Source organism: Bradyrhizobium sp. Crot121 (assembly GCF_059512385.1).
The window spans coordinates 1-55,753 of record NZ_JCAMOR010000047.1 but is presented as its reverse complement, the minus strand read 5'-3'; the positions used below and the strand labels follow the sequence as shown (position 1 = coordinate 55,753).

Genomic DNA, 55,753 nt, shown 5'->3' with positions numbered 1-55,753 from the left:
CTTAGCGCGGCGCGGATGGGCGATCATCCCAGATAGGCGGCTTTGGCCGCATTGTGCAAGTGCACAGGTAAGAAAGAATAAGAGCGGGCCCTGAGAATGCTAGCCTACCCCTGAAATCATTCCACGATTCTAGAAAAACCGGCGGCCTTGGCCCCATCCAGCGCTCATCCCGCACGTGATCGCCAAGGGTTGCGGTGGGGTATGAGCCGATCATAGTTTGGGGTACTCTCTCGAATACCTTGATTTCCTGGAGCTGTGATGGCCAGCACTCGCCTAACCGACACCATTCTCGAAACCCCCGCGGCGGCAATCCCCAATATGGGGGCGTCGAAAGCCGAGATTCAGGCCCACTACGACCGCGAGCCGCGGCTTTACGAGCGGTTTCTCGGGCCCAATCTTGCGTATTCGGCTGGCATTTGGAACGAGCCCGGAAATCGCGACACGCTAGAGGCGGCGCAGCTGCGCAAGCTCGATTGGCACATCGATATGTCTGGAGCGGACAGCGCGCAGCGTGTGCTTGACGTCGGGTTCGGCTGGGGCAGCCTCATCAAGCGGCTGATGGTGCGCAGGCCGGACATCGACTATGTCGGCCTGACGCTTGCCGACAACCAGGCCGAGTACGTGCGAAGCTACGCCCCGCGGAACTTCGTGACCGAGATTTCGGCTTGGCAGGACTATCAGTCGATTCGCCCGTTTGACGCGATCGTGAGCCTCGAGGCGATGGAACACTTTGCCGGCAAGGCGGCGGATCGTCAGCAGCGTATCGAGGCCTACAGTCTGTTCTTCGAGTTCTGCGCTCGCACGCTCAGGGTCGGTGGCCGGGCTTCGATCCAGGTCAACGGTTGGGGTAACATCGAGCTCGGCAGCGAGGCCCGCCACATCAGCCAAAGCGGAATCGACGGTTTCTGGCTCGAGGGCAACTTGCCTCACGCCAGTGAGATGCTGCTCGCCAGCGAACGCTGGTTTGACCTCGTGCATCTCGAAGGAAAGCCGCGCGATTACATCTACACGCTGCGAGCCTGGTTAAGGAATCTGCGGAGCCAGGAGGCCGATCTGGTTGCGCTCGTGGGGCGCGAGATGGTGAGCGATTACATGCACAATCTCAAGACGTGCCTGGATGCCTATCTCGCCGGCGCCGTGACGCTCTATCGCTTGGTGCTCGAGCGCAAGGGATCGGTCGTCGGCTGAGCGGCCCGCGCTGCAACGAGGTGCTGGGCAGGCACACGCACCTTTGTCGCCCAGCCCATGGCCTCGAAACCGCGCAGCGCCCAATAGCCGGGGTCGATCTCGCCCGGGAAGAGCGCGAAGCTTGCTGACCAGGGGAAGGCGTGATGGTTGTTATGCAGCCCCTCGCCGTTCATGGTGAGAGTGTTGACCAGCGCGCTGTTGCGGCTGTCCTCGCGTGTCTCAAAGCGCCGTCGGCCGAAACGATGCGCGATCGAGTTCACCGCCCAGGTGCAATTGAGCTGCCAGAGTGTGCGCAGCGGACCGCCCGCGAAGAAGCCGGCCCAGAATCCATCCATCGTCCCGTACCAGGCGAGACCGATGAAGCCGGGTATGATCCAACTGGCGGCGACCCACAGCCAATACCAACGATCAACCCAGCGAACGACCGGATCGCGGCGTAGATCGCGCACGTAGTCGACGTACACGCAGTAGGCGTCGGACATCACCCATCCAACATGGCCCTGGAAGAAGCCTCGGATGGCGCCGACAATCCCGGCTCCGCGCGGGCGCGGTGAATGCGGGTCGCCGGGCCGGTCGCTGTATCGATGATGCTTGCGATGGATCGAGACCCACCCCAGGATCTGGCCCTGCATGGTCATCGCACCAAGAATTCCGAGCGCCGCCGCGAGCGGCGCACGGGCGACAAAGGCGCGATGGCAGAACAAGCGATGGTAGCCGAGCGTGATGCCGAGGCCGGTGACGAAAGTCACGGACAGCAACAGCAAAGGCTCAAACCAGGTGATGCCGTGGACCGAGAACCACCATACGCCTGCGATGCTGCCCGTCGCCACCAGGACAAGACTGAGGATCGACAGGACCTGCAGCAGCTCGATGCGCAGAACGGGCCCCCTGGGCGTGCGGCCAATCACAATCGTGGGCGGCCACCGGCGCTCAGCGGCAGGATATATCTCCGATGTGTCCATCATTTGAGTGTTCGCATGAAGCGCGCTCGGTGTCACGCTGCTTTGTGTCGCGCTGGCTCTCGACGACTTGTCGCAGGTTCCGGGTGCGCTACAGCTTCTTAGAATAACTTCAACTTGACGCTTGGCACTTCAAGCCACCGAATCGTTCAATTCCCCACCTTGGCTATCGAAGATGGCAGATTTCGTCCAACGGAACACCCGCCACGTTAGCGTGCCCACACCCAGCTCTCCACAATCTGCGGCTCGTAGATTGTCTAGATCGGCATCTGGCCGCACTGCACCGCGTCCTGTTGGTTCTCCAGAACAAACTCGACGGCCTTCGAGATGTCGCTCACAGCTCGTCTTCGTCTCGGAGGTTATAGATCCGCTTGGAACGGCGCTCCAATTCGTCGTACGAACAGACGTGTCGTGGCTGGGTCGTGTGGAGGCACTCACGTTCCCAACCGTGTGTGCGCCTGCCCCCTGAAGCGCCGCACCGACAACGGCGCGGTACCCGCTACATCCGGAACGGGGCGAAGGTCATCTGGCCGTTCCCGAGATCGGTTCCCGCCAAGAAGGCGTTCTGGAAAACGGCGGGCCAAACCGGAAAACGGACCCAGAATCGAAGCCAGAAACTCAGGGAAAAATCAAGCAGATAACGCCTCCTAAAGGCATTGAGGGCGAGCCCTGAGAAGGCCCGCCCTCTGCTGCTGTCGGTCTTGTCGCGCCCAGAGGGAACGGGAGCACATCCCACCCCTCCCCGCCCGATGACCTGATTGTTCGACGCCACCTGTGTACCAACCCGCTGGCCCCTGGAGAACGGCCGGCAAGAACGGGAATGAGCGGACAGTAGAGGGGCATGCGGGCGGCGCCAAGCTCATAGTTAACTTAACGTTAACGCCGCAAAGCTGCCGGAAAGCTTGCGAAAACGTGGCCGCGGCATGGACGCTGCAAAAGTTCCCCTGCACTACTGAGAATGAATGCGCTTGCGCAAAACCGGGACAGATGTGTCCCGGCGCGGCGATCGCGAGGCAAGGTTCTTGAATGAAGCATCCGGGAAGCCGCGAATTCTTCGCTTGTTGGGACAAGACGCGTGGTAACGCGCGCGCGCCCGATCGCTGCGACCTCGATCCCGAGGCCGTTCGCGAGCGGCTCGGCGACATTTTCGTGCTGTCCTACGAGCATGAGGCGGGCTTTCCCTTTCGCGTCGCCGGCACGCGCGTCTGCGCCCTGCTCGGCCGCGACCTCAAGAACAAGAGCTTTTCGGAGCTGTTCACCGGTGAGAGCCGCCGCCAGGTCGAGGATGTCGTCGCCTTTGTCGCCGAGGAGATGCTGCCCGCCGTCGCCGGCGTCACGGCTTCGAGCCAAGCGGGCACGCCGGCGCATCTCGAATTGCTGCTGCTTCCCTTCAACAACCGCGCGCATGTGCCGGTGAGCCTCACCGGACTGCTGGCACCATTCGAGAGCGTTGCGACCACGCTCTCCGATTTCACGCTGACCTCGTGGCGCTATCTGCACCCGCCGGAAAGATTTGTGCCGCGCGCGCTGCGAAAGCTCGCGATCGCGCGCGGATTCACGGTCTATGAGGGACTGCGGTAACCGCTGACGCGGCCGCGCGATCCGGCTATCATCCCTTTGGTTCAACGAAACCGGAGGAACGCCATGGACGCTGCTACGCCGCAGGCGCATCAGACTGCCGACACGCATTCCCATCTCGTGTGCCCGCAGGAAATGGACTGGCAAAAGACCCGTTTCCCTGGCTGCGAGGCCAAGACGCTGCTGTTCGACCGCAAGACCGGCTTGATGACGGCCTTGATGCGCTTTGCGCCGGGTACGGTGCTGCCCGACCACGAGCACGTCAATATCGAGCAGACCTATGTCCTCGAGGGTTCGCTGGTCGACAAGGAAGGCCCGGCGCAGGGCATTGCCGCGAAAGCGGGCGAGTTCATCTGGCGTGAGGCTGGCAGCCGCCACGTCGCCTGGTGCCCCGAAGGCGGATTGATCCTCGCGATCTTCCAGGTGCCGAACAAGTTCTTCGAAGCCGACGGCCGCGTCGTCGACGCGGCTGGTGCGGACTGGGACGAGGCGTGGGGACACACGAAATAACGGGCCGCCGACGTCTTTGCATCCCCGCGCGAGGCAGGTGTGCAAGCCAACTAGCGTGAACGGCGGATCATGCTGCGCTGATCCGCCTCTCGCATTATTGCGAGCTCAGCTCATCACGGCTGCGCAAGATGCCAGGCGCCGTTGAGGAAGCCGTCGCCGGTGATGTCGCCGGGTTTCTGATCCTTGGCGAAGGTGTAAAGCGGCTTGCCCTTGTAGGCCCACTGCTTGGAGCCATCATCACGGGTGATGATGGTGTAGCCCTCGCCCGCCTTGTCGCTCGCCTCAGCCTTCAGCACCGGCCAGTTTGTCGCGCAAGGACCATTGCAGGCAGACTTGCCGTCAGTGTCCTTGTCAAAGGTATAGAGAGTCATGCCCTTCGCATCCGTCAGCACACTTCCCTTCGCGGTGGTTCCGGTCTTGGTCGGCGGTGCGGCAAACGCCACGGAGACCGCCGCCAGGGAAATGGCGGTGGCGAGTGCGAAACCAATCGATGGGTTCTTCATGATAGCTCCTGTAAGGAAATAGCTTGCATGAGTAGGACATACGGAGGCGCGTTCTATTCCGCCGGAGAGCGCGAGGAATTTTTTCGCTACGTCTGCTTGACGAGGGGAATAATTCGGCAAGTGGCTTTCGGCGAAATTCACCGATCCGCCCCTGTCCATCCATTGCCCCCTGTGTCGGTTTTTGCCGGATTTGCGTCATTTCGGAGCGCGGCGTGAGCGAGTAAGTTGCGCGGAGGGGGCGAGGTGACGAATTCGTTGAGCGACGTAAGCAATGAACTGGCGGCTTTTCGCGTGGGGCGGTGTTGCCGCCGCCGCGCTTTTCTTGACCATTGGTGGTGGCTGGCTTCTGACGCTGCCCTCGCGAGCTGCGTCTGGAAACGCGCCGCCGATCGCAAGCCAGGAGGGTGATGCGACCATCGCGGCGTTGAAGCCGCCGAAACGGCAGCGGCCGCTGATCGCGATCGTCGGCATCAATGAGCAGACCGAAACCACCGACTATCTGATGCCCTATGGCATCCTCAAGCGCGCCGACGTCGCCGACGTGGTGACGCTTGCGACGAGACCCGGACCGGTGACGCTGTTTCCGGTGCTGAAGGTCGAGCCGGATGCCACCATCGCAGCATTCGATGCCGAGCACCCTGATGGCGCCGACTATGTCATCGTCCCCGCCATGAGACGTGACGACGATCCGGTCGTCGTGCAATGGATCAGGCAACAGGCGCAAAAGGGCGCGATCGTCATCGGTGTCTGCGTCGGCACCATGGTGGTCGCCAGCACTGGACTGCTCGACGGCAAGCGCGCGACGACGCATTGGTACTCCCTGAAAGACCTGCGCGAGAAGCATCCGACGATCCATTACATCAGGGACCGCAGGATCGTGGTCGACCAGGGCGTTGCGACCACAACGGGGATCACAGCTTCGATGCCGATGTCGCTCACGCTGGTCGAAGCGATCGCCGGCCGCGAGAAGGCAGAAGCCGTTGCCCGCGACATCGGCCTGCCCCATTGGGATGCCCGCCACGACAGCGGCGCGTTCCAGTTCACACGACCGTTCGCGCTCACGGCGATCGGGAACACGCTCGCGTTCTGGAACAAGGAGCAGCTCGGCATCGCGCTTGCGCCCGGCATCGACGAAGTCTCGCTCGCGCTCGCAGCGGACGCATGGTCGCGGACCTATCGTTCGCGCACCGTGACCTTTGCCGCGACGGCGGAGGCGCAGCCAAGCCGCAACGGCCTGCGCATCCTGCCTGATCAGGTCGCGGCCCAGTGGCCCGCCGAGCGATTGCTGCAACCGGTCGGATCACTGGCGCCGGCGCAGGCGCTGGACCAGACCTTGCTGCGGATCGAGGCACGCTATGGCGGCCGCACGGCCGATTTCGTCGCCATGCAGCTCGAATATCCGAGGGAACGCGTACCGGATTGAAGCGGCGTCGGCTCGCCACCAACAATTTTCCCCCGCCGGCGCCACCGTCATCTGCCTGTCACGAAATGTGCCGACTTCTCGCTCGGACCATTTCGAGGACACCGATGGACTATTTCCGACGCTTCACCTTCCTGTTCGCGGCGCCCGTATTCGATCCGGAGGATCTCGAGGGCATCCGCTTCAACCAGATCATCGACGAGATCCAGCGCTCCGGCTTCGAGGTCGTGCGCGCCCGCAAGCTCGAGGATGCCGAGATCGCGGTGCAGACCGACGCGGCGATCGGCTGCATGGTGGTGGACTGGGGCAAGAAGGGGCTGGAGGGCAAGACCGCATCGCTGATCAATTTGATGCGGCGGCGCGGCCTCGACTTCCCGATCATCCTCCTGATCCGCCGCAAGCGGTTCGAGGACCTGCCGGTCGAGGTGCTCGACTTCATCGACGGCTATGTGTTCCTATCAGAGGAAACGCCGCCGTTCATTGCCAAGAATTTGATCAGCCGCCTCAAGCAATATGCCGAGACGCTGAAGACGCCGTTCTTCGGCGCGCTGGTCGACTATGCCGAAGAGGGCAACCAGCTCTGGACCTGCCCCGGCCACAATGGCGGCGTGTTCTACAGCCGCAGCCCGATCGGGCGCGTGTTCGTCGAACATCTCGGCGAGGCCGTGTTCCGCGATGACCTCGACAATTCCGTGCTCGACCTCGGCGACCTCCTGACCCATGAGGGCCCGGCACTGCGGGCGCAGAAGGAAGCCGCCAGGATCTTCGGCGCGGAGAAGACCTATTTCGTGCTCAACGGCACCTCCACGTCCAACAAGGTCGCACTCGGCTCGCTGGTCACCGACGGCGACCTCGTGCTGTTCGACCGCAACAATCACAAGGCCGCCCACCATGGCGCGCTGCTGCTCGGCGGCGGCATCCCGGTCTATGTGCCGACCGTTCGCAACGCCTGGGGGCTGATCGGGCCGATGCGCTGGGACATGCTCGACGAGACGTCGCTGCGCGAGCGCATCCGCAACCATCCGCTGGTCAAGGACAAGGAGGCCTGGAAGCGGCCCCGTCCCTTCCGCGTCGCCGTGGTCGAGCAGTGCACCTATGACGGCACCATTCATAGTGCGGAGATGATCCTGAGGCGCATCGGTCATCTCTGCGACTACATCCTGTTCGACGAAGCCTGGGCCGGCTTCATGAAGTTCCATCCGATCTATGCCGGCCGCTTCGCGATGGGACTTGCCGACCTCGGCCCCGAGGCGCCCGGCATCATCGCCACGCAATCGACCCACAAGCAGCTCGCCAGCTTCTCGCAGGCTTCGCAGATCCATGTCCGCGACCGCCACATCAAGGGCCAGAAGCGCCGGGTCGAACACCGGCGTTTCAACGAGAGCTTCATGCAGCACGCCTCGACCTCGCCGTTCTATCCGCTGTTCGCCTCGCTCGACGTCGGCGCGCAGATGATGAAGGGCCGCTCCGGCGAGGTGCTGTGGGACGACACGATCCGGCTCGGCATCGAGCTGCGCAAGAAAATCCGCGCCACCCGCCGCGAGTTCGAGGAGAACGAGGCGCGTCCCGAGCGGCGCTGGTTCTTCGAACCATTCGTGCCGGATCGCGTGATGATCCCGGACGTCGCGCGCGAAGGCGGGGCGCACAATGTCGCCTGGGAAACCATCTCTACCGACCAGCTCGCGACCAACCCTGCGTTCTGGCAGCTCAAGCCTGACGATAGCTGGCATGGCTTCCCGGAGATGACGGCGGGCTTTGCCATGACCGACCCGAACAAGCTGACGCTGCTCACGCCGGGATTCGACCATGCCACGGGCGCGTATGCCGAACACGGCATCCCCGCCCCGGTGGTGGCGCAATATCTGCGGGAGAACCGGATCGTGGCCGAGAAGAACGACCTCAACTCCCTGCTCTTCCTGCTCACCCCCGGCGTCGAGGCGAGCAAGGCGGGGACGCTGATCTCGGGGCTCGTCGCCTTCAAGAAATTGCATGACGACAATGCGCTGCTCGAAGACGTGATCCCCGAATTCTTCCGCCGCCGGCCTGCCCGCTATGCCGGCGTGCGCCTGCGCGACCTCTGCGGCGACATGCACCGCTTCTTCCGCGCGGCCGATGTGAGCGCGCTGCAGCGCAAGCAGTTCCTGCCCGAGCATTTGCCCGAGATCGAGATGTCGCCGCGCGAAGCGTCACGCTACCTCGTGCGCAACGACGTCGATTATCTCCCGATCGGCGAAATTTCGGGCCGCATCGCCGCAACGCCGTTCGTGGTCTATCCGCCCGGCATCGCCACCATCGTGCCCGGTGAACGGCTGTCGGAACAGACGCGGCCGATGATCGATTACCTCAAGATGTTCGAGGCATCGTTCAATGCGTTCCCGGGCTTCGAGGTCGAGATCCAGGGCGTCTACAAGGAAATCGACGATGCGGGCCACGTGCGCCTGTTCACCTACGTGATTTCCGAGTGACGGCCGATGAACGAAGAGCGGATCATCGTCAGGGCCTCGCGCGAGGCCGATGTCGAAGCCATGCTGTCGATCTACCGCCGCCACATAAGGCGCGGCGTCGACGACAGCGTCGAGGACAGCGGGGTGCCGGAGCCGGATGATTTCCGCGACCGGCGCAAGAATTTCCGCAACCATCGCCTGCCCCATCTGGTCGCGACACGCGACGGCGAGGTGGTCGGTTATGCCTATGTGGTGCTGTTCCGGAAGCGGCCGGCCTATCGCTATGCAGTAAAGCATTCGATCTATGTCCGTCACGACCAGGTCGGCCGCGGCATCGGGCGCCTGCTGCTCGGCGAATTGATCGACGCCTGCGCGGCGGCCGGCTTTCGCCAGATGATCGGCTATATCGACAGCGACAACGCCGCATCGCTGGCGCTGCATCAGCGTTTCGGCTTCGTCCGCGCCGGCCTGTTGCCGGGCGTCGCCTATCGCTTCGGCCGCTGGGCCGACACCGTGATGGTGCAGCGCTCGCTCGGCCCCGGCACCACCGAGCCGCCGCCACCAGCCCCGCTGTCGCGACGCTAAGTTGCGACGGCCGGCTATGTCGGCCGCCAGCGCACGGGGAAGCTCCGCGCCACCGCAAGCGCCGAGCGCTCGTTGGCCTCGAGCGCGATCTTCTGCGCCAGCATGACGTCGCCGGCCACCAGCGTATCCCTCGGCACGAAACACCAGCCCGCATGCAGCCGGCCGAGTTCGTCCAATTCATAGATGTTCATGCCGGTGCCGTGCCGGATCCGGTAGCGTTTGCCGGAGTGGCAGCCAACGACGTCGAAATAGCCGCTCGTCTCGTACTGCACGAGCTGCTCGGGCGTCAGCCATTCCTTCAGCAGCGCCAGACCGCGCGACTGGCTGTCATCCAGTACGCAATATTCGACGAACCGCCGCCAAGCCGCGCGCGACAGCCGCGCGGCCTCGGCGAACGCCCGCGACAGCCTGCCGGACATGACGGACCGGCCTAGCCGCCGACAAGTCGCGGATAGAACAGCGTCTCTTCGGCCTTCGGATCGAAGGAACGGACCACGGTCGGCTGTCCCGACACGTCCCGCACCGCAGCGGTGTAACCGCTCTTCATCAATGCGTCGAAGCGCAGTTGCGCTTCGCGCAGGGCCTTCTCGTCGGCGGGATTGAAATTGTGCCGGCTGTCGCCAGTGTGATCCATCACGATTTGCGTCGCCATCCCCGCACTCCCTTGCTGGATGAAACTGCAAAGCTAATGAGAGATTAGGGCGAAAGTTCCGACAGCGCCAGTGCAAAGTCGCGAGAGACCTTTCGATTTCGCACGCCGGCATGATCGCCTCAATTTTAGCCACCGCCGAACCGGCCGCGGCGCACCGCCTCATAACGGTGGCGGGTTTGTGGCTTGATGAACAGTGAGACCACTTCGGGATGCGCCGCGCGGATCCGCTTCTCCAGCGCCTCGACGCAGCGCTCGATGTCCGGAGTGCGCAATTCGTCGGAAAATTCCAGGCTGAGGCTTGCCACAATCTGGTCCGGGGCGAGGTGAACGGTGGTGACGCCGTTGACGCCCTCGACGCACGGCTCCTTCTCGGCGAGCGCCACGATCGATGCGTTGATCGCACTGTGTGCGGGTTCGCCGATCAGGAGCTCCTTGGTTTCGCGAGCCAATAGCCAGGCGGTTGCCGCCAGCACCAGGCCGATCAGGATCGAGCCGACACCGTCGATTTCGGGCCGTTGCAGGCGGACCGACAAATAGATGCCGAGCGCGGCAATCGAGATGCCGACCAGCGCGGCCGTATCCTCCAAGAGCACCATGAAGGACGGCGGATCCTTGCTTTTCCGCACTGCCTCCAAATAGCTGCTGCCGCCCTTGGAAGCGCGAAATCCCTTCAGCGCGAACCACCATGAGGCGCCCTCGAACAGAAATGACAGCGCCAGCACGACATAGCTCGCCATCACATTCTCGATCGGGATCGGGGTCATCACATGCGAGACGCCCTCATAGAGGGAGACGCCGGCGCCCAGCGCGAACAGCAGGATCGCGACCACGAAGCTCCAGAAATACAGCTCGCGGCCATAGCCGAGCGGATGGCTTGCATCCGGCTCCAGGCTGGACCGATGGTAGCCGTAGAGCAACAGCGCTTCATTGCCGGTATCGACCAGCGAATGCACCCCTTCGCTCAGCATCGAGGAGCTGCCGGTGAACAGCGCCGCGGCAAACTTTGTCACGGCCACCAGGAGATTGCCCGCCAGGGCCGCATAGACAATTTTCTTTGATCGCGACGAAACCCGGGCCATGGTTCTCTTTACCGCAATTCCAAACTGCGGATGCCGCAACGCGTTCCGCAGGCTAGAGTGATGTTCCTGGAACCGGCTTCCCCATCGCGGATTTCCAGTGGCGGTGAGCGCGAAGGCGGATCGGAAGCGGCGGTACGATGTCCCTCGAAGATTCCGCCCGGCATGTCGTCGAGTTCGTCAGGGATCACCGCGCCTGGGCGGCGCCGATCGTGTTCGCCCTCGCCTTCGCTGAATCGCTCGCCTTCCTCTCGCTGCTCGTGCCGGCCTGGGCGGTGCTGGTCGCCATCGGCGCGATGATGCGGAGCGGCGGCATCGCCTTCCTGCCGATGCTCCTTGCCGGCGCGCTTGGTGCAGCGCTCGGCGACTGGCTCTCCTACTGGATCGGCGGCAAGTTCGAGCATTCGATCGCCAGGATATGGCCGTTCTCGCGGTATCCTCATCTTCTGGTGCACGGCGAGGCCTTCCTCAAGAAATGGGGCGTGCTCGCGATCTTCATCGGCCGCTTCTCCGGCCCCTTGCGCGCCTCGGTGCCGATCGTCGCCGGCATGCTGCGGATGCCGCAGCAGCCGTTCCAGATCGCGAATTTCGTCTCGGCGTTCATCTGGGTCGCGGTGCTGCTCCAACTCGGCGACATCGGCGGGATCGCGTGGGCGTGGCTGTGGGAGCATGTGCTGCAGCGGTTCTGGCGGTGAGCGGCGCGCCCGCTGACGCCGTCATTGCGAGCGGAGCGAAGCAATCCATCTCGCCACTTGCGGAGGCATGGATTGCTTCGCTCCGCTCGCAATGACGGGTGGTGAGTTCCGATACAAATTTCAAACAGCGAGAGGATGTGCGTTCGCATTCTCGCGGCACGAACTGCCCGAGCTTTGCATCACGTTCCGCCCTCTCGAAACACAGAGGGCGCAGGGAAAGCCGGGTGCTGGTTGCACCCGTGGGTCCCGTGCAAAAAAAGCACGGGGGTAGGACCACAGGTTCAACCGATTCACACCGGCTTTCCCTGCGCGATGGTTTTACAGCTTACTTCGCGCTCTCCCCGGTGACCGGGCTTTCTTGCCACCGTCGCCTCTCGCGCGAACTTGTTCGCGCAAAAGACTTAGCGCCAGCGTCGGGGCGCCAGGACCACACGACTTCGCCGTCCGCGAGAAGCTGCGTTCGTCTGTCGCAGCAATCGCGTCCACCGCATCTCACCGCAACGTTCGTGACGATCGCGACCCGCCCCTCATTCGCGTGAGACGCGGGGAGTTAAATCACTGATTTGCCCGACGACGGAAGCTGAATATTTTTGCCAAGAGGGATGGACAGACTTTCGAGTGATTTGCCCGACGGGCACTTTTTGCATAGCTCGATAAAATTGCTGACGTGGTTGGAACGTCGCCGCTGCAGCCGCAGTTGAAGGCCAGCGCGCAAGGCACGCCTGAAGCGCGATCGGAAGATGATGCGGTTCAACTCTTCAGCCAAGGTGCGCGCAGCTATGTCTCTGCTCCCCCCAGCCATCGATCGCTCGACTCTCGGTCTGCATTCACTCGAGCATTACGCGCCGCTCATCGGCGCCGCGACGGCGGAACGGATCGAACGAAAGGCCGACCGCGTGCGCATGATGCAGGTCGCGCATATCAGCTCGACCTTCTATGGCGGCGGCGTCACGGAAATCCTTACGCCGCTGACGCTGATGATGAATGCGATGGGGATCGAGACCGACTGGCATCTGGTGCAGGGCACGCCGGGTTTCTTCGCCTGCACCAAGAAGCTGCACAATGCATTGCAAGGACAGGAGCTGGAGTTTTCCGAACAGGAAAAGGCGATCTACGAAGAGGTGGTGTTCGAGAATGCCACCAGGCTGCATCTGGAAAAATGCGATGCGGTCATCGTGCATGATCCGCAGCCGCTGCCGCTGGTGCGACACTTTGCCGAGCGGGAGATGCCATGGTTGTGGCAGTGCCACGTGGATCTCTCCTCGCCTCACCCGCCGGTGTGGGATTATCTGCGTGGGTTCGTCGAACCGTACGACGCCGCCATCTTCTCGCTGCCGGAATACGGGCAAGGCCTCGGCACCGATCAGCGGTTCATGACGCCGGCGATCGATCCGTTTTCCCCCAAGAATGCCGAACTGTCCGAGCAGGAGATCGGGGAGACGCTGAAGTATCATCGCATTCCGACCGATCGCCCGCTGGTGACGCAGATTTCGCGCTTCGACCGGTGGAAGGACCCGATCGGCGTGATCGAGGCGCGCCGGAAAGCGCGCCGGCAGGTGGACTGCACGCTTGTGCTGGTCGGCAACAATGCGAGCGACGATCCCGAAGGCCACGTCATTCTCGAAACCATCAAGCGTTCGATCGACGATCGCGTCATTGTGCTCGCTGTCGATGATCCGATCCTGGTGAATGCGCTGCAACGCCACTCCGCCGTGGTGCTGCAGAAATCGACACGCGAAGGGTTCGGCCTCACCGTGACCGAGGCGATGTGGAAAGGCGCCGCCGTGATCGGCGGCGATGTCGGCGGCATCCGCCACCAGATCACGGATGGCAAGAACGGCTTCCTGGTCAGCACGGTGGACCAGGCCGCCGATCGCATGGTGCAACTCCTGAACGATCCGCAGTTGCGCCGGCGGTTAGGGGCGCGCGCCAAGGAATCCGTGCGCGAGAAATTTCTGATGAGCCGCCTGCTGGAGGACTGGCTCGATCTGCTCGTACGCTACGAGCGGCCGGTCTGCCAATAATTCCCGAAAATATTCGTCAGCGCTGGAACGGCATCTGCGTCGTGCAGTTGACGCTTCGGAATTTTGACGGCGGCCCCGGGGATTGCTGGATTCGGACGCAACATGCGGATTGCGCAGATCGCGCCTTTGGCTGAGAGCATTCCCCCGAAACTTTACGGCGGCACGGAGCGCGTCGTTGCATGGCTGGTCGACGAACTGGTCAAGCTCGGACATCAGGTGACGCTGTTTGCCAGCGGCGATTCAAAAACGCTGGCCGAGCTAGTGCCTGCCTGCCCGCGCGCCTTGCGGCTTGGCCGGCCGCGCGTCGACCCTGTGGCGGCCCAGACGGTGCTTCTGGAATCCGTCGCGCGGCGCGCAAGCGAGTTCGACGTGATCCACGCTCACATCGACTGGCTGCCGCTGCCGCTCCTGAAGCGCCTCGGCGTGCCCTTCCTCACGACCACGCATGGACGGCTGGATCTTCCGGGACTTGCCGATGTCGCGCGCCTGTTTCCCGAAGCGCCCTACGTTTCGATCTCGAACAACCAGAACACGGCGCTGCGCGAGGCCAACTGGATCGGCACCGTCTATCACGGGCTGCCTGCCGACCTGTTCCGCCCCTCCTTCGACGAAGGCCGATATCTCGCCTTTCTCGGCCGGCTCACCGCGAAGAAAGGGCCTGAGGTCGCGATCCGCATTGCGCGCGCCGCGAACATGCCGCTTCGTATCGCGGCGAAAGTGCCGCGCGGCGAACGCGCGTATTTCAAGGAGCGGCTCGAACCCCAGATCGATGGCAACAAGGTGCGGCTGACCGGCGAGGTCAATGACGAGACCAAGCAGAAATTTTTGGCCAGCGCCTCGGCGCTGCTGTTTCCGATCGATTGGCCCGAGCCGTTCGGCCTCGTCATGATCGAAGCGATGGCCTGCGGCACCCCGGTCATCGCTTTCCGCTCCGGCTCGGTGCCGGAGGTGATCGACGACGGAATCACCGGCTTCGTCGTGGACGGCGAAGCTGAAGCCATCGAAGCAATCGGCCGGCTCGGCGAACTCGACCGCCGCAAAGTGCGCGCGCGGTTCGAGGAGCGGTTCACCTCCGAGCGGATGGCGAAGGAATATCTCCGTCATTACGAAGCGCTCGCGCGAATGAAGCCCGCCTACGGCCTTGCAGCCCAGTGAGCACAGGGCGGGTGTCTTGCGCCGGACGCCCGGCTCGTCGTTCAACCTTCGCCGCCGCGCCGACTTCACATGGAGCAGCGAACATACGGCATTTCCACCGGCACCGGCTGCTTGGAGCTGAGGGTGATCTTGTTCTCTCCGGAGATTTTCACGTCGAACTCTACGTCCGAAATCGCGACGCCGTCCGAGCACGCCGCAATCATTCGCACATTCGATCCATCATCGTGCAACGACTTGATCGTGCATTTTTCAAATGTGCCGGTGATCTGCCTTCCCTGGACGATGATGCCGCCCGCGTGGAGATCGGCATCTGGCTTGAAAGCAAGCCTGTTATTCTCTTTGGTAAACACGTCACCGCAGGCCGAGGCGTCGATCGTCCAGGCTCCGTTCAAATCCGCAGCCTGGGTCGCGGCCGGTAGCGTGACGAGAAGGACTGACAGCACCAATCGATTGAAGGTTCTCATGAGACTCTCCGATTAAATGGTTACAAGCGTGATGACTTTTCTTCGAACCGTCATCCCGCTCTCGCTCTTTGTTTGAGCATGATCTTTCGGAAAACCGGTCTCCACTTTTCCGGATCATGCTGTAGGTTACCGGGAGCCCGTTCGATCGGACGTGGAATTGTCGCCAAATCGTCTCTTCGTCGCGGACGGGCGTAGCACCCCGACGTGGCCTTTCGAATCGCTTTTGCGCAGTATCCGAGTGCGACGAGTTGGCGGACCTTTTGTTGATCTAAGTCAATAGTTCTGCCGAGCGCCTGGTCCGGCCGTACCGCGCGACATCTTTCACTTTTGTGCGGCAGCGCAAAACGTGTAGAGATGCACGACCAACGAAGAACAAGCTCAAAGGGAGGCACGACTTGAAACGACTGGCCATGATTGCCGCTGTGCTCGCGATGGCAAGCTCAGCGGCCTCCGCGCAGACCTATCCGGCCCGGCCCATCACCCTGCTGGTGCCGTTTGCGGCCGGCGGGCCGACCGACACGGTGGCGCGGATGACGGCGCAATCGATGTCGAAACTCCTGGGCCAGACCATCATCGTCGAGAACGCCACCGGCGCCGGCGGCACGATTGCGACCGCGCGCGCCGCCCGCGCCGAGCCCGACGGCTATACGCTGCTGGTCCACCACATCGGCATCTCGACGGCGGCAACGCTATACCGCAAGCTGCCCTACGACACCAAGACGGCGTTCGCGCCGATCGGCCTCGTCACCAACGCGCCGATGACCATCATCGCCCGCCCCGACCTGCCGCCGAACAATCTCGCCGAGCTGATCACCTATATCAAGGCGAACGGCGACAAGATGACCTTCGGCAATGCAGGCCTGGGCGCCGCCTCGCATCTCTGCGGCATGCTGTTCATGACCGCCATCGACAAGCAGGTGCTCACCGTGCCCTACAAGGGCAACGCGCCCGTGATGAACGACCTGATCGCAAAACAGATCGACCTCACCTGCGACCAGACCACCAACACCACAGGCCCGATCGCCTCTAAGCTCGTGAAGAGCTACGCCATCACCACCAAATCCCGCCTCGCCTCCATGCCCGATTTGCCCACCGCCGATGAAGCCGGCCTGAAGGGTTTTGAAGTCGGCGCGTGGCACGGCCTCTATGCGCCCAAGGGCACGCCCGACGAGATCGTGCGAAAACTATCCAAGACGCTGCAGGAAGCCCTCCGCGACCCGGACTTGGTGAAGCGCTTCAACGAGATCAACACCGAGCCGGTGGCCCAGGACGAAGCCACGCCCGAAGCGCTGAAGGTGAAGCTGGTGAGCGAAGTGGACCGGTGGAAGCCGATCATCGAGGCGGCGGGGCAGTTCGCGGATTGAGGTAATGTAGGGTGGGTTAGCGAAGCGTAACCCACCGCTTTGATGCGAAACAGCGGCGGATTGCGGTTGGCTGATCCGCCTTATCGCCTACTCACGATTCCAGGATTGGAAATTAGATCGAGAAATGACCCCTCAACGATATATTGAGCAAATATGCCAACCGAATTTCGATGAGTTCGCTGCGGAGCCAACGTCGATACGTAGGGCGTGGTCTACTGCAACAGCACTCTTCCACTTTATCGATTGTCTAGCCGTACAGCGCGGACAAAGAACGTCGATAATCAGAGATGAAGTTGAAGCTGGCTTTCCACAATTTCAAGCCTTAGCGGACATAGCAAACTCGAGCAAACATTTTGAACTGGATCGCGGCTCAAGAAAGGGGCTCTCCGTGGAGGATTTCAAGATCGGCCGCGGCGCAGCGTTTTCAGATGGCTCATATTTTAGCGATGGCACAAGTTTTTCGGATGCGCCCGACGTTATCAGAATAGAATTCAAGGGTGAGCAGATCGACGTCCTAACTCTTTGTCGGCAAGCGCTTGCGCACTTGAAGACCAAATATGGATAACCTGCAAGCCTTCTCCCTTGGCTTCAAGAGAACGCACTAGCTTCTTTCTCGATTGTCGAGGTGCCGAGGGCGTGTCCAGTCTATCGCCCTGCGTACTTTGGAAGGGGAGCTTGTACCAACGGCACAACTCGTAGCCACGTTGCGGCACGTGAACGGCGGATTACGCTGCGCCAATCCGCCCTACGTGCTAACGTACTCCCCGAGTCGAGTTTGGGACCGCCGATGTCGCATCCAGTTGACGACGATCCAATTATGGCCTCTGCAATTGGCCGATGCTCCAACAACTGGACGCATGCCGAGTCGGTTCTTGCTTGGATCTTTGGACATCTAACCGATACAACGCCTACCATTGCCGTTACTGTTTTCAGCTTCTTTAAGGCGACTCGCACGCAACGAGAGGTGTTGACTAAACTTGCCAAGATCAGCCCGTTCATAGCGGATGATCTTGGCGTTCGTCTGCGGGATGCGCTGAAAATCTATCTCGCGCTCGCCGAGGAGCGAAATGAGCTATTGCACAATCCAATTGGACGCAGCGTAGAGAACCAAGTCTACATCATGCTGCGAACAAGGCTTCCCGAGGCCGGAACATTGCCATATCACACGAGACCAATAACACCGGCGGAAATCGACGACCTCTCCGGTAGGATCAAGCACTTCACTTTGGAGCTCAGAGAGATCGAAAGCGCTATCCGGCAGGCGAAATTCCCGTCTGGCAACGCGAATTGGCGGAATCGCGGATAGAACCGTCAGCCGCGTATTTGCGCCCCTGTTCGTGCCACTTCAGCGCTTAGGGCGGATTAGCCGAAGGCGTAATCCGCCACTTTGCGGCACGTGGACGGCAGATGACGCTGCGCTAACTCTACAGACGACGCCGGTTTTCGCTGCGGCAATTTACAGGCAGACTCCGCCGCCGGAGTTGGATGGTACTTGGTATCTGGATCGCAAATAGCGGCTGCCTCCGCCTTCCCATAGCCGCGCAGATCTTACCTCCAACAGTCGCCCCCACCGACAGAGCTACCCCCGACACGGCCGACATTCGGCACGAATGCTTGACAAGGCCGGCATGCTCTCGCACTCATCAACCTCCGCTTGTTGCAGGAAATTGCAAACCGATTCGTGTTTTTCAGCGGGTTGCTGGAGTGGCCGACATGCCTGAGATCGCTTTCTCAACGCGACTGACAGAAGACGATTGGGATCCTTCGAAGAAGGCATGGCATTGTCCCGCGCTCGGCATCCCGTCAGCCGATGTGAAGAACGTCTACGTCAATGGGAATCGGGTAGATTCCAAGAACTGGGAAAAACTTCTTGGCCCTCCCATGATACGTTGGGTGATCCAACGTCCTCCAACCGAGATAGTTGCGGATATCGTCATTCCGGAAACGCTCATACCGGAAAATGAAAAAACGAAGGTTGAGGTGGAGGCCGACCGTTGGAAGAAATTAGCCATCTTGCTCCCGTTCCTGGCTACCATCATCTCTGCCCTGATAACGGGCTTCACCACCTATTGGAGCAAGGCCGAGGGACATATTTCCGGCTTTGATCCCGCATCAAGAGAAACCGCCTCTTTCAACACCTGGGCAGCAATCAAGACCGCTGAGGCGGCTTCCTTTAGCCTGTCCCGCGACGACATCGACGTCGAGAGATATACGCAGAAAGCAGATCGCGCGAAGTATCGCCTCATTGTGGGCATTCGCCCCAGGGAGGCTGGGCCCACTGAGGATGGTAGCTATAAATACGCGTTTGGTCCTTATCCGTTTGACGCGGTCTCGTACCGAAATGCTGAACTGGATGACGAGATGAAGTCGTTCATCGGTAATGGCGGTTGCGCAAGTTTCGTTCTATTCCGCGTGACTGCCACTAAACTCGCTGCCGTGCCTATTAAGCGACCGTTCTTGCCGAGCGATTACGGGAGCGACATCAAGGTCGTGGATAGCAGGTTGGATGGCGGCTGCTCATAGGGTCCGCTTTTCGGATGTGACCGGCGGATTACGCTGCGCTAATCCGCCCTACGGACTGCCTCTCCTCCCCCCCCCGCCAATCCGCTGACTACGCGGAGGCTAGCTTCACTCACCCCCTATCTACTCCACCTTGGTCTAAATATGTCCGCTCAATCTGAGAACAATCGGCCGAAGTCGAACTGGGCGCAAATCGCATCCGCGGTCATTGCTGGCTTCGCCTTCGTCATCGTCGTTGCTCAAGTCTACTTCATCAGCAAGAACTTCAAAGAAGTGGCTGCCCGCCAAGTCTACATGTCATACAGCGAATCTGCGTTGCGGCACCCGGAATACGCTGAGCCTGATCTGTTGGAGATCAAGGCAGACCGAAAGAAACTCGCCCAATACAAAAATTACGTCGCGCATCTGCTGTTTGCGTACGACGAGATGCTGGAAGCATTCGACAAGCCGGAATGGCGAAAAAGCTTCGATGAAGAGATCAAGTACCATCACCAATACATCTGCGAAGACATGCCCCCGGCTCTCGACGAAATTTACTTTGAGAATATGCGAAAGCTTCTCGGAGAGATTCGGGCCAAGTGCCCCGCCAAGAACTAAGACCTTCCTGCGAAGCTGCGTCGCAGCTCACAGGGCGGATCAGCCGAAGACGTGATCCGCCGTTTTGTGGTACGTGAACGGCGGACTACGCGGAGCCTGTCATCGGGCCGCGCGAAGCGCGGACCCGGTGGCTGATCCGCCCTACGCGTTGAGGTGTGGCTGTGACACGCGAGATCGCATTCCGCGAAGCCTTGCACTCCGTAACGCCTGACTTGATTGCGGACCTCTATCTTTATCCGGTCGAGGCAGGTGGAAGGACTGGGCCGGTTCGTCTTGGCTGGGGCTGCCCGTGCACCAAGGACAGAAGTGTTGATGAGGGCTGGGATGGTTATCCGCTGCTCGAACGCGCCATGATGCCGGGCGAGCGGAGGCGGCTGGGTTTCGTGTTCTTGTGTCGCGAAGAGGCGGCGCAAGCGCTCGGAGCGACGGATCGCTTTTATCTCTGGGAGGGTCGGTGGATCGGCGAGGCGGCTGTCGTTCGATAGCCGTGCGCGGGCCTTTCAGGATTTGCCAAACGCTGCCGATCGGCGACGCGGAACATCGTCGCCGACTTGCGGGCGGACGGCGCCGCCCGGCAGTTCGTCAAGCTTTGTCGTTTAGCGGTGAGGTCGTGAACCTAGCACCAGCGGCAGCGGCCCCAGCGGGCGCAGCAGCCGCCGCAACCTCCACAGCCACCGCAGCCACGCCAGCCTACTCCGCAGCCACGGCAGGCGCGGCAGCCGCGGCAACCACCGCAACCTCGGCAGCCGCGAACGACAACGGCGGCCAGTTGCACGCCGGGGTCGGCGTTTTCCTTATCGAACAGATAGAACGTGGCGAGACTGACGTCGGCCATTTCCTCTTCACCAAGGACCAGGCGCTGATTGGGCGAGAAGTCGTCGGACTGCGGGATGTCAGCGGTGGGTATCGCGGACGCAGACGCGCTCCCCGCCAGCGAAAGACCGAGGCCCGCTGTACCGAACGCCGTTACGGCGGCGGCTTTGGTTGTACGCGCCTGCTTTGTAGCTTGGTTCACCCGTGGCATTTTCGCACCCTTTGTAAGTTGTTGTGCAAGGGTCAACTTGCCGCAGCTATGTGCCTGCAGGCCTAGAATTGCGATCTTGCGCATCCGGTTCCCTTCGCGCTGGGCTTTTCTTGAGGCGCCACCGGCGGGAGGGGAGCGGGAGGGATATTGAGGCAGCAGTGCTGTCCAAACGTGGCGCGCCGAGACCGCGTCTTCTGAAAGCAGGACGCGCTCGCTCCTGACTGACGACATCGCGCGCTTTCGGATCGGCAAGCCTTGCGGAGAGCGCGCGGGTTGGCGTTAGCGTCATCCGCTGTCTTCGCGCCCGCGGATCGCGCCTTTCGCCTTTGCTTGTGCGGCGAAAGCAGAAGGTTATTCCGCCCGGCGGACGTCTCGATTGCGCCGCCCGGCACCCGTCCCGGACTTCCATCCCCGCCCAACCTTCTGCTAGGAACATCTTCTGCGAAGCGGCGTCGCAGCGGAATGAACGTCGCGCAACGGGAGGGACAGGTAGAATGTTCTCGCATGTGATGATCGGAACCAACGACCTCGACAAGTCCAAGGCGTTTTATGACGCGCTGCTCGGCACGCTCGGCGTGAGGCCGGGATTTGTCGACCGGCATCGGGTGTTCTGGCGCACGAAGACGGGGACGTTCTCGGTGTCGAAGCCGATCGACGGCAAGGCGGCGACCTTTGCCAATGGCGGGACGATCGGCTTCAATGCGGAGTCGCCCGCGGCGGTCGATGCATTCCATGCAGCGGGACTTGCCAATGGCGGCACGACCTGTGAGGACCCGCCCGGCATCCGCGAAGGCAACGGGATGAAGATGTATATCGCCTATCTGCGCGATCATGACGGCAACAAGCTGTGTGCCGTGCATCGGATGCCGTAAGGTTGATGGGTTTCGCTTCCGCTCTACCCATCCTACGCGCATGATAGCCGCAGCGTCATTGCGAGGAGCGTAAGCGACGAAGCAATCCATCTCTCCACTAGCGGTGAAATGGATTGCTTCGCGGAGCCTGTCATCGGGCGGCGCTATGCGCCGACCCGGTGGCCGCAATGACGGTGCGAGCGGATTGACCGCCCTCCCCAGCTACTCTGCCGCCTGCTGCACCGGCTCGTCCAAACCCGCGAGCACCTTCGGCGGGGACATCGGCAGGGCGTAAAAGCGCTTGCCCACCGCGCGGTAGATCGCATTCGCGACCGCCGCCATCACGGGCACCAGCGGCACTTCGCCGACGCCCTTGACGCCTTGCGGGTGTTTTGGGTTCGGGACTTCGACCAGGATGGTGTCGAGCATCGGCAGGTCGGAGCAGACCGGCATGCGGTAGTCGAGGAAGCCGGGGTTATCGACCTTGCCGTCGCTGCGGTAGATGTATTCCTCGTTCAGTGCCCAGCCGATGCCTTGCGCGACGCCGCCCTGGAGCTGGCCTTCGACATAGCCGGGATGGACGGCGCGGCCGACGTCCTGCACCGCCGTGTATCTGATGACACGGGCGATGCCGAGCTCGATGTCGACCTCGACGTCGCAGATATGGGTGCCGAAGCCGCCGTCGGCGCCTTGGGTGTTGAGTTGCACGCCGGCGCCGATCGGACCGCCCTGCTGAGGGGCTTTCTCGGCGAGCTGTTCGAGCGTGAGCGGCTCGAACTGGCCGGCGTTCGGGCTGGCAGGATGCGCGGCGCCGTTCTCCCATTTCACGGCTTCGGGATCGATCTCCCAGATCTTTGCGGCGCGCTCGCGCAGAGTGTTGATCACCTTCTCGGTCGCCTGCGTCACCACCATCGAGGAAGCAAACAACACGCGGCTGCCGCCGGTGAGATTGGAGAAGCCGACGGTCTGGGTGTCTCCGATGATGACGGAGACGCGGCGATAGTCGATGCCGAGCAGTTCGGCGCAGACATTGGCGATGCCGGCGCGCGAGCCGCCGATGTCAGGATGGCCGGTGGTGACGACGACGTTGCCGTCCTCGGTGATGTTCACCTGCGCGGAGGATTCACCGCCGGCGTTGAACCAGAAACCGGAGGCGACGCCCCTGCCCTGCAACTTGCCTGTTGGCGTGCTGTAATGCGGCGAGTTCTTGGCGGCTTCCAGCGTCTCGATATAGCCGATGCGGGGGAAGACCGGGCCGTGCGCGGCCTTGGTGCCCTCCTTCGCCGCGTTCTTCAGACGGAAGTCGAGCGGGTCCATGTTCAGGCTTTCGGCGACCTCATCGAGCACGCATTCCACCGCATAGGCGCCGATCGGCGCGCCCGGCGCGCGATAGGCCGCGACCTTGGAGCGGTTGGAGCAGACATCAAAGCCGACCGAGAGCACGTTCGCGATGTCGTAGGGCGCGAAGCTGCAGCCGGCGGCGCCGCGGATCGGCGAGCCCGGGAAGGCGCCGGCCTGCAGATAGAATGTGCCTTGCGCGGCGACGATGGTGCCGTCCTTCTTCGCGCCGATCTTCACTGTGCTCTTCGAGCCTGACGTTGGGCCGGTGGCGCGCATCACCTCCTCGCGCGTCATCACCATCTTGACCGGGCGGCCGGATTTTTTCGCCAAGAGCGTCGCCAGCGGCTCGAGATAGACGATGGTCTTGCCGCCGAAGCCGCCGCCGATCTCGGCGGGGATGGCGCGGATGTCGCTCTGCGGGATGCCAGATAGCATCGACGTCATCGCGCGGACCATGAACTGGCCCTGGCTCGAGCTCCAGATCGTGGTCTTGCCATCGGCGGCGACCGAGATCAGGCAGGCGTGCGGCTCGATATAGCCCTGGTGCACCGGGCGGGTGGTGAAGCTGCGCTCGATGATGATATCGGCCTGTTTGAAGCCCTCTTCGATGTCGCCCTTCTTGTGCTCGAGGGTGCCCACGATGTTCGACGGCTTGCCTTCGAACTTGTTGAACTCGTGCAGGATCGGGGCGTCAGGCTTGATCGCATCCTCGATCTCGATCGAGAACGGCAGCACCTCGTAATCGACCTCAATCAGTTCGCAGGCCTTGGCGGCGATCGCTTCCGTGGTGGCGGCCACCGCAGCGACGGGGTGGCCGGGGAACAGGGCCTTATCGCGGGCCATCACGTTGCGGCACATCCAGCGCATGTCCTGGATGCCGAGCATGACGGATTTATCCAGCGGGAAATCGACGACGTCGCGCGAGGTGACGACGGCTTTCACGCCGGGCAAGGCTTCCGCCTTGGAGGTGTCGATCGAGCGGATGCGCGCATGCGGGTGCGGGCTGCGCAGGACCTTGCCCCAGATCATGCCGGGCATGGTGGTGTCGGCGGCGAACGCGGCGCGTCCCGTGACCTTGTCGACGCCATCGGGACGGATGGTGCGCTGGCCGATCCACTTGTTGTTGACGACAATGTTCATTGCGCGGCCTCCCGGATTTCAGCGGCGGTCTCAAGCACCGCGCGAACAATCTTGTCGTAGCCGGTGCAGCGGCAGAGATTTCCGGCGAGCCAGAAGCGGACTTCCTCCTCGCTCGGGTCCGGGTTCTTGGCCAGCAGCGCCTCGGAGGCGACCAGCATGCCGGAGGTGCAGATGCCGCATTGCAGCGCGGCCTGCTCCAGGAATTTCTCCTGCAGCGGATGCAGGCGGCCGCCGCGCGCCATGCCCTCGATGGTCCTGATCTCGCGCCCCTCCGCTTCGGCGGCGAGCATCAGGCACGAACAGACCAATCGATCATCCAGCGTGATCGAGCAGGCGCCGCAATCGCCGGAGGCGCAGCCTTCCTTGGAGCCGGTGAGCGCGAGCTGGTTGCGCAGCGCGTCCAGCATGGTTTCAAAGGGCTCGCAGAGGAATTCCAAGGGCTCGCCGTTGACGGTGGTGGAGACGTGCAGCTTTGCCATTTGTCATTTCCCTTGCGCGCGTTCTGCGGCGATCTTCACGGTGCGCTTGAGCAATACGCCCGCGATTTGGGTGCGGTAGGCGATGGTGCCGCGCTTGTCGTCGATTGGACGGCAGGCGGCACGGCAGGCATTGGCGGCGGCGTTCAGCGCGGCGTCATCGAGGCGGGAGCCGATCAGCGCCTGCGCCGCCGGCGCGACCAGCAGCGCGGTCGGCGCCACGGCGCCTAAGCCGACGCGGGCGTGAGTGCAGACGCCGTCCTTCAGTGTCAGGCTGACGCCGCAACCGACGACTGCGATATCCATCTCGGTACGCGGGATCATGCGGAGGTAGGCGTCGCCGGAGCGAGGGGGGCGCGGCGGCAGCGTGAAGGAGACCAGGATCTCACCCGGCTTGAGACTGGTGCGGCCGGGGCCGGCGGGAACATCCTCCACCTTCAATTCGCGGCGGCCGCTTGGGCCCTGCACGGTGACGACGGCGCCGGCAGCGATCATCGCCGGGACGCTGTCGCCGGCCGGCGAGGCGTTGCAGAGATTGCCGCCGGCGGAGGCGCGGCCCTGCACCTGGGTGGAACCGATCAGGTTCACCGCCTCCAACACGCCGGGCCAAATCTTGCCAAAGCGCGGATGCTCGGCCAGCACGGCGCCCGGCACCGCAGCGCCGAAGCGGAAACCACCATCGGAAAGTTCTTCGATGGCAGTGAGTTCTTTGATTTTCTTGATGTCGACGATCAGACCCGGTTGCACCGCGCCCGAGCGCATCTGCACCAGGAGATCCGTGCCGCCGGCCAGGATGCGCGCGGCGCTGCCCGCCGCGGCATAAGCGCCGACCGCTTCATCAAGCGTCTGCGGCGCGACGTATCGGATATCGGTCATGCTCGTGTCCGATGCCTCCCTCGTTCTTCGTTGCCTGCCCTCTACGGGGCCTCGCGAGCAGACTACACGCCGGCTTGCCATCGGAACAGCCTCCGAGCCCGGACGAAGTGGCGGGCCCCCATGCGCAAAGAGAATTTGTATATGAGTAAGCCGCCGCCTTCACACAAAACGGTCACGATCCGCGCGGTCGCGAGCGCTCGCCGGCGGCGCGGATTGCGCCCATCGGTCGCGTGCGTGCCCATACTTGATGCAACCGCGGCTAACCGCTCATTAACCCTGTCAGCCGTAGGGTCGTGCCGCGCCGGAAGGCCGGTTGTCGGGTGGCGGTGATGTCGTTTGCACAAAAGAAACCTACGGTCTTCCCGGCACAGGAGGAACGGCGGCGCTTCCAGCGCGTCAAGGTGCACCTGCTCGGCCGCTACATGCTGCCTGACCGCCGCGAATTTCCTTGCCAGATTATTAACATGTCGCCCGGCGGGCTCGCGCTGCTGGCGCCCGGCATCGGCAATGTCGGCGACCGCGTGATCGCCTATCTCGACCATATCGGCCGCGTCGAAGGCAAGATCACCCGCATCATCGACAACGGCTTTGCGATGACCATCGTCTCGACGCCGCGCAAGCGCGACAAGCTCGCCGCGCAGCTCACCTGGCTCGCCAACCGCGACATCCTCAATCTGCCGGAAGACCGCCGCCACGACCGTATCGTGCCGCGCAATCCGATCGCGCTGCTCACGCTGGAGGACGGCAGCAAGATGACCTGCCGCATCATCGACCTCTCGCTGTCGGGTGCTGCGATCGCCGCCGAGAACCGGCCGCCGGTGAAATCGCTGGTGATGCTCGGCCGCGTGCAGTCGCGCGTGGTGCGAAACCTCGACGACGGCTTCGCGCTGGAGTTCGTCCACGAGCAGGCCGCCGAGACGCTCGAAGACGCAGTTACCGCGCGGTAAAGCGCGCGAGGCTCAAATCCCCTGATTTTCAGCTCGAACGAGGCGGCATCCGCGATGGCGGACGCCGCCTTTGCCTCGTCTGGCGCCCACTGCACGCGGTTAACGCGGGCGGATTTGGAGACGCAAAAGACCTTCTGGCATAGCGTCAGGATGTTAATGCGTAAAATTTGAATCAATTGCAGTTGTCTCGAATTTTAGTCGAGTTTGCTTCAAGTATAGATCGAATTCGCTGCTAGCTTTACTTGCATTCACGTCAAATCACCTTTGCTGACTTAGCCGCACCGCAAAACCTTTGTGCGAAACGTGGTCCCAACGAGAAAAACGGGGGCCACAATGGTTTTCAGGGGACAGGGGAAAGGATGGGCGGTTGCCGCCATCCTGTTCGGACTAAGCGTCACTACCAGCGTCGCGGCGAAAGCGGGCGACGTGGTCTATGCCAGCCTCGGCGACACCACGCGTTCGCCGATCGGCTGGGTCGAATTCTGCGCCGACAATCCGGTCGATTGCCGCGGCGGCGCGACACAACCGCGCGACATCGTGCTGTCGCAGACGGCGTGGCGCGATCTGCTCCGGGTCAACAAATGGGTCAACGAGACCATCAAGCCGATGACCGACATGGATCATTGGGGCGTGATCGAGAAATGGTCGTTGCCGACTGACGGCTACGGCGATTGCGAGGACTACGTGCTCCTGAAGCGCAAGATGCTGATCGATGCCGGCTGGCCGCGCGAGGCGCTGTTGATCACTGTCGTGCGCGACAAGAAAGGCGAAGGCCACGCTGTGCTGACCGTGAAGACCGACAAGGGCGAGTTCATCCTCGACAACCAGAACGAGGACGTCGTCGCCTGGACTGCAACCGGCTACCGCTTCGTCAAGCGGCAGTCGCAGAGCGACCCTAACGTCTGGGTCTCGCTCGGCGACAACCGTCCGGCGGTCGCCACCGCCAGCTCGCGGCAATAAGGGACCATCGAACACGCGACCCGGTCACATCCCCACCCCTCCCCGTCCCAGACCGGTTCGCGCGCGGCCAGGCTTCCCCCAAAGCCTGGCCGCACCTTTTTGGCCCGCACGTGTGTAACGATCACGAAACAATCGGTACGGGTGACGAAACCGTTTTCCGGTTGATCGAAATTCTGCGGAAACGGGCGCGGACTATGTTGGTGTTGGGTGCTGGAGAACGACGATCAGAAGGTATTGCGGGGACTGCTTTTTGAGGTGCGCTATGCGTGAAGAATTTGCCTCTTACAGCTTTCTCGCCGTCACCATTGCGGGGATCGTCCTGTTGTGCTCCGGCCTTGTTGCGCTTGCGCTGACATGATTGGCGCTGGCCGCCTTGGCTCGGGGGTCGATGGCGCCAGCTAGATGCGTCTGCCCCGCCGTGCCAACCATCGCCGTGCGAACCCGTGCTTTGATGCTGCCGGACTCAACCAGGCGGCTTGGCGGGCTTGCGCACGATAGCGCCTAGCTGAGGCGCCATTGATTGCAGGAAATGACCGCTTGTCCCGCGAAGGCTGGCGGTCGCAATCCCTGATACTGCCAGCCCAATAAAAGCAACCTTCGGGGTGGCAATATTTATTACCTCTTTCTTTTCATTAAACAATTAAATGCCATTTTTATAATAATAAACGCCAACCGATGGAACTTTGGTTTCACGGCAATATATCTGGCGGCGCACCTTTCCGTTGGAATTCCAAGGCTCAGTCAGCGGCCTGAAGCCGCCAAGCCGGCGTCCGGACGCACAGCTCAGCAGCCCGCGCCGAGATCTGCGTGATTTAATTTGACTTTAAATTATATTTAAATGATGTTTTTCTCCTTGCGACATTAGGGGTGCCGCGACCGCTCGAATTGCTGCGGCGACAGTCCGATTGCACGTGGTCTGATTGAATACGAAGACATGCGAAGGCGTCATACATGCGCCGGCCAATTGATACTGCACCAAGGGACGGACAGGATATCTGGGTCGAGAGTGCGACCGGGGCCTTTGATGTCGCTCATTGGTCACGTGAAGCGAGCGAATGGGTTTGGAAAAATGGGCATCCCATCAGAATCGCGCCAGCGCATTGGTACCCGATAACCGAGGATGTGTTTCAAGACGATCGATCGAGCGGTCGGCTCCAGATCGGTCGTGCGAGCCAATGGTTAGCGGGTTCTTTGATCGCCGCAATCCTCGTTGCTGCTGCGCTGATCGGTGTGTTCGACCAATTCAGCGGAACCGAAATTTCGAAGACGGTCGAAGCCGGGCGCGCCGTCGGGCTGAAGCCTGAGGTCGCCGGGTGGCAAACGCTCGTTCAGCGCGGAACGACGGCAGTCCTCATGCAGGAGACCGATCTTTCACGACAGGAGTCGTTGGCGGGCACAGTGCAGCGTCGCCAAGCACTCGACGATGAGACTTCGTACAGGGACGCACCGGCGGGCGGGCCTGCGGCGGCCACGTCCGCGGAATTGCAGCGGTCGCTTGACCAAGAACGCGACAGATCCGCCGCACTGACAGTCGAACTCACAAAAGTCCGCGGCGACTTGGAGACGATGCTGGCGCTGTCGAGCAAGTTTCAGCACGATGCGATACAGCGCTGGGAGGCTGCGGAAATTGCAGCAGAGGAGCTGCGCCAGTCGCTTCAACAGGAACAGGCCCACGCCGCGGCGCTTGCGAACGAACTTGCCGGAACGCACCGCGAGACCGAGACCCGGGACATACAGTCGCCCAACCCTGACGATGCGACCGCGCAACAGACACAGACGACGGAGCGCGAGATCGCGGAACTGCGACAGTCGCTGCAGCAGGAGCAGGAAAAGACCGCCGCCCTCACCCAGGAGGTCGGCGCGGCGCGGCAGGCGATGACGGCGAGCGCCGAGCAGCAACGCCGCGCGCTCGACGAGGCGCAGATGCGTGCCGCGGCACTCGCGAGTGAGCTTGCCGGAACGAGCAGCGAGATCGAGACCAAGGCCACGCAGTCGCAGAAGGCAGTTGATGAAGCCGTCCAGCAGAAGCAGACGGCGGAGGCCACCATCGCGGAACTGCGGCAATCGCTGCAGCAGGAGCGGGAAAAGACGGCCAGTATCGTGGAGGAGGCCAAGACCGCGCACGCGGCAACGGCAAGCGCCGAGCAACAACGTCGCGCGCTCGAAGAGGCGCAGGCCCGCGCCGCGGCGCTCACAAACGAACTTACCGGAACGCGCCGCGAGATCGAGGCTAGGGACGTACAGTCGCGCAAGGCGAACGATGCAGCCGCGCAGCAGAGACAGGCAGCGGAGCGAGAGATTGCGGAACTGCGGCAGTCTCTGCAGCAGGAGCGGAGCAGAACCGAAGCCATGGCACGGGATCTTGCATCGGCGCGGCGCCCCGTCGATGAGAGCGTGACCGTCGGCCGCGCAATTGAAGGCCCGATAGTGCCGGTGACACAAACCGTGGCAGCCGCCGTATCGGAGCCCCCAACAGCCGCAGACCAGGACAAGACGGAGGCGGCCCGATTGATCGCGCGCGCCAGTGCGTTGCTCGGCCAGGGCAATATCGGCGCAGCAAGGATAGTGCTCGAGCGTGCCGCCGAGAACGACAATGCGCGGGCAAGTTTTATGCTCGCGGAGACATATGATCCCGCGGTTTTATCCGCCTGGGGCACCTATGGAACACGCGGCGAAGCGGCCAAGGCGCGAGAGTTCTACGCGAAGGCACACAGCGGCGGTATTCGCGAAGCCAAGGACCGGCTCGACGCGTTGCCCCGGTGAGCGGATGAGATTGTTGCGTTCCACATGATGACGCTGGCTGCTGCAGTTGGTGATCAAGAGGGGGACTGACATGAACACACTGTCAACGCCACGCTCGTTGCTCCTGCTCGCCGCGCTGGTGCTGGCCGCCATGATGCTTCAACCGGCTGACTTGGACGCACAGACCGCGCAACCCTCGAAGGGCAATGCACAAGTGGTTCGACGGTCCTTGCCGCCGGGGACCGAAAAAGACCGCATGAACGCTTGGACCGTCGGGCTCGCTGGCGGCTTGCTGGAGGGAGCACCAATTCGCCTGGCTGCGGAAATGGCCCGCGTCGTCGATGACGGAGCAAACATGCATCTGCTACCGATCGTCACCCGGGGCGCCACCGAGAATCTGAACTCGCTGCTCTATCTGCGCGGCGTCGATACCGCGATCATCAACTCCGACGCGCTCGAAGAGTACAAGATTCAAGTGCCGCAGATCCGAAAGCGCATCACTTACCTGCTCAATCTCTTCCCGTCGGAGCTGCATATTTTCGTCCGACCGGAAATCACAGGCCTGCAAGATCTCGCCGGCAGGAAAGTGAACTTCAACACCAAGGGCACCGCAGCCGCCTATTCGGGACCACTGATCTTCAGCCGTCTCGGCATCGAGGTCGAGAAGACGTTCATTCCCCATCAGCTCGCCCTGGAACAGATGCGCAAAGGTGAGATGGCGGCGGTGGTGTTCATCACGTCGAAACCGGTCGACGCCTTCGTGCGCGGCCGCTGGGACGCGGGATTCAAGTTTCTCCCGGTCCAATACGACAGCAAGTTCGAGGACTATTACCTGCCCGCGACACTGGAGACAAATGAGTATCCCAATCTGATCAAGCAGGGCGAGCGGGTGTCGACGATCGCGGTGCCGACCGCGCTTGTCGCGTTCAATTGGCCGCCGCGGTCGAACCATTATCAACGCGTCGCGCGCTTCGTCGACTACCTGTTCTCGCGAATAGACCGCCTGCAGGCGCCAGGCTTTGACCCGAAATGGCAGTCGATCAATCTCGCAGCGACCGTCCCCGGACTAACCCGCTTCCCGGCCGCGCAGGAATGGCTGAATCACAAGGCGCGCAGCGCACAGGCGCCTCCATGAAGGCCGCTGCTTTTCCCCTCGCCGTCACGTTCAAAATGGCTTGCAAAATGGCTTGCGGCATCGCCTACGCTCAAAGCACGAACGATCCGATGATAAATCTTCGGGCGTGCTCGGTGATGGAGGGGCCGGCCCGGCTACAATGTCTGGACGATCTATCACGTAAGATAGCGCCGCCTGGTCGCCCGGCGCCGTACGACAACTGGCTGCTCAGCGAGACCACATCGCCGGTGGACTATTCGCCAATCGTCACCGCCACCACATCCGCTCGCGGTGAGTCGGATAGCACCGCGATGCAACTCGCGATCCACTGCCGCAAAGGCCGCACCGAGCTCGTGCTCGCTGGACCGGCGGTATCAGGCCGTGCCGAGGAATACACCATCTCCTACCGCGTCAATGCGAATCCGCCGGTGCAGCTTGCGGCCGCCTCGCCATCATTCGGGCCCGGTGCCGCTTTCCGGGGTGACGTCGTGCACCTGCTGCAATCGTTGCCCGAAGAGGGCGACATCGCCGTCCGTCTTTCCACCCGCACCGGCGCGGCTCAGGAGGCGCATTTCCTGCTCGGCGGATTGAAGACTGTGCGCGAAAAACTCGCGGCGGCGTGCAGATGGCCACATGCCGTCGCCAGACCAGGCGACTGATGGTCATGGGACAGGGAGAAGCAAGATGATCAGAATTGGAAATCTGGCGGTAGCAGCCATTGCCAGCTTGGCGATGTCGCTCCTGATCGCGCCGACCACGCAAGCGCAGCCAGACGATCACGTGAGGCCGCAAGCAAGTAAGCAGTACCGGCTGAGCACGCAGAAGCAGGCGAGCAAGCAGAAACTGGTGCTGATGACAAAACCCACCGAGATCCCCAAGAAGCCGCATCAGCTCCTGCTGCAGGTCAATTCTAACGACCCTGCGATGATGAATCTCGCACTGAACAATGCGACCAACGTCGCGCAATACTACCGCAATCTCGGTGAAGACGTGTCGATTGAGGTTGTCACGTTTGGCCCTGGCCTTCACATGCTGCGCGATGACACCTCTCCGGTGAAGGCGCGCATCGAGGGGCTCGCAATGAGCAACCCGGAAATCTCCTTTAAAGCCTGCGGCAATACCCGGGAAAACATGCGTAAGGCGGAGAACAAGGATATCAATCTCGTTCCACAGGCGACGATTGTGAAATCCGGCGTCGTCCGCGTCCTGGAGCTGCAGGAACAAGGCTGGAGCTACGTCAAACTGTGAGACACCGTCTTGCGTTGACGTGATCGCCGCCCCGGGGCCACCGCTCACACACTCCATGGTCATGCCCCGCGAAGGCGGGGCATCCAGTATCCGGCGGCCTCTCGGCTCAAGCTCAGTCGCGTCTGGCGTTAGCGGACGATGATCCACCTCGCGCGCTTGTTAGGTCCCTCGCGTGCCGCCAGTAGTGGCGGGCAGCACTTGCGGATGCTTGCTCGGGACTCTTTCCTTTTTAGGTGGCGCGGCAATGAGCCCCTCGCGAATGGCCTGTTTCCGAGCAAGCTTGCGGGCACGACGCACGGCGTCAGATTTCTCCCTGGCCTTCTTTTCCGAGGGCTTTTCGTAAGAACGACGACGTTTCATTTCCCTGAACACGCCCTCGCGCTGCATCTTCCTCTTCAGAACTCGAAGCGCCTGGTCGACGTTGTTGTCGCGAACGATTACTTGCACGGTTATTGCTCCATCAGAGTTGCTGCGCCAAGTTGGCCGAAGTCGCGGCAGCCGAAGCGTTACGACGACTCCGTCGAGGTAAATCCCGACCATCTAGCACGCGCAAAAGCCCGCTCAATCCCGAGATCGAGCGGGCTGCACAGTCATCCCAGTACGTCCGTGGAATGACGAAAGCTACTTACGCCAGCGAGAGATTCTCGGCGCTGACCTTGCCACGCTTCGGGTCGGTCTTGACTTCGTAGTTCACTCGCTGCCCCTCAGCGAGTCCAGAAAGCCCGGCCCGCTCGACCGCACTGATGTGAACGAACACATCGTTTCCGCCGTCATTGGGCTGAATAAATCCAAAACCCTTTTGCCCGTTGAACCACTTCACCGTACCTGTAGCCATAACATTTCTCCAAAGCGCAAACGCGCGTCTCGCGTGCATTCGCACGAATCCCGAATTCAATCCGACGATGTCTCTGGAAAAGGGCCGCCTGGACCATTCAACAAGGCACAACGGCTAATCGAACAACAACAACGTATACAGTTTCTCCGAGAACACAAGGGTCCCTTCAAGGGTTCCTTTTCGACTGCGCGAGGTTGTACGGTTGATGCCATGCATCGCGGCGAGCCCATGCGCTCGCCACGCCGGGCAACGTGCGAAGCGCACGCCAAGGCGGATGTCCGCCGTCACTCAGCGTTTATGGATTCAAGCCCTACGTCAACCGCTGCAGCAGCTCATCCGCCTGTCGCAGATCGGCCGATGTCTCGGCAGACGGGAACTTTGCTCGCGCTGATGAAAGCACCCCGCGTGCCTCGGCCAGGCTGCGCCGCCTGTCTTTTCGGTCCATCAGGAGGCGCGCAAGGTCAATTGCGGTCCGCAATTCCCAGCCGACGGCTTCGAGCTTCTTCGCATAGGCGAGCGAGCGCCTGAACAGGCGGAGGGCGGCAGCGTCGTCGCGATGTGGTTCGGCGTGCAGCAGCGAACCGTGGATCCGGTAGATCTCCGGGGCGAGCCAGCGTTCGCCGGTCTGCTTGATCAGGGACTCGGCCGAAGTCACCAATGCAAGCGCCCTGTCCTTCTGCCCGATCCGGCCGAACTCGGTGGCGAGCAGAGCTTTATAGAGCGGCATCTGAATACATCGATTCTCCGCCGGCAGTCTGCCGATCAGGCCGGAGAGCTTCTCGAGCACGACCGGCGCAGGGCCGCGCGCCGCCAGCGCCGAGGTCGCCCATAGCGGACCGATGACCTGGTACATCGGATAGCCGTAGTCGGCGGCGACCTTCATCCCGTGCTCGACGCAGGCCAGATTGGCGGCGAGGTCTCCGTCATACCAGTGATCGCCGACGCCAAGGATGTGGGCGAGCGCGATCATGAAGGGATGACCGATCTCGTTCGCCAGCCGCCTTGCCGATTCACAGCACTCCCTGGCCCGGTTGGGCCGGCCGAGCAGCCATTCGATATGTCCGGAATAGACGAGCGCAACGACCAGAGGATCGTGCTGATAAGTTTGAACCAGCTTGCCGTGCTCACGCGGATTGTAGCGCGCTTCAATCGCGACAGCCAATTCGTGTGCTTCCTTCAAACGGCCGGTGAAGAAATTGACGATCAGCGCCGCGGTGGACGCCATGAGGATGGCCTCACTGTCCCGCCACTCCTCGGCTCGCCGGAGGAAGTCCTGCGAATGCTCGAGCACTTTGGTGAGTTCGCAATTGACCAGCTCGGCCACCGCGACACCCCAGAGGACAGCGGTCTTCTCGCGGATCGTGCCATGGCTGCCGGAGAGCTTCAGCGCCCGATGATAGGGCTCGTAGACGTTCGGATCGGACCAGCCCGCAATCGCGGTGTAGGCCATCGCAAGGTTGGATTGCAGCGCGATCTCGGCCTCGTAGCGGCGCGACGAAGCTGATAGCTTCGACAGCAAAGAGAGGCCCTCGCGCAGATGCGCCACCGCCTCCTTGGTGGCCGATCGGCTCAGCGCAGACTTGCCCGCCTGCAGCCAGGCGTCGATGGCTTCCGGAATGTTTTCTGCCTGCGCGTAGTGATAGCCCAACACGGCGGGATCGCTGCTCTCCCCGATGTCGGCCTGCTGACGCAGCCAGGACGCTGCGCGCGCGTGCAGCTTGCGCCGATCCTCCTTCAGCAGCGAGGAATACGCCGCTTCCTGAATCATCGCGTGCCTGAAAGCGTATAGCGTGCCTTCGTCTTCGTTGATGCGGTACACGATCCCGGCCCGCTCCAGAGCCTCAAGCGCTGATATCAGCGACTCGTCCTGATCCGGAAGCAGGCTGAAAATGCCGCGATAATCGAACTGCCGCCCGAATACGGAGGCGATCTGGGCCACGCGCTTGGCGGTACCCAGCCGGTCAAGACGCTCCATCAGGGAATCGTGGACGCTCGCCGGCACCAGCGGCCCTGGCAATTTGCCATGGTCGGTGGCGCTCTCGATCGCCCCGGAATCCACCACCGCCCGCGTGAACTCCTCGATGAAGAGAGGTACGCCGTCGGTCCTCTCGACGATCTGGCTCGTGATCCGGGGAAGAAACGCGACGCCGGCAACGGCGGCAACCATCCGCTCGCATTCGTCTGCTGCAAGTTTTTGCAGAGCGATGCGCTTGATGGATGGACCCGACAGCCAGCCAGCCTCGTAGTCGTCGCGATGCGTGACCAGGTACAGCACTCGCTCGCGCGCGCAGCGAGCGATCACCCGCGAGAGAAGGTCGACGCTCGTCGGATCAATCCACTGGACATCCTCGACGATGAACAGGACGGGCTTCCTTCGTGACGCCGCAACGAGAACTTCTGTTATCACCTGGAAGGCACGCGCACGCTCGGAAGGAGAACGGAGATCGGCAGGCTCGTATCCTTCGCACGCCGGGATCGACAGCAGTGACCCGTAATAGGGAAGCGCCTGCCCGACATCGAAACCGGCTCTTCCCAGCAGGTGACGCAATTTCGCCAGCGACAGCCGCGGGTCGTCGGTTTCGTGGATGCCCGTTGCGCGCTTCAACCGCTCGATTTCCGGCGCAAGCGGCGTATTGACGTGGAACGGCGAACACTGAACGGAGAGAACATCAACCGCAGACCGGTCGAGCGAGCTTCTGAACTCGCGGATCAGGCGCGACTTGCCGATGCCGGGCTCGCCGGAGATGACGCCGACGCGTCCTGCTCCGCCGAGGCTCTGCTCCCACAGCTCGGCCAGCAGCGCGCGTTCATCGTATCGGTTGATCATCGGCGGCAGCGGCAAGGTTCGCGCGCGGTCGAACCTGCTTTCGCCCGGCGAAACGCCGTTCACGCGCCAAGCCTCGGCCGGCTCCTCGACGCCCTTCAGCCGGCGCTTGCCCAGCGGCTCGCAATCGAACATGCCGCGGATCAACTCATGGGTGCCTGAACCGATGACCACCGCGTTCTCGCCGGCAAGACCTTGAAGCCGGGCCGCGACGTGCACCGAGCTGCCGAACACTTCCCGCCGCTCGGAGGGCTCGCCCGGCACGCTGCCGACGACCACCGGCCCGGTGTTGACCCCGATCCTCACCCGTAGCCGGAGGAAGCTGCCATCCGACATCTGGAATTCCCGCTCCTTGATGGCGGCGGTGATGGCGAGCGAAGCGCGCACGGCGCGCTCGGGATCGTTTTCGTGCGCCTGGGGGACGCCGAAATAGGCGAGCAACCCGTCGCCGATCATTCTGGCAATGTGACCGCCATAGCGGCAAATCTGCTCGTTGCAGAGATCGCGATAGGTTCGGATGACCGCGAAGAACTCCTCGGGATCGATCCGCTCGCTCAGCGGCGTCGAGCCGATGAGATCGACAAACACGACGGTAAGCTGTCGGCGCTCAGCGTGGAGCCCTGCCATTTCGTTGTTTGGCAGCGCCGCAACCAGCCGAGGTCCATCAAATTGGTCCGGTTTCGCCTGCCCGCTCAAGGTCCAACCATGTTGAGCTTCCGCCGTACCTGCAGGGACGCAAGGTACACGGCAAGCCGCATCCGGTTGATGCTACCGAGAGGTCGGTGCTGCTGCAAGCAGTTCCACGGGCTGAACATCATGCGTTCGCCATCGAAAACCCGATCCGGCGTTAGGAAATTCTGCCTTGGAATCCTGATCTCTCCGATCGACACGGTCCGATCCTGGGGACGGGTCCACTGCAGGAGAGCGTTCTCGACCTCTTCCGGTTTGGCCGAATGGCGCACGTGCACCGAGAAATCGAACACGATATCATCTCCAGGTGGCGTCGGACTGAGATCGCGAAGCATCGCCTCCTGGAGAAACTTCTCCGATAGCGATCCGAAAAGGAGACGCCACCACGACGGGACGTCATCCTGACGCTGCACCGGACCGACGACATAGCGCACGACATGCTGCTCACCTAACAAATAAGGTGACATGCTGTGATAGGTCGCAGTCAGCGGATTGCCGATCCTGACGAGAGCGGTGCGAATAAACGTGGCGAACTGGCGACGATTGCGAATGGCAAACGCAATCCATTTGAGGAGCCGCTTAAACTTTTCGCGCGAGGTCCCGCTCGGCGCCGCAACGGCTTCCATCAACTCGGAATAATCGACCACATTCTTGCAGAAGAACACCGGGAAGCTGCTCAGCAAGAAATCGTGCTCGCCGGCCCGCGTTCTGCCGGGCTCGAGACCGCGCAGAATGGACTCGCCCGCGACATCGAAGAGTTTGATGGACATGCCGCGACCGTCAGGCTTGCGGTCGCTCTGTGGCTGGCCCTGTCCGTTGGAGAACCGGACAATCGTCGGGTACCGGGCGCCCGGTCGAAACAGCGGTGTCGAGAACTCTGCCGGAAGATCGTCGCGGACGATAAACTCCGCATCGACGCAACCATGGGCCTTTGCATGCTGGTCGCGCATCGCACAGGCGGAAGCGTCCGATGCCTTCATCTCACAGTAGTTCTTGATGACAAGGTTTGCGGCAATACGCGCCATGTTGGCGATCAGGGTTGCCTCGCCCGGCACGGCGCGCTCGAATTTCGTGAGCGGCATCGGTCGATCCTGCAGCTCCAGCGCGTTCGCGAGCTCTTCATATCTTGTCGGCGTCGCCTCCGAGCTCCGCGCCGGCGCCGGAGCGGATTGCGCTGATCCGCGGAGCATTTGCCAGAATCGCTGGAAATCGCGCACCACCCGGAACGACTGAACAATCGGATCTTCGCGCGGCGCTTGCGCGAAAAAAACCTCACCGTCTCGGCGGCGGCCGCGCAGCCAGTGTTGGATCGTGTCCCGGTTCATGCGACGACTCGGCCAGACGCCAATAGGCCGAGCGCGGCCAGACTCGGAACGAAGAAATAGTCGCCGCCCTTGGTCGTGACGAAGCGCGGGATGTCAAAGCAGATGAAGGGGCGTCGTCCCGTGGCTTCGTCGCCCGGGATCATCATTTGCGCGCTTTGACGACCGCCGACGGTTGGACGGTTGCCGGCGATCGGGTCGGTATCGTTGCCCTGCTCGAAATCGTCGCCAAAATTCATCCATTTCTGCTGCACGAACTCGAACTGGTCGAATCCGGAATTGAGCGCAATGAAAATGATGCCGCGCTTTTCCTGGCTCTGCGGACTCTGCTCCTCGCCCGTTGGCAGGAATTTGCCATAGGCGATTCCGCGCCGGATCAAGCGGTGTCGGCTCATCGTCTTGCCGCCGAAGCCAAACGCATCGCGCGGGTTGGCACGCCGCACATGTGCACCAAGCGGACAGCGTGCGCCTGCGGGATCTCCAGCGTAGCCGAATGCATTGCGCCTGTCCTCGCGAGGGGCGTCGGGGTGTTCGATCAACGAAGAGCCATCCTGCCATCGCCCCATCATCTTGGCGGCAAGAAACTTCTGCGGGCTGACGCCATCCGGCAGAGGACCGGGAATGGTTCGGGCAAATGCGTCCGCCTGATCATCAAGGTAGCGACGGAAACGAACGACGTCCTGCTCCAGCTTGCGGTACACGAGATAGGTGCCATCGTGCGCGAGAAGGTGCGGCAGCGGCATGGGAGCCATCTCGCCGCCCTCACCCGGGTGGCCGAGAAGAAACTCCCCAAGCGGGATCTTGCGAAATCGCCCCTTCTCATCCGGATTGCCAACGTCCTGACGGTCCCTGCCACCGTCGTCAGGCACTCCCTCGATCGCGGGGTTGCTCAAACCGTCGAGAAAACCGAAGTGCTCCTTTCGAGTCTGTTCGCCGTTGATGTGCAGCAGCCCCGCCGGCTGACTCTCCTTCAATTCCTGCACGCCGTTCGGCAGCGAATCCCTGAGCTGTTGACAGTGCGCCGCGAGCGCCGGCTCTGTCCGGCCGTAGATCGAGATCAGCATATGAACGCGATGCGTCTTCCAAGGATCGTCCCAGTGCTCCGGTGAACTTTCGTCGATGTCACCGAGTTCGTTCGCACGAGGTTTCATGCCCTCCTGAAACTCGCAAGGAAACGTCGCGAGACTTTCCGTAGGCAGGCCAAGGGCGCGGAGGCCTTCAAAGGTGAAGGCGATGTTGAGGGTGGCGTCCGGCTTTGCGCGCCACAGTGCCGGCGTGACGGCGTTGGTCTCGAGCAGCCGCTGGATGAACGCCCTGGCATCATCAGCGTTTTGGATCTCGAAGAACAAGAACTGCGCGTGCGGAAACGAGGCGTAACCGCGAAGAATGTTGCCTTGAATATTGGTAAGGTTGAGCATCGCCAGACCCCTGCTCTGATCGTTGCGTACTCACAAATCTCCCGGGGACGGCCTCTCGTTTTGGAGACCCTCCCACATTTGCCTGAACTCTCGTTGGAGCACTTCGGGAGGCCGTGGATTGGTTTGAACAAGCCTGACGAACTCGCCGAGGCGACGTCGGCACAGCAGCGCCATGAGAATCTCGCTTACGCTCGCCTCAGGCTGGTCCGCCAGAAACAGAGTGGTCTTGAGCTGGCACCGCTCGAAATATCCGGAGAGCAGATCGCGCCGATCGATACCCGGGAAACCAAGGCAGCGCCCCCAAATGGTCGCGACTTCGTTCGGGATATTGCCGGCCAGGGCCTGGACCAAAGGATCGACGCTCTCGCCATCGAATTCGCACATGAACACCAGATAGTCCGACTTGAGCGCATCGAACTTCGCCGGCGTGCCTTGATAGGCGAGACGGTCGACAATGAACATTCGCGCCATGTGGATGATCGGCACATGGCTCAAAGGCGAGCCGCGCGGATAGGCTCGCGGGTCATCCAGCGTGCGCAGAAACGCTCTCAGATCGTCCGATTGATTGGTTGCAATCGGAAACAGGCCTGTGAAGCCGTACTTCTCACCGTTTTGATTAGCCACGTCGCGAACTCCGTTCGACCGGCCTGCTACACTGGTCCAAATGTACCGAGCTTGTTCTGCACGCTGATCAGCAAGCGATCGAACTCGACCGCAAACCGTTCGGGAGACAGTCCGCTCGAATTTTGAAAAAGCTTCTCGACTTCGTTGCGCAGTTCGAGTGCTGCGCGCACATCGCGCACGGATGCGCCCGGATAGGCGCTATAGGAATGATCCGACTCGATCTGATTGCGCTGGATATAGGCCTTGAGCGGCCCGACCGGACGGGCGAACGGATATCCGACGCCCCAGAACCAGACCAGGTCGAGCGGTTTGTAGAGCACGTCGGCGAAGGCTTCGATGTAAGGTCCCCAGGGACCGTTGAAGGTGCTCAGAAAGAACAAATAATCGTAGTGCAAATCTTCCGCCGGCTGGCTGTCGCTCACCCGCGGAAAGCTGTCGCGCTTGACGACAACCCAGTGAACAAAGGGCAGAAACGCCAGCTCCTTGGCCGTGACTTGGGTCGATTTGAAGCGATCGAAGATCGACAGCAACACTCCGACGACAAGGGTGCCGAAGCGCGTCATCGGCGTTATCACGTTGAAAGTTACGGCTTTGCCCAATCCATACTGATTACGTGCGCGATCAGCCATGCAACGTCTCGCCATGAATCATTGTGGACTTGGCGAGACACGACGCCCGGGTCCACCTGTATAACAATACCTTAGGGAATAGTACAACGTCAGGTAATAACGTTATTACTATTATCGAAAGTCACTGCTCCGTCCAGTGCAATGAATGGTGTCGTGCACAACTGACTCTCGCACATTCGTCATGGCTTGCTAATGCCGGCAAGCATCAAAGGTCTGTCATACAGCGTGACCATCCATGTGATCGCGCAGTTCATCCAGAGCGTACCGACAGCTTCGATTACGTGAGCAATCCCGTCTGCGACTGCGCGATGCCGCTCCGGTGAGCAACCTTTCCGGCGCTGGCGTGACCAACCATAGACGTGGTCGGCGCAATCAGCACGAAACAAGCCGTGGCAACCAATGAAATCGACGCCATTCGCGCGCTGCTTTCGTCAAAACCGCGGCCGGTCGGATGGACCGAGCGGCGCGAACGTCTCGATGAGGTCGGTTCGGTCTGGCCGGTGGCCGATGACGTGAAGCTTGAAACAGTCGATTGCGACGGCGTGGCAAGCGAATGGTCGCTGACGCCAGGCAGCGAGCCATCGCGCGTGCTGCTCTATTTCCATGGCGGCGGCTACTGCTCCGGATCGATCCTGAGCCACCGCAGATTGGTCAGCGAAGCCGGGCGCGCCGCGCGCGTTCGAACGCTCGCCATCGATTATCGCCGCGCGCCCGAGCACCCCTATCCCGCCGCGCATGAGGATGCGATGAAGGCCTGGCACTTCCTGCGCAGGCAGGGCATTCCGGCGCACCGCATCGCCGTCGGGGGCGACAGTGCCGGCGGCAATCTTACGCTCGGACTGATCGGCCACTTGCTGAGAGACCGCGAGGACTTGCCCGGCTGCGCCTGGCTGCTCTCGCCATGGACCGATCTCACGATGTCCGGCGCAACCCTTGGCACCAAGGACGCTGTCGATCCGCTCATCCACAAGACCTATCTGGAAGAGCTTGCGGACGCCTGTGTGCCTGCCGCCATCCATCGCAGTTCACCGCTGATCTCGCCCTTGTTTGGCGATTTCACCGGCTATCCCCCGATGCTGATCCAGGTCGGATCGGCGGAGACGTTGCTGGCGGATGCCACGCGGCTCGCTGAGGCGGCCGGCGCTGCCGAGGTCGAGGTGACGCTGGAGATCTGGCCCCACATGATCCACGCGTGGCCGCTATGGAATGCGAAGCTTAGCTCCGGCCGCCACGCCCTTTCCAGGGCGGGGCAATTCATCCGTGCCCGTTTGGCATAGCGCGTCTGGTGGTCGCTTGAGCCAAAAAAACCTCGATTTCGCAGGTTTTTAGCGCCAATGCGTACCAATACGGGACAAATCACGGGGTTTTAGGCGCGCTGAGGTTGTGGTATTCGGAACCTTTAGAATTAGTCCGGTTTGGTGTCGAATGATGGACCTCACCCCCGGGAATTCCACCAGTGCCTTGCGCATTGGTGTGCAGCCGATTGCGGTCACCGCCGTCGGGCTCTTTCTGGTCCTGTTCGGGATCGGCGCGATCGCGCTGTACCGGGTCACTACCGGCACATCGCCAGAGTCCGATCGGGTCATCGCCAGCCGGCAATTGCAGGCCCGCACCGCGCAGGTGTCCGAGCAGCTCGTCGAGAAAACCAAGGGGTTGGAAGCGACCCAGCAGGAATCCATCGACCAGCTCCAGATGGTGCAGGACCAATTGCAGGCCATGCGCCGGATGCTCGCCTCCCAGCAGGCCGATACGAAGAAGCTGTCCGAGCAGGTCACGGCACTGACCGAAGCGGTCGAGGGCTTAAGGCAATCCTTCGCCAGCGCCCAGGCGAATGAGCCGGCGGCCGAACCCGTCCGCAAACGATCGCGGTCGCACGCGGTTCGCAGCGGGCGCAAGCGCCGCGGCTGAGTCGGTCGAAATCACCGCCAAACCCCTGACCCGCGGGACATATCCACCGTCGCTGCCGAATCTCGATACGGTTTTTTCGTCGACTTTGTGAACTAGTTCACATTCGGGAACCCGATTCCGGGGCAAGGTGCCGCCTACCGGATGGCGTGAGCCGATTTCAATATCCGGGGCTGGCAAGGTCGTTGGCGGTATACTGCGTCAACGGCCTTGTTCTTTTAGAGGCCCCCGCTTCCGCCACGGGTGGCCCTTTTCACCGATCGCTTTGGCCGCCTCTCACGCTGGTGACTTGCCATCGGCGGGCTTTGCTTGCTGAATGCCGCCGCTTTTGAACCCGGTCTCGCCCACCCCTCGATCGGGTCGATGGTCTGCAAAACATTTTGAAATGAGGCCCCGCATGCGCGCTGAATCCCTGCCCTCGGATGTCATCGGACTGACAAAAACCGCCCCCTTCTCGCGCCGCGGCTTCATGACGGCTTCGGCCGCCGTTGCAGCCGGCTACACCCTCGCCGCCGGTCCCGTGCGGGCCGACGTGATCAAGACCGATACCGCCGGCCTCACTGCGGGCGAGGCCAAGATCAAGGTGGCCGATGGCGAGATGCCCGCCTATTTCGCGCGGCCAGCCGGCGTCAGCAATCCGCCGGTCATCCTGGTCGCGATGGAGATTTTCGGTCTGCACGAATACATCAAGGACGTGACGCGCCGGCTCGCCAAGCTAGGCGCGTTTGCGGTGGCGCCCGACTACTATTTCCGCAAGGGCGATCTCACCAAGATCACCGACATTCAGCAGCTCCTGCCGCTCGTGAACGCCAAGCCGGACGCCGAGCTCCTGTCCGACCTCGACGCCACCGTGGCCTGGGCGAAATCGCAAGGCGGCGACACCTCCCGCCTCGGCATTGTCGGCTTCTGCCGCGGCGGACGCACGGTCTGGGAATATGCCGCTCACAACCCCGCGCTGAAGGCGGGCGCCTCGTTCTATGGTCCGCCGGTCGATCCGCAGAACCCGGTTTGGCCGAAGAGCCCGATGCAGCTTGCACCCGAGATGAAGGCGCCGGTGATCGGCTTCTATGGCGAAGCCGACACCGGCATCCCGGTCTCGCAGGTCGAAGCCTTCAAGGGGGCGCTCGCCGCGGACAAGAAGACCGCGGAGTTCAAGATCTATCCGGGGGCACCGCACGGCTTCCATGCCGATTATCGTACGAGCTATCGCAAGGAAGCCGCCGAAGACGCGTGGGCGCAGATGCAGGCCTGGTTCAAGAAATACGGCGTGCTGAGCTGAGGCCGCCATCTGCAAAGCGGTGCGCCAAGAGGCGCAGCGCGTTGGCGGTGACGAGCACGGTGGCGCCGGTATCGGCGAGGATGGCCATCCACAAGGTGGTCACGCCGAACAGAGTGGTAGCAAGGAACACCGCCTTCAGGCCGAGCGCGATCGTGATGTTCTGCCAGATGTTGCCGAGCGTCGCTCGCGACAGGGCGATCAGCTCGGCAACACCGACAACACGGTTCTTGAGCAGGGCCGCGTCCGCGGTCTCCAGCGCCACGTCCGTTCCGCCGCCCATGGCAATGCCGACGGAAGCCGCAGCGAGTGCCGGCGCATCGTTGATGCCGTCGCCGACCATCGCAACCGGGCCGGCCTCCTTGAGCCGCCCGATCTCCGCGAGCTTGGCGTCGGGCAGAAGCCCGGCACGCGCCTCAAGCCCGAGATGACCGGCGATGGCATCGGCGGTGCGGGCATTGTCGCCAGTCAGCATGATCGTGCGGAGACCGCTATCGGTCAGCCGTTTGACGCCTTCATGCGCATCCTCTCGCGGCTCGTCGCGGAGCGCGATCAGCCCCTCGACCACCTTGCCGGACCGCAGGACGACCACCGTCTTGCCCTCGCCTTCGAGCGCGCTGATCCTTTCGACGACGCCAGGATCGACGCTCGCCTGCTCGCTCGCGAACCGGGGCGAACCGACCGAGGCGAAGCCGCTTCTCAGACGTGCCGTCACCGCTTTGCCAGGCGTCACGACACCGCCGCCGAAGGTGGCGGGAAGCTCCAGCCCGCGTCTCTCGGCTTCCTCGATGATGGCGCGCCCGAGAGGATGATTGGTGCTGCGTTCGATCGCCGCCGCCCTGGCCACAACTGTGTGCTCGTCCGCAACCGTCGCGACGACATCCGTCACCTGCGGACGACCACGCGTGAGTGTGCCCGTCTTGTCGAAGGCGATCGTTCTGACCTTGCCCAGCGTCTCGAGCGCGGCTCCGCCCTTGATCAACAATCCCTGCCGGGCACCGGAGGCGAGGCCGGACGCGATGGCGGCCGGGGTGGAGATCACCAATGCGCAGGGACAGGCGATCAGCAGCGTGGCAAGGCCACGGTAGATCCAGGTCATCCAGTCACCACCGAAGCCGAACGGCGGGATCAGGACGACAAGCAGCGCGACGAGCATGGCGGCGGGCGTATACCACCGGCTGAAACGGTCGATCATGCGCGCCGTCGGCGCCTTCGACTCCTGCGCTTCTTCGACCATGTGGATGATGCGGGCAATGGTGTTGTCGGTGGCGACACGCGCGATCTCGACACGCAGCTCGCCATTGGCATTGATGCTGCCGGCATACACGTTCGCGCCGATTTCCTTGAGAACGGGGACGGACTCGCCGGTCACCGGCGACTCATCGACCTCCGAGGAGCCGTCGATCACGGTGCCGTCCGAGGGCACGCGATCACCGGGACGAACCACCACGACATCGCCGACCGCGAGATCATCGACCGGAACCTCCTCGACATCGAGAGAAGCCGCGCGCTGACGTCTGGCATTGCGCGGCACGAGATCGATCAACGCTTCGATCCCGGCCCGCGCGCGGCGGGCGGCGACCGTCTCGAGCAATTCGCCCACCGCGAACAGGAAGACGACAACAGCCGCCTCCTCGGCTTCGCCGATGGCAACCGCGCCGAGCGCCGCTGTCGTCATGAGGGTCTCGATGGTAAAGGGCGAGCCGGACAAGGCGCCGGCAAGCGCACGCCGCGCAAAAGGCAGGACACTGACAACCGCCGCCGCCGAATAGAGCCAACGCTCCAGCTCCGGGAACAGGCTGGCAAGCACGAATGCCAAAGCAAACAGGACGCCAGTCCCGAGGACGAGCCTGCCCTTGGCTCCCCGCCACAGGGGTTGCCGTTCCTGCTTCCGCGGCGCCTTCCCTCCCAGTGACGACGGCATGCCGGCCGGCGTATAGCCCAGCGCCCTGACCTTATCCTCTATGAGACGCGGCGCAGTGCGGTCCTCGTCGAGCCGGAAGGCGAGCGTTCCGGTCGTAAAGCTGACCTCTATGTCGGTGACTCCAGGCAGCCGACGCATCGCGTTCTCGATCTTGAGCGCACACGCGGCACAATCCATGCCCTCGATACGCAGTCTGTAGGGATTGGCGGTCGGCACAACGTCACCTCGACGAGTTCTAGCCGAGACGATCGCGGTTGCGCGGCTTAGTCAATTGCCGTTCGACTTCCCAGAACATCAGGACAAAAGCGGCGCCCAGGCCGATGACGATGCCCAGGAAGACGAAGGTGAAGGCGGCGGTGGTGAGCGTGTTCAGCATTTCGAAATCGCTGCAATCGACGTTCCAGCCCCTATGCAGAAACGATGCAGCCTCGATGTGGAAAACACCGAGGCTGCAATCATCATCCCGATAAATTCGCTACAGCGCGCCAGGTTCAGTCACAGACATCAACCGACCTGATGCGCCAGCCATATGACGTCAAGACGCGCTGCTGGGCGACGTAGCAGCCGCCGTAGCCGGAATTGTCGTAATAGCCGTAGTAGGGATCGCCGTAGTCGTAAGAGTTATAAGGCCAGTCGCCATAGAGCCCGTAGCCGAGGCCAACACCAACCGCTGCGGCGGCGAACGGAAATCCACGACGATACCCCCAGCCAGAACGATATCCGAAGCCCGGCCGGTAGAAGCCGCCACGAAATCCGGCCGCACGGAAGCCGCCGGCGCCGATCGCGGCCGAACGGAAGCCGCTTCCGCCGAAGGCGGCGCCGCGGAAGCCTCCACCACCAAAACTGCCGCCGCGGAAACCACCGCCGCCAAAACCGCCACCACGAAAGCCACCGCCGCCAAAGCCACCTCCGTGAAAGCCACCACCGCCGCCAAACCCACCGCGCGCGGACGCCGTATCTATCGTCAAAATTCCAAGCGAGGCTACCGCCAGCAAGGCAACCATCGTTTTACGCAACATCACTGCACCTCCATCACGGCCTGCCAATACCGGCGCGGCCTGCGCCAGCCATCGCAAGCGCCCGCCACAATCTAGAGCGAGTTCCGGGAGTGCGGTTGAACAATGCGCTCACTTCTGCGCGACCGAAAGGCCGGGCAGAAGTGATCTAGCAGCCTTTGCAGATGCCCTTGATCTTGCGATCGAGCGGCGCGTCCTCAGCATCGATCGCTGAATCTTCCCCGGTCCTCTGCCGGCCGGCTGCAGAGCCGGTCGTGGTCCCCGGACCGGAGGAGGATTGTGCAGTGCCAGCCCTGTTGGTCCCTGGCGGCGGGTTCGCAGTGGTATTGGTGTTGCCGGGGTGGATGGCTTGGTTGCTCTGGCCGCCGACCGAACCGGACGGCGAGCCACCGGTGCCGGTGGTCCCTGTGGCGCTGCCGGTGCCTCCGGAAGCTCCACCCGCAGCGCTTCCCGCGCTTGCGCCACCGGCGCCACCACCACCTGCTCCGCCCCCACCGCCCCCGCCCCCGCCGCCTCCTCCGCCTTGGGCAAGCGACATCGCGGGCGCCCCGAGAACCGCGAGAGCGGTGATGAAGATCGCAAGCGATTTCCTGGTCATGAGCGTCTCCCTTATCCTGTCGTGCTAACGATGGGACAAGCCGGCCGTTCCTTACCGGAACCAAACGCTCCGGGAGCCATTGGGCCGGACGCAGTGCAAGGTGCGAGGATGCGCAAACTGATCGCTTTCGACGAGGATACGTTCGACAAGCTCAAGCAGCTCGGGCGCGACAGGATGGCGACATTTCAGGAATTGGCCGATGAAGCGTTCGCAGACCTGCTCAAGAAGCACGGCATTCCGATCGATCTGCGCGACGCGTTACGTAAAAGCGCCGCGAAGCCGAAGACAGATACCGCCAAGTCGGCAGCGCCGAAGTCAAGGAAAGGACGTTCCGAAGCGCGACGCCGCTCGGATCGTTAACCGATCTTGCGGAGGCCCTTTTTGAAGCGCGGCCCGTTCAGCTGATAGAACTTCACCGCGCTTCCCATCTTCGCAACCTGCGCAGGGTCCAGCGCCCGGATCACCCGCGCGGGCGAACCGATGATCAGCGAGTGCGGCGGAAATTCCTTGCCCTCGGTGATCACAGAGCCCGCGCCGACGATGCTCTCGCGGCCGATGCGTGCGCCGTTCATCACGATCGATCCCATGCCGACCAGGGCGCCCTCTTCCAGAGTGCAGCCGTGCAGGATCACATTGTGGCCGACGGTGACGTTCTTGCCGATCACGAGCGGAAAGCCGAGGTCGGTGTGGCAGGTGGAATTGTCCTGGACGTTGGCGCCTTCGCCGACTTCGATCCACTCATTGTCGCCGCGCAGCACCGCGCCGAACCACACGCTGGCCCCGCTGAGCAGGCGCACCTTGCCGATTACGGTTGCGGTGTCCGCGATGAAATAGTTGCCGTCGGCCGGCAGATCGGGCCCCTGCCCGTCCAGTTCATAGATCGCCATGGATGTCTCCTCTTTCGAGGCGACATTGGCACAGCGGTCAAAGGCTTTTCAAGCGAGCGACCAAGGCGTTTTCGAGCGAAGTGGATACCGGTTCGCGTGAAGAAAACGCGTCAAAACAAAAATCTAGAGCTTCGGTTCTGATTCCATCAGAGCCGAAGCTCTAGGGAACAACGGTAAAGCAGCGCTCAGACGAGAACGCCGGCGGCGCGCAATGTCATCAGGAAGAAGGTGCCGGACATCAGGCTCCAGAAGCCGGCGATGATGGTCGCCATCATCACGAATTCGAAGCGGCGACTTTCGATCTTGGCGCCACGCAGCGTGTTGCGCATGATGATGAAGGGCGCGGCGAACACCAGGAACGGCACCGCGGCGAAAGTCCTTGGCGCCGCGCCTTCCTGCAACAGGCCGAAGCCGGCCGGCCGCTGCGCCATCGCCTGATAGCCGCTGGTAAGTGCGCCGGCGAGCGCGAAGCCGAGGCAAAGGGCGAAGAACGAGTTCAGCGCATCGGGCGACATGGCAAACTTCCGCTACTCAACAGACCGCGCGCTTCCTTTGGCAAAATTGCCGCTCCGCCGCCACATCATCCTTAAGAAAGGGTTAACATGGAAGCTACATTGCTACCTTTACGCATGGCTCACCGCTTGCCGGATTCCCTGAAATCATACGGAAATTGGCCGCCGCGTGGCATATTCGCCGGATGATTCGGCATCACGCGAACCCATCCATTCTCGTTCGATGACATTGCTCTCGACGGCCCAGCACCTTGCGCGCGACACGCGCAGGAATCCGCGCGCGCACATCCTGCCGATCCTGATCGCAGCGGCCCTCGCCTGCGGCGCGATCGCGCTGGTCACCTACCTGTTGTGGCCGACCTGGACCACCGTACCCTTGAGCGATCCGTCGAGGCTGCCGGTCAGTGTCGGCGGCACGCTGTTCAACGTGCCGACGGCGGCGGTGCGCATGAAGATCCAGCGCCACTCGGGCGCGCAGGAGCGCGTCGATCTCAGCTTTGCCTATCCCTCGCTCGAACCGCCGGCGCGCAAGCATGTCACCGCCGAGACGGTGGAGGACAAGGTGCAGCCGATCGACAGGATCTTTCTTTCGATCGCGGCACATCACGATTCACTTGCGCCCGACACCCGCCTGCGCACAATCTATCCGCGCTATCTCGATCAAGCGGCAAGCACGGACGACGACCTGACGATGCGCGCGTTCCGCGACGGTTCGCCCTATGGCGGCGAGGATTTATTCACGTCGACCTCGCCCACCTTCAGCGCCCGCTGCACGCGGGACGCGCCGACGCCCGGCATGTGCCTGAGCGAACGCCGCGTCGACGGCGCCGACTTCACTTATCGCTTTCCGCGAAGCTGGCTCTCACAATGGCGCGACGTCGCCGCCGCCATGGACCGCCTGACGACGCAACTGCGCGGCCCGAGAGGGTAATGGTGATTTCGTAGAATCTTGTAGGGTGGGCAAAGCGAAGCGTGCCCACCTTTCTTGCGTGGCCCGTGGATGGTGGGCACGCTGCGCTTTGCCCGCCCTACGGACTACAGGCCGGCGCAGGCCTACTCAGCCAGATCCTCTTCGAGGATCGCCATCTGGAATTGGAACGAGCGATCGTCGTCTTCATCGTCGACGAAGAGGACGCCGACGAACTCCTCGCCGATATAGACTTCGGCGGAGTCGTCTTTCTTGGGCCGCGGCACGACGCGGATCTTCGGATTACCGAAGACGCGTTTGAGATATGCGTCAAGTTTCCTGACTTCCTGAACGTCCACGGGCGGTCTCCAATCGGATCGATGATTTGGGACGGAGTTTTAGGACGGGACGGCGGCAATCGCCAGAGCCTTTTCGGCTCTGGCACAATCTAATATTTGCAATCGAAACGATCGCGAAACACGAGTGAAATCAAAGCCCGATCGCGTTGAGCATCTGGTCCATGGTGCGCGACGGCTCGGCGCAGCCGGCCTCCCCCACGATCTTCGCCGGTACGCCCGCGACCGTGACGTTGTGCGGTACCGGCTTGACGACGACAGAGCCCGCGGCGATGCGCGCGCAATGACCAACCTCGATATTGCCGAGGATCTTGGCGCCGGCGCCGATCATCACGCCATGGCGAATCTTCGGATGGCGATCCTCGTTCTCCTTGCCGGTGCCGCCGAGGGTGACGCCATGCAGGATCGAAACGTCATCGTCGATCACGGCGGTCTCGCCGCAGACAAAACCGGTAGCGTGGTCGAGGAAGATACCGCGGCCAATCTTGGCGGCTGGATTGATGTCGGTCTGGAAGACTTCCGACGAGCGGCTCTGCAGATAAGAAGCAAAATCCTTGCGGCCCTTCAGATGGAGCCAGTGTGCGAGCCGATGCGTCTGCAGCGCATGGAAGCCCTTGAAGTAGAGCAAGGGGTCGATGAAGCGCGAGGTCGCGGGATCGCGGTCGTAGACGGCGACGAGATCGGCGCGGAAGGCGTTGCCGATATCGGGCTCATCACGCAACGCCTCGTCATAGGTCTGGCGGATCAGATCGCCCGACAGCGCCGAATGGTCGAGCCGCTCGGCCAGCCGATGCACGATCGAATCTTCCAGGCGCTCGTGATGCAGCACCGCGGAATAGATGAAGGTGGCAAGCTCCGGCTCGCGGCGAACGATCTCCTCGGCCTCGCTCCTGATCCGGTCCCAGATCGGATCGAGCGCGGCGAGCTTGCCGCCTTGCGGATTGACCTGATGCACTGCCATGGCTGGCCTCGCGTGATCTTTGCAGAGCATGATCTTCTTGGAGAACCGGTCCCCACTTTTCCGGATCATGCCCCAGTTTCGGTGTGCGCTATAGCACGGTTGAGCGACGCTTGTCCCGGTGCGGTTCGGCAAAGGATAAGCCTCGCTTAACCGCTATGCGGAGACGTCACATCCAATTGGTCGGCATTTGCCGGAAATCAAGCAGGCTTAAGTTCGATTTCCGTAGAAGAACATTCTCCTGGCGTAGAAGATCATTCTCTTTGCGACAGGAAGTCGATCACGCCGGTCTTGTAGACCTTGTCGCCCACCGCCCGCATGTGATCGCGGTTCGGGATCGCAAGCACTTGCGACCGCGGGATAACGCGGCCGAGCGCTTCGGCCGAGCCCGCGATCTCGTCATTGCTGCCGACCGCGATCAGGACGGGCACGTCGATGTCGGCGGCCTCCTGCCGTGTCATCAGCCGCCTCGAGCCGCGCAGGCAGGCGGCGAGCGCAGAGCGGTCGGAGCGGGTCTGATCGGCGAAGGCACGGAAGGTGCGACCGACCGGATCGGTGACATCCTCCAGCGAGGGCGCCTCCAGCGCGACAGCGACATTCTCCCCGGGACCGCCGCCCTCGATCAGGCCGATGCCGATGCCGCCGAGAATTGCCGAGCGCAACCGCTGCGGCTCGTTGTGCGCCAGCACCGCCGTCATCCGCGAGCCCAGCGAATAACCCATGATATCCGCGCGCGGGATGCCGAGATGATCCATCAGCGCGATCACGTCGCTTGCCATGACGGCGATGTCGTACTCTGCGGGATCGTAGAGCTTGGCGGACTCGCCGTGGCCGCGATTGTCGAGCGCGATCACGCGGCGGCCATCCTTGCGCAGTTCCGAGACCCAGCCGGGATAGACCCAGTTCACGTTCTTGCTCGAGGCAAAGCCGTGCACGAGGAAAATCGGATCGCCCTCGCCTTCGTCAAGATAGGCGATCTCAACAGCGCCGTGATGAAAACTCGGCATCGCGTCTTCCGTTGTTTGAGGGATTTTCTTGGATTGACGACCGGCGAACGATCGCAGAGCTTAGCGGCAGCCGGTAGCGCCCGCCACCGCAGCCTCGGATGGCGCTTGTGCCATCGCGAGTTGTTTCCGCAAGCGCCGCGCCTTGCTGCGGCGCAGCCATGCCAGCGTCAGGCGTTCGGTGGTTGCCTTGATTGAGGACAGGAAGCCGAACAGCGTCAGCAGCGCGCCGAACAGCCACATAGTGAGGTTGAAGGCGCCGGCAGCAAGCAGCAGCGCGCCGCGGCCGAACAGTTTCAGGATCGCGCGAGTCTGGCTGCCCTTCGCTTCCGCCAGCCGCGCGGCGCGCGCGACATCCTTCGGTCCCTCCGCGATCTTGAGCGTCTCCAGCGCGCCGCGGGTGCCGGCTTTTTCGCCGATGCGCCCGACATCCTTGGCAAGGCGAACCAGAGCCCCGGCCTTTTCCATGCGGAACGCCGCCTTGATCGCGGTCATGGTCTGGCCCGGACGGAGCGCGGAAGCCGAGGCCACCGCCTCCTGCAGCATCGGCGCATCCACGACCTGGCGCGCGGAGCGGCCGGCCCAGGCCGAGAGCCCCTCGCTGATCCGGCCGACCTTGCGCGCATCCTTCACCAGCGACAGCCCGGCGCGCGCCGGCGCGACACCGCCGACGGAAACATAGGTCGCAGCCGTCACTGCAAGGCCGGCGGCGGCGAGGCCAAGAATGAGATGATCGGTCTCCTCGCCCATTGCCAGATGCTTGCCTTCGCGCACGACATCCCTGACATCGCCGAAAACAAAAAGATCACCCGCGACCGTGCCGGACAGGCTGGCGAGATCGTCCGCGGTGCCGGTGACGAGGCCCGTGGCAAAGCGCTTGGCGACATGCGAGGTCGAGCTCGCTTCCGCAACCGCATCGTTCACGCGCGTGGTCAGTCCATCGCTGATTGCGACATTCTTCTCACGCGCGAGTTCGAGAAAGCTGTTGGCGAGATCGGCGTCATCAGCAGCCAGCGCCTGTTCGATATTCTGCTCGATTAGGCGCTCGTCATTCCGTAAAGCAGAACTGATCTGCAGGTCGGCCAATTGCGCCGGCTCGTCCTGTGCGGCCAGCATGGCATACGCGTCGCTGGCATACGGCCACAGCGCGACGCCGGCGGCGATGCTCACCAGCATCCCTGCCACCCCTATACTGACCCGCGCTCGCTTCATTCGATAAAACCCAGGGTTTTGCTCAACTTGGAAATAGTGTGCCGTTTTTAAGACACAACAGCCCCGACGAAAGAAGGGCTTCTCTCCGACGACAAGATTGTGTCGAATTTGCATGAGCAAATGGATGGTCGGGGCTCTAGGAATCAACTCCACCCGCCAGTATGGTGCCGGGCATTTCGCAGTGCCGCATCGCGTTAATTGCGTCCGTCCGTTATTGCCATCCCAAGGTGAAGATATGTCCGACCACGTCGTCCCGCACTTCCATAACGATGCCGGAGTCTCGGTGATCGAGATCGGCTCGCAGGAGTTCATGTGCGTGGGCGCGAACCCGCCGTTCGACCATCCGCATGTGTTCCTCGATCTCGGCAATGACAACGAGATCATCTGCCCCTACTGCTCGACGCTGTATCGCTTCGCGCCCGATCTCGCGGCCGGCGAAGCGCGCCCGCCCGAATGCGTGCTGAAGGACAAAGTCGCCTGACTGCTCATGGCTGATTGATCCGTGGCGATCACGCGCACCGTTGTCGTCGCTGGTGCCGGGATCGGAGGACTGACAGCTTCGCTGGCCCTCGCGGCGAAGGGCTTTCGTGTCGTCATCCTGGAAAAGGCGCCGCGGCTGGAGGAAGTCGGCGCGGGCCTGCAGCTTTCACCCAATGCCAGCAGCGTCCTGGTCGGTCTCGGCCTCGAACCGCGGCTTGCGCCGCGCGCGGTGACGCCGGAAGCGATCAGCGTCGTCAGTGCGCGCGCGGGCGGCGAGATCGCCCGCCTGCCGCTCGGCGAGGCCGCGAGCACGCGCGCCGGCTCACCCTATTGGGTGGTGCATCGCGCCGATTTGCAAGGAGCGCTGCAGGCAGAGGTTGAGGATCATCCCGACATCGAACTCCGCCTGGGCTGGCAGTTCGAGGATGTCGCCGACCACGCCAGAGGACTGACGGTGGCCGCGCGCTGCGGCGACGCGCGGCAGCATGAGCCGGCGGCGGCGCTGATCGGCGCCGACGGCATCTGGTCGTCCGTGCGCAGCCGCCTGTTCCCGGAACTGCATCCACGGTTTTCTGGGCTGATCGCCTGGCGCGGCACGCTCGATGCGAAGGCGCTGCCGCGCGAATCCGCCTCGCCGCGGGTGCAGCTCTGGATGGGACCGAACGCGCATCTGGTCGCCTATCCGATCGCCGCAGCACGACGGATCAATGTGGTCGCGATCGTGCCGGGAACCTGGAACCGGCCGGGCTGGAGCGAGGCCGGCGATGCGGGCGAGATCAAGAACGCGTTCTCCGCCGATTGGCCCGACAGCGCGCGGACGCTGATCGGCGCGGTCGAGGAATGGCGGCGCTGGGCGCTGTTCACGATGCCCGAGGTCAGCGAATGGAGCGCGGGCGCGGTCGCCCTGCTCGGCGACGCCGTGCACGGGATGCTGCCCTTTGCTGCGCAAGGCGCGGGCATGGCGATCGAGGATGCCGCCGTGCTTGCCAATTGCCTCTCTGGCTGCACCGGCGAGGACATCTCCGGCATTCCCGCTGCGCTGAAGCGCTACACCAGGCTGCGCCGCGGGCGCGTCGATCGGGTGCGGCGCACAGCTCAGCGACAGGGACGCATCTATCACCTCACCGGGCCGATGGCGCTGACGCGCGATCTCGTCATCCGGGCGATGGGTCCGCAGCGAATGCTGGCGCGGCAGGACTGGATCTATGATTGGCGGGAGTGAAGGCGCGATTCAGCGCGAACGCGCGCCTCGGGCGGGCGCCGGTGGCACGATCGGCGCCGGCGCCGCCACGATCGTCTCATGGCATCTGTTGCGTCGCCAGTTTTCCTCGGCGAGCTTCTGCTGCGCGCGCACCGCGACGTAATCGTTGCGGTAGGCCACCTCCGCCACCACGGCGCCGCCGACCCCGGTCTCCGCCTTCGACATCAGCCCCTGCAACTCCGCCGCGCGCGACGTCAGCGCCGCGCGCTCCGTCTCGAGTTGCTTGCAGTCGTAAAGATCGTATTTCGCGGGATCGACGAAGGCCGGGCTGAGCGTCTCGCCCATCTGGGCGCAGCCGCAAAGCAGGCCGCCAAGCGCAAGCAGCGCGGCGGTCACGGCCGTGCGCGGCGGCAGGTGGAGGAAGGTGCGGACGGACATGGCGCCTTGATAAACGGTTAAGTGTTGAGATTGGCTAAAGCAGCGGGAAATGTCCGGATTGAGGCTGGGCGGCCACCGCGCAGCGCGATACGCAAGACGTCGCGTCGTCGCGTTACGCGTTAAACTGTTGAAATAACATGTATTCGGCAACAATTATCCTGTTTCCACTTCGTCACCAAACGCGCTAGATATCCTTCTCCCGACGAACGCGGACGTGGCGGAATTGGTAGACGCAAGGGACTTAAAATCCCTTATATATCCCAATAAGCCATTGAAATCATTAC

57 protein-coding genes are annotated in these 55,753 nt (G+C 62.5%); 29 read left to right on the top strand and 28 right to left on the bottom strand.

The features are described 5' to 3' along the window. Positions 1-258: 258 nt before the first annotated feature. Positions 259-1,188 carry a class I SAM-dependent methyltransferase gene (locus tag AC5ZGW_RS30880; RefSeq protein WP_130229765.1) on the top strand — a complete coding sequence of 310 codons (930 nt, stop codon included), beginning with the start codon at positions 259-261 and terminating at the stop codon, positions 1,186-1,188. Here AC5ZGW_RS30880 and AC5ZGW_RS30875 read toward each other — a convergent pair. Continuing rightward, positions 1,146-2,153: an acyl-CoA desaturase gene (locus AC5ZGW_RS30875; RefSeq protein ID WP_130229766.1), complete on the bottom strand. Its 1,008-nt coding sequence runs from the start codon at positions 2,151-2,153 to the stop codon at positions 1,146-1,148. The two genes, AC5ZGW_RS30880 and AC5ZGW_RS30875, sit on opposite strands and share 43 nt — an antisense overlap. A gap of 1,020 nt (positions 2,154-3,173) precedes the next feature. Between AC5ZGW_RS30875 and AC5ZGW_RS30870 the strand changes: the two genes are divergently transcribed. Together AC5ZGW_RS30870 and AC5ZGW_RS30865 are read left to right on the top strand one after the other, a co-directional pair. Further along, a complete protein-coding gene (locus AC5ZGW_RS30870) occupies positions 3,174-3,728 on the top strand; it encodes a PAS domain-containing protein (RefSeq protein ID WP_130229767.1) in 555 nt (184 codons plus the stop codon). A gap of 63 nt (positions 3,729-3,791) precedes the next feature. Continuing rightward, positions 3,792-4,235, top strand: a complete 444-nt coding sequence (locus tag AC5ZGW_RS30865) for a cupin domain-containing protein (protein WP_130229768.1) — start codon at positions 3,792-3,794, stop codon at positions 4,233-4,235. A gap of 113 nt (positions 4,236-4,348) precedes the next feature. On the opposite strand, the gene AC5ZGW_RS30860 is transcribed toward AC5ZGW_RS30865, so the two are convergent. Further along, entirely contained in the window at positions 4,349-4,738 is a 390-nt protein-coding gene (locus tag AC5ZGW_RS30860) for a COG4315 family predicted lipoprotein (protein ID WP_130229769.1), read from the bottom strand. Positions 4,739-5,009: 271 nt separating this feature from the next. Here AC5ZGW_RS30860 and AC5ZGW_RS30855 point away from each other — a divergent pair, with 271 nt between their 5' ends. From AC5ZGW_RS30855 to AC5ZGW_RS30845, 3 genes are all read left to right on the top strand, one after another. After that, positions 5,010-6,161, top strand: coding sequence for a DJ-1/PfpI family protein (locus AC5ZGW_RS30855; RefSeq protein WP_130229770.1), 1,152 nt, complete (start codon positions 5,010-5,012; stop codon positions 6,159-6,161). 104 nt (positions 6,162-6,265) lie between these two features. Continuing rightward, complete coding sequence (locus tag AC5ZGW_RS30850; protein ID WP_130229771.1) at positions 6,266-8,623, top strand: Orn/Lys/Arg family decarboxylase; 2,358 nt, start codon at positions 6,266-6,268, stop codon at positions 8,621-8,623. Positions 8,624-8,629: 6 nt separating this feature from the next. Next, positions 8,630-9,187: a GNAT family N-acetyltransferase gene (locus AC5ZGW_RS30845; protein WP_130229772.1), complete on the top strand. Its 558-nt coding sequence runs from the start codon at positions 8,630-8,632 to the stop codon at positions 9,185-9,187. Between the two features lie 14 nt (positions 9,188-9,201). Here AC5ZGW_RS30845 and AC5ZGW_RS30840 read toward each other — a convergent pair whose 3' ends face one another. The 3 genes from AC5ZGW_RS30840 to AC5ZGW_RS30830 form a co-directional block, all read right to left on the bottom strand. After that, positions 9,202-9,606 carry a hypothetical protein gene (locus AC5ZGW_RS30840; protein WP_245287252.1) on the bottom strand — a complete coding sequence of 135 codons (405 nt, stop codon included), beginning with the start codon at positions 9,604-9,606 and terminating at the stop codon, positions 9,202-9,204. An 11-nt stretch (positions 9,607-9,617) separates the two neighbouring features. Next, positions 9,618-9,839 (bottom strand): hypothetical protein, encoded by a 222-nt coding sequence (locus AC5ZGW_RS30835; protein WP_130229773.1) that lies wholly within the window; start codon positions 9,837-9,839, stop codon positions 9,618-9,620. Positions 9,840-9,964: 125 nt separating this feature from the next. Then, positions 9,965-10,918, bottom strand: a complete 954-nt coding sequence (locus tag AC5ZGW_RS30830; protein WP_130229774.1) for a cation diffusion facilitator family transporter — start codon at positions 10,916-10,918, stop codon at positions 9,965-9,967. A 137-nt stretch (positions 10,919-11,055) separates the two neighbouring features. On the opposite strand from AC5ZGW_RS30830, the gene AC5ZGW_RS30825 reads away from it, so the two are divergent. From AC5ZGW_RS30825 to AC5ZGW_RS30815, 3 genes are all read left to right on the top strand, one after another. Next, complete coding sequence (locus tag AC5ZGW_RS30825) at positions 11,056-11,610, top strand: DedA family protein (RefSeq protein WP_130229775.1); 555 nt, start codon at positions 11,056-11,058, stop codon at positions 11,608-11,610. A 779-nt stretch (positions 11,611-12,389) separates the two neighbouring features. Then, positions 12,390-13,634: a glycosyltransferase gene (locus AC5ZGW_RS30820; RefSeq protein WP_130230146.1), complete on the top strand. Its 1,245-nt coding sequence runs from the start codon at positions 12,390-12,392 to the stop codon at positions 13,632-13,634. Positions 13,635-13,736: 102 nt separating this feature from the next. Continuing rightward, entirely contained in the window at positions 13,737-14,789 is a 1,053-nt protein-coding gene (locus AC5ZGW_RS30815) for a glycosyltransferase family 4 protein (RefSeq protein ID WP_130230148.1), read from the top strand. A 65-nt stretch (positions 14,790-14,854) separates the two neighbouring features. On the opposite strand, the gene AC5ZGW_RS30810 is transcribed toward AC5ZGW_RS30815, so the two are convergent. Beyond that, positions 14,855-15,253 (bottom strand): hypothetical protein, encoded by a 399-nt coding sequence (locus AC5ZGW_RS30810; RefSeq protein WP_130230150.1) that lies wholly within the window; start codon positions 15,251-15,253, stop codon positions 14,855-14,857. A gap of 410 nt (positions 15,254-15,663) precedes the next feature. Here AC5ZGW_RS30810 and AC5ZGW_RS30805 point away from each other — a divergent pair, with 410 nt between their 5' ends. From AC5ZGW_RS30805 to AC5ZGW_RS30780, 6 genes are all read left to right on the top strand, one after another. Next, positions 15,664-16,617, top strand: a complete 954-nt coding sequence (locus AC5ZGW_RS30805) for a tripartite tricarboxylate transporter substrate-binding protein (RefSeq protein ID WP_130230168.1) — start codon at positions 15,664-15,666, stop codon at positions 16,615-16,617. Between the two features lie 124 nt (positions 16,618-16,741). After that, positions 16,742-17,182 (top strand): hypothetical protein, encoded by a 441-nt coding sequence (locus tag AC5ZGW_RS30800; RefSeq protein ID WP_130230152.1) that lies wholly within the window; start codon positions 16,742-16,744, stop codon positions 17,180-17,182. 222 nt (positions 17,183-17,404) lie between these two features. After that, the gene (locus AC5ZGW_RS30795) at positions 17,405-17,923 is read left to right on the top strand and encodes a hypothetical protein (protein ID WP_130230154.1); all 519 of its coding nucleotides are present in this window, start codon (positions 17,405-17,407) and stop codon (positions 17,921-17,923) included. A 407-nt stretch (positions 17,924-18,330) separates the two neighbouring features. Further along, the gene (locus AC5ZGW_RS30790; RefSeq protein ID WP_130230156.1) at positions 18,331-19,140 is read left to right on the top strand and encodes a hypothetical protein; all 810 of its coding nucleotides are present in this window, start codon (positions 18,331-18,333) and stop codon (positions 19,138-19,140) included. A gap of 141 nt (positions 19,141-19,281) precedes the next feature. Then, positions 19,282-19,734, top strand: a complete 453-nt coding sequence (locus tag AC5ZGW_RS30785) for a hypothetical protein (RefSeq protein WP_130230158.1) — start codon at positions 19,282-19,284, stop codon at positions 19,732-19,734. 161 nt (positions 19,735-19,895) lie between these two features. Continuing rightward, positions 19,896-20,219: a hypothetical protein gene (locus AC5ZGW_RS30780; protein WP_207231157.1), complete on the top strand. Its 324-nt coding sequence runs from the start codon at positions 19,896-19,898 to the stop codon at positions 20,217-20,219. 131 nt (positions 20,220-20,350) lie between these two features. Here AC5ZGW_RS30780 and AC5ZGW_RS30775 read toward each other — a convergent pair whose 3' ends face one another. Further along, on the bottom strand, positions 20,351-20,842 hold the full coding sequence (locus tag AC5ZGW_RS30775; protein WP_130230160.1) for a hypothetical protein: 492 nt from the start codon (positions 20,840-20,842) through the stop codon (positions 20,351-20,353). A gap of 410 nt (positions 20,843-21,252) precedes the next feature. Here AC5ZGW_RS30775 and AC5ZGW_RS30770 point away from each other — a divergent pair, with 410 nt between their 5' ends. Next, positions 21,253-21,630, top strand: a complete 378-nt coding sequence (locus AC5ZGW_RS30770; protein ID WP_130230162.1) for a VOC family protein — start codon at positions 21,253-21,255, stop codon at positions 21,628-21,630. Between the two features lie 201 nt (positions 21,631-21,831). Here the strand turns inward: AC5ZGW_RS30770 and AC5ZGW_RS30765 are convergent, their stop codons facing one another. From AC5ZGW_RS30765 to AC5ZGW_RS30755, 3 genes are read right to left on the bottom strand one after another with little or no spacing between them, the layout of a single operon-like run. Next, positions 21,832-24,090, bottom strand: coding sequence for a xanthine dehydrogenase family protein molybdopterin-binding subunit (locus AC5ZGW_RS30765; protein ID WP_130230164.1), 2,259 nt, complete (start codon positions 24,088-24,090; stop codon positions 21,832-21,834). Further along, positions 24,087-24,569: a (2Fe-2S)-binding protein gene (locus AC5ZGW_RS30760; protein WP_130230166.1), complete on the bottom strand. Its 483-nt coding sequence runs from the start codon at positions 24,567-24,569 to the stop codon at positions 24,087-24,089. Before AC5ZGW_RS30760 ends, AC5ZGW_RS30765 begins: the two co-directional genes overlap by 4 nt. A gap of 3 nt (positions 24,570-24,572) precedes the next feature. Beyond that, positions 24,573-25,433, bottom strand: coding sequence for an FAD binding domain-containing protein (locus AC5ZGW_RS30755; protein ID WP_463327948.1), 861 nt, complete (start codon positions 25,431-25,433; stop codon positions 24,573-24,575). A gap of 338 nt (positions 25,434-25,771) precedes the next feature. Between AC5ZGW_RS30755 and AC5ZGW_RS30750 the strand changes: the two genes are divergently transcribed. The 6 genes from AC5ZGW_RS30750 (at position 25,772) to AC5ZGW_RS30725 (ending at position 32,453) form a co-directional block, all read left to right on the top strand. Next, positions 25,772-26,389 carry a PilZ domain-containing protein gene (locus AC5ZGW_RS30750; protein ID WP_130229021.1) on the top strand — a complete coding sequence of 206 codons (618 nt, stop codon included), beginning with the start codon at positions 25,772-25,774 and terminating at the stop codon, positions 26,387-26,389. Between the two features lie 333 nt (positions 26,390-26,722). Next, the gene (locus AC5ZGW_RS30745) at positions 26,723-27,349 is read left to right on the top strand and encodes a transglutaminase-like cysteine peptidase (protein WP_130229022.1); all 627 of its coding nucleotides are present in this window, start codon (positions 26,723-26,725) and stop codon (positions 27,347-27,349) included. Between the two features lie 951 nt (positions 27,350-28,300). Next, positions 28,301-30,112, top strand: a complete 1,812-nt coding sequence (locus AC5ZGW_RS30740) for a coiled-coil domain-containing protein (protein WP_130229023.1) — start codon at positions 28,301-28,303, stop codon at positions 30,110-30,112. 70 nt (positions 30,113-30,182) lie between these two features. Then, positions 30,183-31,226 (top strand): TAXI family TRAP transporter solute-binding subunit, encoded by a 1,044-nt coding sequence (locus tag AC5ZGW_RS30735; protein ID WP_130229024.1) that lies wholly within the window; start codon positions 30,183-30,185, stop codon positions 31,224-31,226. Next, entirely contained in the window at positions 31,223-31,864 is a 642-nt protein-coding gene (locus tag AC5ZGW_RS30730) for a hypothetical protein (RefSeq protein WP_130229025.1), read from the top strand. The genes AC5ZGW_RS30735 and AC5ZGW_RS30730 overlap by 4 nt, the downstream gene beginning before the upstream one ends. After that, the gene (locus tag AC5ZGW_RS30725) at positions 31,839-32,453 is read left to right on the top strand and encodes a DsrE family protein (RefSeq protein WP_245287251.1); all 615 of its coding nucleotides are present in this window, start codon (positions 31,839-31,841) and stop codon (positions 32,451-32,453) included. Before AC5ZGW_RS30730 ends, AC5ZGW_RS30725 begins: the two co-directional genes overlap by 26 nt. Positions 32,454-32,612: 159 nt before the next feature. On the opposite strand, the gene rpsU is transcribed toward AC5ZGW_RS30725, so the two are convergent. The 7 genes from rpsU to AC5ZGW_RS30690 all read right to left on the bottom strand — a co-directional run bounded on the left by rpsU (position 32,613) and on the right by AC5ZGW_RS30690 (position 40,795). Continuing rightward, positions 32,613-32,900 (bottom strand): 30S ribosomal protein S21, encoded by a 288-nt coding sequence (gene rpsU, locus AC5ZGW_RS30720; protein ID WP_130229026.1) that lies wholly within the window; start codon positions 32,898-32,900, stop codon positions 32,613-32,615. 178 nt (positions 32,901-33,078) lie between these two features. Next, positions 33,079-33,288: a cold-shock protein gene (locus AC5ZGW_RS30715; RefSeq protein WP_028163216.1), complete on the bottom strand. Its 210-nt coding sequence runs from the start codon at positions 33,286-33,288 to the stop codon at positions 33,079-33,081. Positions 33,289-33,598: 310 nt separating this feature from the next. Beyond that, positions 33,599-36,739 carry an AAA family ATPase gene (locus AC5ZGW_RS30710; protein WP_130229027.1) on the bottom strand — a complete coding sequence of 1,047 codons (3,141 nt, stop codon included), beginning with the start codon at positions 36,737-36,739 and terminating at the stop codon, positions 33,599-33,601. Between the two features lie 65 nt (positions 36,740-36,804). After that, entirely contained in the window at positions 36,805-37,884 is a 1,080-nt protein-coding gene (locus AC5ZGW_RS30705) for a catalase (protein WP_165435486.1), read from the bottom strand. 239 nt (positions 37,885-38,123) lie between these two features. Then, positions 38,124-39,542, bottom strand: coding sequence for a Dyp-type peroxidase (locus tag AC5ZGW_RS30700; protein WP_130229029.1), 1,419 nt, complete (start codon positions 39,540-39,542; stop codon positions 38,124-38,126). A 30-nt stretch (positions 39,543-39,572) separates the two neighbouring features. Continuing rightward, the gene (locus tag AC5ZGW_RS30695; RefSeq protein WP_130229030.1) at positions 39,573-40,166 is read right to left on the bottom strand and encodes a hypothetical protein; all 594 of its coding nucleotides are present in this window, start codon (positions 40,164-40,166) and stop codon (positions 39,573-39,575) included. 26 nt (positions 40,167-40,192) lie between these two features. Next, on the bottom strand, positions 40,193-40,795 hold the full coding sequence (locus AC5ZGW_RS30690; protein ID WP_130229031.1) for a hypothetical protein: 603 nt from the start codon (positions 40,793-40,795) through the stop codon (positions 40,193-40,195). A 389-nt stretch (positions 40,796-41,184) separates the two neighbouring features. Between AC5ZGW_RS30690 and AC5ZGW_RS30685 the strand changes: the two genes are divergently transcribed. From AC5ZGW_RS30685 to AC5ZGW_RS30675, 3 genes are all read left to right on the top strand, one after another. Beyond that, a complete protein-coding gene (locus AC5ZGW_RS30685; protein ID WP_130229032.1) occupies positions 41,185-42,072 on the top strand; it encodes an alpha/beta hydrolase in 888 nt (295 codons plus the stop codon). Between the two features lie 148 nt (positions 42,073-42,220). Then, entirely contained in the window at positions 42,221-42,703 is a 483-nt protein-coding gene (locus AC5ZGW_RS30680) for a hypothetical protein (protein ID WP_130229033.1), read from the top strand. A gap of 466 nt (positions 42,704-43,169) precedes the next feature. After that, the gene (locus AC5ZGW_RS30675) at positions 43,170-43,979 is read left to right on the top strand and encodes a dienelactone hydrolase family protein (protein WP_463327949.1); all 810 of its coding nucleotides are present in this window, start codon (positions 43,170-43,172) and stop codon (positions 43,977-43,979) included. Here AC5ZGW_RS30675 and AC5ZGW_RS30670 read toward each other — a convergent pair. From AC5ZGW_RS30670 to AC5ZGW_RS30655, 4 genes are all read right to left on the bottom strand, one after another. Continuing rightward, positions 43,954-46,116, bottom strand: a complete 2,163-nt coding sequence (locus tag AC5ZGW_RS30670; protein ID WP_130229035.1) for a heavy metal translocating P-type ATPase — start codon at positions 46,114-46,116, stop codon at positions 43,954-43,956. The two genes, AC5ZGW_RS30675 and AC5ZGW_RS30670, sit on opposite strands and share 26 nt — an antisense overlap. A 19-nt stretch (positions 46,117-46,135) precedes the next feature. Further along, positions 46,136-46,276 (bottom strand): hypothetical protein, encoded by a 141-nt coding sequence (locus AC5ZGW_RS30665; protein ID WP_165435485.1) that lies wholly within the window; start codon positions 46,274-46,276, stop codon positions 46,136-46,138. A gap of 115 nt (positions 46,277-46,391) precedes the next feature. Beyond that, a complete protein-coding gene (locus AC5ZGW_RS30660) occupies positions 46,392-46,919 on the bottom strand; it encodes a hypothetical protein (RefSeq protein WP_463327941.1) in 528 nt (175 codons plus the stop codon). Between the two features lie 145 nt (positions 46,920-47,064). Then, the gene (locus AC5ZGW_RS30655; protein ID WP_463327942.1) at positions 47,065-47,514 is read right to left on the bottom strand and encodes a hypothetical protein; all 450 of its coding nucleotides are present in this window, start codon (positions 47,512-47,514) and stop codon (positions 47,065-47,067) included. A gap of 108 nt (positions 47,515-47,622) precedes the next feature. Between AC5ZGW_RS30655 and AC5ZGW_RS30650 the strand changes: the two genes are divergently transcribed. Beyond that, positions 47,623-47,874, top strand: coding sequence for a hypothetical protein (locus AC5ZGW_RS30650; RefSeq protein WP_130231492.1), 252 nt, complete (start codon positions 47,623-47,625; stop codon positions 47,872-47,874). Here the strand turns inward: AC5ZGW_RS30650 and AC5ZGW_RS30645 are convergent. Together AC5ZGW_RS30645 and AC5ZGW_RS30640 are read right to left on the bottom strand one after the other, a co-directional pair. Beyond that, a complete protein-coding gene (locus AC5ZGW_RS30645) occupies positions 47,871-48,401 on the bottom strand; it encodes a gamma carbonic anhydrase family protein (RefSeq protein WP_463327943.1) in 531 nt (176 codons plus the stop codon). The genes AC5ZGW_RS30650 and AC5ZGW_RS30645 overlap by 4 nt on opposite strands. 185 nt (positions 48,402-48,586) lie before the next feature. Beyond that, the gene (locus AC5ZGW_RS30640) at positions 48,587-48,916 is read right to left on the bottom strand and encodes a DUF6949 family protein (RefSeq protein WP_028163204.1); all 330 of its coding nucleotides are present in this window, start codon (positions 48,914-48,916) and stop codon (positions 48,587-48,589) included. A gap of 220 nt (positions 48,917-49,136) precedes the next feature. On the opposite strand from AC5ZGW_RS30640, the gene AC5ZGW_RS30635 reads away from it, so the two are divergent. After that, on the top strand, positions 49,137-49,844 hold the full coding sequence (locus AC5ZGW_RS30635; protein WP_165435636.1) for a hypothetical protein: 708 nt from the start codon (positions 49,137-49,139) through the stop codon (positions 49,842-49,844). A 122-nt stretch (positions 49,845-49,966) separates the two neighbouring features. On the opposite strand, the gene AC5ZGW_RS30630 is transcribed toward AC5ZGW_RS30635, so the two are convergent. The 4 genes from AC5ZGW_RS30630 to AC5ZGW_RS30615 form a co-directional block, all read right to left on the bottom strand. Then, positions 49,967-50,179, bottom strand: coding sequence for a DUF3126 family protein (locus tag AC5ZGW_RS30630; RefSeq protein WP_027583509.1), 213 nt, complete (start codon positions 50,177-50,179; stop codon positions 49,967-49,969). 130 nt (positions 50,180-50,309) lie between these two features. Further along, positions 50,310-51,137 carry a serine O-acetyltransferase gene (cysE, locus tag AC5ZGW_RS30625; RefSeq protein WP_028166277.1) on the bottom strand — a complete coding sequence of 276 codons (828 nt, stop codon included), beginning with the start codon at positions 51,135-51,137 and terminating at the stop codon, positions 50,310-50,312. Between the two features lie 251 nt (positions 51,138-51,388). After that, positions 51,389-52,141 carry an alpha/beta fold hydrolase gene (locus AC5ZGW_RS30620; protein WP_130231490.1) on the bottom strand — a complete coding sequence of 251 codons (753 nt, stop codon included), beginning with the start codon at positions 52,139-52,141 and terminating at the stop codon, positions 51,389-51,391. Positions 52,142-52,201: 60 nt separating this feature from the next. Then, entirely contained in the window at positions 52,202-53,350 is a 1,149-nt protein-coding gene (locus AC5ZGW_RS30615) for a hypothetical protein (protein ID WP_496114011.1), read from the bottom strand. 235 nt (positions 53,351-53,585) lie between these two features. Here AC5ZGW_RS30615 and AC5ZGW_RS30610 point away from each other — a divergent pair, with 235 nt between their 5' ends. Next, positions 53,586-53,831 (top strand): zinc-finger domain-containing protein, encoded by a 246-nt coding sequence (locus AC5ZGW_RS30610; protein ID WP_021077734.1) that lies wholly within the window; start codon positions 53,586-53,588, stop codon positions 53,829-53,831. A gap of 21 nt (positions 53,832-53,852) precedes the next feature. Then, the gene (locus tag AC5ZGW_RS30605) at positions 53,853-55,052 is read left to right on the top strand and encodes an FAD-dependent monooxygenase (protein ID WP_130231745.1); all 1,200 of its coding nucleotides are present in this window, start codon (positions 53,853-53,855) and stop codon (positions 55,050-55,052) included. A 9-nt stretch (positions 55,053-55,061) separates the two neighbouring features. Here AC5ZGW_RS30605 and AC5ZGW_RS30600 read toward each other — a convergent pair whose 3' ends face one another. Further along, on the bottom strand, positions 55,062-55,469 hold the full coding sequence (locus AC5ZGW_RS30600) for a twin-arginine translocation pathway signal (protein ID WP_130231743.1): 408 nt from the start codon (positions 55,467-55,469) through the stop codon (positions 55,062-55,064). Positions 55,470-55,753: the final 284 nt, after the last annotated feature.

Bases quoted from the DNA above. Each gene is read 5' to 3' on its own strand.
- AC5ZGW_RS30880 (WP_130229765.1), top strand. From the start codon at position 259: ATGGCCAGCACTCGCCTAACCGACACCATTCTCGAAACCCCCGCGGCG.
- AC5ZGW_RS30875 (WP_130229766.1), bottom strand. From the start codon at position 2,153: ATGATGGACACATCGGAGATATATCCTGCCGCTGAGCGCCGGTGGCCG.
- AC5ZGW_RS30870 (WP_130229767.1), top strand. From the start codon at position 3,174: ATGAAGCATCCGGGAAGCCGCGAATTCTTCGCTTGTTGGGACAAGACG.
- AC5ZGW_RS30865 (WP_130229768.1), top strand. From the start codon at position 3,792: ATGGACGCTGCTACGCCGCAGGCGCATCAGACTGCCGACACGCATTCC.
- AC5ZGW_RS30860 (WP_130229769.1), bottom strand. From the start codon at position 4,738: ATGAAGAACCCATCGATTGGTTTCGCACTCGCCACCGCCATTTCCCTG.
- AC5ZGW_RS30855 (WP_130229770.1), top strand. From the start codon at position 5,010: ATGAACTGGCGGCTTTTCGCGTGGGGCGGTGTTGCCGCCGCCGCGCTT.
- AC5ZGW_RS30850 (WP_130229771.1), top strand. From the start codon at position 6,266: ATGGACTATTTCCGACGCTTCACCTTCCTGTTCGCGGCGCCCGTATTC.
- AC5ZGW_RS30845 (WP_130229772.1), top strand. From the start codon at position 8,630: ATGAACGAAGAGCGGATCATCGTCAGGGCCTCGCGCGAGGCCGATGTC.
- AC5ZGW_RS30840 (WP_245287252.1), bottom strand. From the start codon at position 9,606: ATGTCCGGCAGGCTGTCGCGGGCGTTCGCCGAGGCCGCGCGGCTGTCG.
- AC5ZGW_RS30835 (WP_130229773.1), bottom strand. From the start codon at position 9,839: ATGGCGACGCAAATCGTGATGGATCACACTGGCGACAGCCGGCACAAT.
- AC5ZGW_RS30830 (WP_130229774.1), bottom strand. From the start codon at position 10,918: ATGGCCCGGGTTTCGTCGCGATCAAAGAAAATTGTCTATGCGGCCCTG.
- AC5ZGW_RS30825 (WP_130229775.1), top strand. From the start codon at position 11,056: ATGTCCCTCGAAGATTCCGCCCGGCATGTCGTCGAGTTCGTCAGGGAT.
- AC5ZGW_RS30820 (WP_130230146.1), top strand. From the start codon at position 12,390: ATGTCTCTGCTCCCCCCAGCCATCGATCGCTCGACTCTCGGTCTGCAT.
- AC5ZGW_RS30815 (WP_130230148.1), top strand. From the start codon at position 13,737: ATGCGGATTGCGCAGATCGCGCCTTTGGCTGAGAGCATTCCCCCGAAA.
- AC5ZGW_RS30810 (WP_130230150.1), bottom strand. From the start codon at position 15,253: ATGAGAACCTTCAATCGATTGGTGCTGTCAGTCCTTCTCGTCACGCTA.
- AC5ZGW_RS30805 (WP_130230168.1), top strand. From the start codon at position 15,664: ATGATTGCCGCTGTGCTCGCGATGGCAAGCTCAGCGGCCTCCGCGCAG.
- AC5ZGW_RS30800 (WP_130230152.1), top strand. From the start codon at position 16,742: ATGACCCCTCAACGATATATTGAGCAAATATGCCAACCGAATTTCGAT.
- AC5ZGW_RS30795 (WP_130230154.1), top strand. From the start codon at position 17,405: ATGTCGCATCCAGTTGACGACGATCCAATTATGGCCTCTGCAATTGGC.
- AC5ZGW_RS30790 (WP_130230156.1), top strand. From the start codon at position 18,331: ATGCCTGAGATCGCTTTCTCAACGCGACTGACAGAAGACGATTGGGAT.
- AC5ZGW_RS30785 (WP_130230158.1), top strand. From the start codon at position 19,282: ATGTCCGCTCAATCTGAGAACAATCGGCCGAAGTCGAACTGGGCGCAA.
- AC5ZGW_RS30775 (WP_130230160.1), bottom strand. From the start codon at position 20,842: ATGCGCAAGATCGCAATTCTAGGCCTGCAGGCACATAGCTGCGGCAAG.
- AC5ZGW_RS30770 (WP_130230162.1), top strand. From the start codon at position 21,253: ATGTTCTCGCATGTGATGATCGGAACCAACGACCTCGACAAGTCCAAG.
- AC5ZGW_RS30765 (WP_130230164.1), bottom strand. From the start codon at position 24,090: ATGAACATTGTCGTCAACAACAAGTGGATCGGCCAGCGCACCATCCGT.
- AC5ZGW_RS30760 (WP_130230166.1), bottom strand. From the start codon at position 24,569: ATGGCAAAGCTGCACGTCTCCACCACCGTCAACGGCGAGCCCTTGGAA.
- AC5ZGW_RS30750 (WP_130229021.1), top strand. From the start codon at position 25,772: ATGTCGTTTGCACAAAAGAAACCTACGGTCTTCCCGGCACAGGAGGAA.
- AC5ZGW_RS30745 (WP_130229022.1), top strand. From the start codon at position 26,723: ATGGTTTTCAGGGGACAGGGGAAAGGATGGGCGGTTGCCGCCATCCTG.
- AC5ZGW_RS30740 (WP_130229023.1), top strand. From the start codon at position 28,301: ATGCGCCGGCCAATTGATACTGCACCAAGGGACGGACAGGATATCTGG.
- AC5ZGW_RS30735 (WP_130229024.1), top strand. From the start codon at position 30,183: ATGAACACACTGTCAACGCCACGCTCGTTGCTCCTGCTCGCCGCGCTG.
- AC5ZGW_RS30730 (WP_130229025.1), top strand. From the start codon at position 31,223: ATGAAGGCCGCTGCTTTTCCCCTCGCCGTCACGTTCAAAATGGCTTGC.
- AC5ZGW_RS30725 (WP_245287251.1), top strand. From the start codon at position 31,839: ATGCCGTCGCCAGACCAGGCGACTGATGGTCATGGGACAGGGAGAAGC.
- AC5ZGW_RS30715 (WP_028163216.1), bottom strand. From the start codon at position 33,288: ATGGCTACAGGTACGGTGAAGTGGTTCAACGGGCAAAAGGGTTTTGGA.
- AC5ZGW_RS30710 (WP_130229027.1), bottom strand. From the start codon at position 36,739: ATGGCAGGGCTCCACGCTGAGCGCCGACAGCTTACCGTCGTGTTTGTC.
- AC5ZGW_RS30705 (WP_165435486.1), bottom strand. From the start codon at position 37,884: ATGCCGCTCACGAAATTCGAGCGCGCCGTGCCGGGCGAGGCAACCCTG.
- AC5ZGW_RS30700 (WP_130229029.1), bottom strand. From the start codon at position 39,542: ATGCTCAACCTTACCAATATTCAAGGCAACATTCTTCGCGGTTACGCC.
- AC5ZGW_RS30690 (WP_130229031.1), bottom strand. From the start codon at position 40,795: ATGGCTGATCGCGCACGTAATCAGTATGGATTGGGCAAAGCCGTAACT.
- AC5ZGW_RS30680 (WP_130229033.1), top strand. From the start codon at position 42,221: ATGATGGACCTCACCCCCGGGAATTCCACCAGTGCCTTGCGCATTGGT.
- AC5ZGW_RS30675 (WP_463327949.1), top strand. From the start codon at position 43,170: ATGACGGCTTCGGCCGCCGTTGCAGCCGGCTACACCCTCGCCGCCGGT.
- AC5ZGW_RS30665 (WP_165435485.1), bottom strand. From the start codon at position 46,276: ATGCTGAACACGCTCACCACCGCCGCCTTCACCTTCGTCTTCCTGGGC.
- AC5ZGW_RS30660 (WP_463327941.1), bottom strand. From the start codon at position 46,919: ATGTTGCGTAAAACGATGGTTGCCTTGCTGGCGGTAGCCTCGCTTGGA.
- AC5ZGW_RS30655 (WP_463327942.1), bottom strand. From the start codon at position 47,514: ATGACCAGGAAATCGCTTGCGATCTTCATCACCGCTCTCGCGGTTCTC.
- AC5ZGW_RS30650 (WP_130231492.1), top strand. From the start codon at position 47,623: ATGCGCAAACTGATCGCTTTCGACGAGGATACGTTCGACAAGCTCAAG.
- AC5ZGW_RS30645 (WP_463327943.1), bottom strand. From the start codon at position 48,401: ATGGCGATCTATGAACTGGACGGGCAGGGGCCCGATCTGCCGGCCGAC.
- AC5ZGW_RS30640 (WP_028163204.1), bottom strand. From the start codon at position 48,916: ATGTCGCCCGATGCGCTGAACTCGTTCTTCGCCCTTTGCCTCGGCTTC.
- AC5ZGW_RS30635 (WP_165435636.1), top strand. From the start codon at position 49,137: ATGACATTGCTCTCGACGGCCCAGCACCTTGCGCGCGACACGCGCAGG.
- cysE (WP_028166277.1), bottom strand. From the start codon at position 51,137: ATGGCAGTGCATCAGGTCAATCCGCAAGGCGGCAAGCTCGCCGCGCTC.
- AC5ZGW_RS30620 (WP_130231490.1), bottom strand. From the start codon at position 52,141: ATGCCGAGTTTTCATCACGGCGCTGTTGAGATCGCCTATCTTGACGAA.
- AC5ZGW_RS30615 (WP_496114011.1), bottom strand. From the start codon at position 53,350: ATGAAGCGAGCGCGGGTCAGTATAGGGGTGGCAGGGATGCTGGTGAGC.
- AC5ZGW_RS30610 (WP_021077734.1), top strand. From the start codon at position 53,586: ATGTCCGACCACGTCGTCCCGCACTTCCATAACGATGCCGGAGTCTCG.
- AC5ZGW_RS30600 (WP_130231743.1), bottom strand. From the start codon at position 55,469: ATGTCCGTCCGCACCTTCCTCCACCTGCCGCCGCGCACGGCCGTGACC.